The sequence below is a fragment of the Pseudomonas sp. CFBP2511 genome (assembly GCF_030209255.1).
Taxonomy (GTDB): Bacteria; Pseudomonadota; Gammaproteobacteria; order Pseudomonadales; family Pseudomonadaceae; genus Aquipseudomonas; species Aquipseudomonas avellanae.
In genome coordinates this window covers 173,015-215,684 of the sequence record NZ_JARVSI010000002.1, presented here as the reverse complement: position 1 = coordinate 215,684, position 42,670 = coordinate 173,015, and the positions used below count along the sequence as shown (strand labels likewise).

The 42,670-nt window shown below is 59.0% G+C and carries 45 protein-coding genes and 1 pseudogene (1 of these 46 only partly in view); 31 read left to right on the top strand and 15 right to left on the bottom strand.

The genetic code is table 11. The features are described 5' to 3' along the window. The 12 genes from QRN38_RS02300 to QRN38_RS02245 form a co-directional block, all read left to right on the top strand. On the top strand, positions 1–598 hold a 598-nt coding region (locus tag QRN38_RS02300), incomplete at its 5' end, for a transporter substrate-binding protein (RefSeq protein ID WP_285362359.1). A gap of 213 nt (positions 599–811) precedes the next feature. Beyond that, positions 812–2,401: an urea ABC transporter permease subunit UrtB gene (gene urtB, locus QRN38_RS02295; RefSeq protein WP_044391817.1), complete on the top strand. Its 1,590-nt coding sequence runs from the start codon at positions 812–814 to the stop codon at positions 2,399–2,401. After that, positions 2,401–3,480, top strand: a complete 1,080-nt coding sequence (gene urtC / locus QRN38_RS02290; RefSeq protein WP_003376422.1) for an urea ABC transporter permease subunit UrtC — start codon at positions 2,401–2,403, stop codon at positions 3,478–3,480. The genes urtB and urtC overlap by 1 nt, the downstream gene beginning before the upstream one ends. Next, positions 3,477–4,337 (top strand): urea ABC transporter ATP-binding protein UrtD, encoded by an 861-nt coding sequence (gene urtD / locus QRN38_RS02285; protein ID WP_003376420.1) that lies wholly within the window; start codon positions 3,477–3,479, stop codon positions 4,335–4,337. The genes urtC and urtD overlap by 4 nt, the downstream gene beginning before the upstream one ends. Positions 4,338–4,447: 110 nt before the next feature. Further along, on the top strand, positions 4,448–5,146 hold the full coding sequence (gene urtE, locus QRN38_RS02280) for an urea ABC transporter ATP-binding subunit UrtE (RefSeq protein WP_007244633.1): 699 nt from the start codon (positions 4,448–4,450) through the stop codon (positions 5,144–5,146). Between the two features lie 48 nt (positions 5,147–5,194). Next, positions 5,195–6,040, top strand: a complete 846-nt coding sequence (locus QRN38_RS02275) for an urease accessory protein UreD (RefSeq protein WP_057417872.1) — start codon at positions 5,195–5,197, stop codon at positions 6,038–6,040. An 85-nt stretch (positions 6,041–6,125) separates the two neighbouring features. Continuing rightward, positions 6,126–6,428, top strand: a complete 303-nt coding sequence (ureA, locus tag QRN38_RS02270; RefSeq protein ID WP_005763104.1) for an urease subunit gamma — start codon at positions 6,126–6,128, stop codon at positions 6,426–6,428. 10 nt (positions 6,429–6,438) lie between these two features. After that, positions 6,439–6,981 carry a GNAT family N-acetyltransferase gene (locus QRN38_RS02265; protein ID WP_011105221.1) on the top strand — a complete coding sequence of 181 codons (543 nt, stop codon included), beginning with the start codon at positions 6,439–6,441 and terminating at the stop codon, positions 6,979–6,981. A 10-nt stretch (positions 6,982–6,991) separates the two neighbouring features. Beyond that, complete coding sequence (locus QRN38_RS02260; RefSeq protein ID WP_005763101.1) at positions 6,992–7,525, top strand: GNAT family N-acetyltransferase; 534 nt, start codon at positions 6,992–6,994, stop codon at positions 7,523–7,525. Next, complete coding sequence (locus QRN38_RS02255) at positions 7,522–7,830, top strand: urease subunit beta (RefSeq protein WP_007244630.1); 309 nt, start codon at positions 7,522–7,524, stop codon at positions 7,828–7,830. The genes QRN38_RS02260 and QRN38_RS02255 overlap by 4 nt, the downstream gene beginning before the upstream one ends. Positions 7,831–8,055: 225 nt before the next feature. Next, positions 8,056–9,756, top strand: coding sequence for an urease subunit alpha (gene ureC, locus QRN38_RS02250; RefSeq protein ID WP_005763096.1), 1,701 nt, complete (start codon positions 8,056–8,058; stop codon positions 9,754–9,756). A gap of 192 nt (positions 9,757–9,948) precedes the next feature. Continuing rightward, entirely contained in the window at positions 9,949–11,079 is a 1,131-nt protein-coding gene (locus QRN38_RS02245; protein WP_057417873.1) for a sensor histidine kinase, read from the top strand. A 35-nt stretch (positions 11,080–11,114) separates the two neighbouring features. Here QRN38_RS02245 and cbpA read toward each other — a convergent pair whose 3' ends face one another. Next, positions 11,115–12,059: a curved DNA-binding protein gene (gene cbpA / locus QRN38_RS02240; RefSeq protein ID WP_057417896.1), complete on the bottom strand. Its 945-nt coding sequence runs from the start codon at positions 12,057–12,059 to the stop codon at positions 11,115–11,117. Between the two features lie 310 nt (positions 12,060–12,369). Here cbpA and QRN38_RS02235 point away from each other — a divergent pair, with 310 nt between their 5' ends. Further along, on the top strand, positions 12,370–13,635 hold the full coding sequence (locus QRN38_RS02235) for an Hsp70 family protein (protein WP_057416744.1): 1,266 nt from the start codon (positions 12,370–12,372) through the stop codon (positions 13,633–13,635). Between the two features lie 84 nt (positions 13,636–13,719). Here QRN38_RS02235 and QRN38_RS02230 read toward each other — a convergent pair whose 3' ends face one another. After that, positions 13,720–14,730, bottom strand: a complete 1,011-nt coding sequence (locus tag QRN38_RS02230; protein WP_005763086.1) for an AI-2E family transporter — start codon at positions 14,728–14,730, stop codon at positions 13,720–13,722. A 188-nt stretch (positions 14,731–14,918) separates the two neighbouring features. Further along, positions 14,919–15,209, bottom strand: coding sequence for a PsiF family protein (locus QRN38_RS02225; RefSeq protein WP_011105225.1), 291 nt, complete (start codon positions 15,207–15,209; stop codon positions 14,919–14,921). 153 nt (positions 15,210–15,362) lie between these two features. Here QRN38_RS02225 and QRN38_RS02220 point away from each other — a divergent pair, with 153 nt between their 5' ends. Beyond that, positions 15,363–16,244, top strand: a complete 882-nt coding sequence (locus QRN38_RS02220; RefSeq protein WP_005763082.1) for a DMT family transporter — start codon at positions 15,363–15,365, stop codon at positions 16,242–16,244. Here the strand turns inward: QRN38_RS02220 and QRN38_RS02215 are convergent. Further along, complete coding sequence (locus QRN38_RS02215) at positions 16,241–16,474, bottom strand: hypothetical protein (protein WP_005763080.1); 234 nt, start codon at positions 16,472–16,474, stop codon at positions 16,241–16,243. The two genes, QRN38_RS02220 and QRN38_RS02215, sit on opposite strands and share 4 nt — an antisense overlap. Before the next feature lie 272 nt (positions 16,475–16,746). On the opposite strand from QRN38_RS02215, the gene osmE reads away from it, so the two are divergent. The 7 genes and pseudogenes from osmE (at position 16,747) to QRN38_RS27975 (ending at position 20,509) form a co-directional block, all read left to right on the top strand. Further along, complete coding sequence (osmE, locus tag QRN38_RS02210; RefSeq protein WP_005763077.1) at positions 16,747–17,085, top strand: osmotically-inducible lipoprotein OsmE; 339 nt, start codon at positions 16,747–16,749, stop codon at positions 17,083–17,085. A gap of 194 nt (positions 17,086–17,279) precedes the next feature. Continuing rightward, positions 17,280–17,768 carry an Hcp family type VI secretion system effector gene (locus tag QRN38_RS02205; protein ID WP_005736826.1) on the top strand — a complete coding sequence of 163 codons (489 nt, stop codon included), beginning with the start codon at positions 17,280–17,282 and terminating at the stop codon, positions 17,766–17,768. Positions 17,769–17,777: 9 nt separating this feature from the next. After that, positions 17,778–18,755, top strand: a complete 978-nt coding sequence (locus tag QRN38_RS02200; RefSeq protein WP_057417897.1) for a hypothetical protein — start codon at positions 17,778–17,780, stop codon at positions 18,753–18,755. A gap of 3 nt (positions 18,756–18,758) precedes the next feature. Continuing rightward, positions 18,759–19,130 carry a hypothetical protein gene (locus QRN38_RS02195; protein ID WP_057417874.1) on the top strand — a complete coding sequence of 124 codons (372 nt, stop codon included), beginning with the start codon at positions 18,759–18,761 and terminating at the stop codon, positions 19,128–19,130. A gap of 95 nt (positions 19,131–19,225) precedes the next feature. Beyond that, positions 19,226–19,603 carry a hypothetical protein gene (locus tag QRN38_RS02190; RefSeq protein ID WP_057417875.1) on the top strand — a complete coding sequence of 126 codons (378 nt, stop codon included), beginning with the start codon at positions 19,226–19,228 and terminating at the stop codon, positions 19,601–19,603. A gap of 71 nt (positions 19,604–19,674) precedes the next feature. Continuing rightward, a complete protein-coding gene (locus QRN38_RS02185; RefSeq protein WP_057417876.1) occupies positions 19,675–20,046 on the top strand; it encodes a hypothetical protein in 372 nt (123 codons plus the stop codon). 88 nt (positions 20,047–20,134) lie between these two features. Further along, positions 20,135–20,509: pseudogene (locus tag QRN38_RS27975) on the top strand (hypothetical protein). Positions 20,510–20,673: 164 nt separating this feature from the next. Here the strand turns inward: QRN38_RS27975 and QRN38_RS28105 are convergent. Next, entirely contained in the window at positions 20,674–20,760 is an 87-nt protein-coding gene (locus tag QRN38_RS28105; RefSeq protein WP_441344152.1) for a small membrane protein YohP, read from the bottom strand. A 210-nt stretch (positions 20,761–20,970) separates the two neighbouring features. On the opposite strand from QRN38_RS28105, the gene QRN38_RS02170 reads away from it, so the two are divergent. After that, on the top strand, positions 20,971–21,510 hold the full coding sequence (locus tag QRN38_RS02170; protein ID WP_003376387.1) for a ferritin-like domain-containing protein: 540 nt from the start codon (positions 20,971–20,973) through the stop codon (positions 21,508–21,510). A gap of 166 nt (positions 21,511–21,676) precedes the next feature. Here the strand turns inward: QRN38_RS02170 and QRN38_RS02165 are convergent, their stop codons facing one another. Further along, on the bottom strand, positions 21,677–23,743 hold the full coding sequence (locus QRN38_RS02165; RefSeq protein WP_010202528.1) for an AsmA family protein: 2,067 nt from the start codon (positions 23,741–23,743) through the stop codon (positions 21,677–21,679). A gap of 221 nt (positions 23,744–23,964) precedes the next feature. Between QRN38_RS02165 and QRN38_RS02160 the strand changes: the two genes are divergently transcribed. The 6 genes from QRN38_RS02160 (at position 23,965) to QRN38_RS02135 (ending at position 28,606) form a co-directional block, all read left to right on the top strand. After that, a complete protein-coding gene (locus tag QRN38_RS02160) occupies positions 23,965–24,597 on the top strand; it encodes a TetR family transcriptional regulator (protein ID WP_005763069.1) in 633 nt (210 codons plus the stop codon). 184 nt (positions 24,598–24,781) lie between these two features. Continuing rightward, on the top strand, positions 24,782–25,282 hold the full coding sequence (gene ureE, locus QRN38_RS02155; RefSeq protein ID WP_007244624.1) for an urease accessory protein UreE: 501 nt from the start codon (positions 24,782–24,784) through the stop codon (positions 25,280–25,282). Continuing rightward, a complete protein-coding gene (locus QRN38_RS02150; protein ID WP_057417877.1) occupies positions 25,279–25,953 on the top strand; it encodes an urease accessory protein UreF in 675 nt (224 codons plus the stop codon). Before ureE ends, QRN38_RS02150 begins: the two co-directional genes overlap by 4 nt. A 20-nt stretch (positions 25,954–25,973) precedes the next feature. Continuing rightward, positions 25,974–26,591: an urease accessory protein UreG gene (ureG, locus tag QRN38_RS02145; RefSeq protein WP_003376376.1), complete on the top strand. Its 618-nt coding sequence runs from the start codon at positions 25,974–25,976 to the stop codon at positions 26,589–26,591. Between the two features lie 24 nt (positions 26,592–26,615). Continuing rightward, on the top strand, positions 26,616–27,188 hold the full coding sequence (locus QRN38_RS02140; protein ID WP_005763062.1) for a HupE/UreJ family protein: 573 nt from the start codon (positions 26,616–26,618) through the stop codon (positions 27,186–27,188). Positions 27,189–27,391: 203 nt separating this feature from the next. Beyond that, positions 27,392–28,606: an AGE family epimerase/isomerase gene (locus QRN38_RS02135; RefSeq protein ID WP_005763059.1), complete on the top strand. Its 1,215-nt coding sequence runs from the start codon at positions 27,392–27,394 to the stop codon at positions 28,604–28,606. A gap of 30 nt (positions 28,607–28,636) precedes the next feature. Here the strand turns inward: QRN38_RS02135 and QRN38_RS02130 are convergent, their stop codons facing one another. The 6 genes from QRN38_RS02130 to QRN38_RS02105 form a co-directional block, all read right to left on the bottom strand. Continuing rightward, positions 28,637–29,401, bottom strand: coding sequence for an SDR family oxidoreductase (locus QRN38_RS02130; RefSeq protein ID WP_005763057.1), 765 nt, complete (start codon positions 29,399–29,401; stop codon positions 28,637–28,639). A 719-nt stretch (positions 29,402–30,120) separates the two neighbouring features. Continuing rightward, a complete protein-coding gene (locus tag QRN38_RS02125) occupies positions 30,121–30,837 on the bottom strand; it encodes an ABC transporter ATP-binding protein (protein WP_003317226.1) in 717 nt (238 codons plus the stop codon). Next, the gene (locus tag QRN38_RS02120) at positions 30,834–31,709 is read right to left on the bottom strand and encodes an ABC transporter ATP-binding protein (RefSeq protein WP_003376366.1); all 876 of its coding nucleotides are present in this window, start codon (positions 31,707–31,709) and stop codon (positions 30,834–30,836) included. Before QRN38_RS02120 ends, QRN38_RS02125 begins: the two co-directional genes overlap by 4 nt. Next, positions 31,706–33,019, bottom strand: coding sequence for a high-affinity branched-chain amino acid ABC transporter permease LivM (livM, locus tag QRN38_RS02115; RefSeq protein ID WP_007244620.1), 1,314 nt, complete (start codon positions 33,017–33,019; stop codon positions 31,706–31,708). The genes QRN38_RS02120 and livM overlap by 4 nt, the downstream gene beginning before the upstream one ends. Positions 33,020–33,021: 2 nt before the next feature. Further along, complete coding sequence (locus QRN38_RS02110; RefSeq protein WP_002551844.1) at positions 33,022–33,936, bottom strand: ABC transporter permease subunit; 915 nt, start codon at positions 33,934–33,936, stop codon at positions 33,022–33,024. Positions 33,937–34,098: 162 nt separating this feature from the next. Beyond that, a complete protein-coding gene (locus tag QRN38_RS02105; protein WP_057417878.1) occupies positions 34,099–35,232 on the bottom strand; it encodes a branched-chain amino acid ABC transporter substrate-binding protein in 1,134 nt (377 codons plus the stop codon). Between the two features lie 492 nt (positions 35,233–35,724). On the opposite strand from QRN38_RS02105, the gene QRN38_RS02100 reads away from it, so the two are divergent. The 3 genes from QRN38_RS02100 (at position 35,725) to nadE (ending at position 38,807) form a co-directional block, all read left to right on the top strand. After that, positions 35,725–36,630: a LysR substrate-binding domain-containing protein gene (locus QRN38_RS02100; protein WP_005620804.1), complete on the top strand. Its 906-nt coding sequence runs from the start codon at positions 35,725–35,727 to the stop codon at positions 36,628–36,630. A 99-nt stretch (positions 36,631–36,729) separates the two neighbouring features. After that, complete coding sequence (pncB, locus tag QRN38_RS02095; protein ID WP_057417879.1) at positions 36,730–37,953, top strand: nicotinate phosphoribosyltransferase; 1,224 nt, start codon at positions 36,730–36,732, stop codon at positions 37,951–37,953. Between the two features lie 26 nt (positions 37,954–37,979). After that, positions 37,980–38,807, top strand: a complete 828-nt coding sequence (gene nadE, locus QRN38_RS02090) for an NAD(+) synthase (RefSeq protein ID WP_005620808.1) — start codon at positions 37,980–37,982, stop codon at positions 38,805–38,807. Positions 38,808–39,034: 227 nt separating this feature from the next. Here nadE and azu read toward each other — a convergent pair whose 3' ends face one another. The 3 genes from azu to QRN38_RS02075 all read right to left on the bottom strand — a co-directional run. Then, positions 39,035–39,481: an azurin gene (gene azu, locus QRN38_RS02085; RefSeq protein ID WP_005763045.1), complete on the bottom strand. Its 447-nt coding sequence runs from the start codon at positions 39,479–39,481 to the stop codon at positions 39,035–39,037. 156 nt (positions 39,482–39,637) lie between these two features. Further along, positions 39,638–40,531, bottom strand: a complete 894-nt coding sequence (locus QRN38_RS02080; protein WP_057417880.1) for a transglutaminase family protein — start codon at positions 40,529–40,531, stop codon at positions 39,638–39,640. After that, positions 40,531–42,670, bottom strand: partial view of a circularly permuted type 2 ATP-grasp protein gene (locus tag QRN38_RS02075; protein WP_057417881.1) — the 3' portion only. The gene runs 356 nt beyond the window's last position; 2,140 of the gene's 2,496 nt are visible here — the last part of the coding sequence; the start codon falls outside the window, past its right edge; its stop codon occupies positions 40,531–40,533. The genes QRN38_RS02080 and QRN38_RS02075 overlap by 1 nt, the downstream gene beginning before the upstream one ends.

The window sequence follows — 42,670 nt, the reverse complement described above, 5'->3', positions numbered from 1 at the left end:
AGCCGGTGGCAAGACGGCCGTTATCTCCACCGTCAACGGCGACTCCAACGTGCCGCTCTACAAGGAACTGGCCAACCAGGGCCTGAAAGCCACCGACGTACCGGTTGTAGCCTTCTCGGTTGGCGAAGAAGAACTGCGCGGCATCGACACCAAACCATTGGTAGGCCACCTGGCTGCCTGGAACTACTTCCAGTCGGTGGAAAACACGGTCAACAAGAAGTTCGTTGCTGACTGGAAAGCCTACGCCCAGAAGAAAAACCTGCCGGGCGCTGACAAGGCGGTGACCAACGACCCGATGGAAGCCACTTACGTCGGCATCCACATGTGGGCCCAAGCCGTCGAAAAAGCCAAATCCACTGACGTGGACAAGGTCCGCGAAGCCATGGCCGGGCAGACATTCGCCGCCCCATCGGGCTTCACCCTGACCATGGACAAGACCAACCATCACCTGCACAAGCCAGTGATGATCGGCGAAGTCGAGGACAACGGTCAGTTCAACGTCGTCTGGCAGACCAAGGAGCCGATTCGCGCCCAACCGTGGAGCCCGTACATTCCCGGCAATGACAAGAAGCCGGACACTCCGGTGAAAAGCAACTGACCCCTATCAACACAGCCTGATCGTTCCCACGCTCCAGCGTGGGAAAGCAGTTCTGGACGCTCCGCGTCCGATCCTGAGCGCGGGGCTCGGTGCATGGTTGACGCAGAGCTTCACGGAAGGCATTCCCACGCAGAGCGTGAGGAACGAGCAGCGTCAGGGCGAACAGCCACGAATGTCTAGTGGAACGCCATAACAGACCAAGGCCATATTGATATGCCTTCTTATTTTTACCGTTTGATCCTCGCCATCAGCCTGCTGCTGCCCTTCGCAGCGCAGGCCAGCGATGCCGGTGATTTTGCCGCAGCCAGTTCTTCCCGACAGGCCGAGCTGTTGGAGGCCTGGGCAGCCAGCCCGGTCCCTGAACGCATCGAACTGCTGGAAGCGCTGCGCGATGGCCGTGTTGCCGCCGACAGCAGCAAACGCGCGTGGATCGAAAACAACGACAAATACGGGGCAGTGGATGCGAATGCGCCTGCGGCTGCCGACGCTCCAACCCCTGACGAACCGCGCAAATTGCGCCTGAACAACCGGCTGCGCGGCCTGGTCGATACCGCGCTGGCCAGCCACCAATTGCTGGCAGCCGACACCAGGCTGCGTCTTGCGGCAGCTTTGCAATTGCAAAAAAGCGCCCGCCCCGCGCAACTGGATCTGCTGACCCAGCGCGTGGCCAGCGAAACCGATTCCAGCGTTAAAAGCGCGCTGACACTGGCGCTGGCCAACCTGCAACTGGTCGATTCCAGCCCCTCGGTGCGTCTGGCGGCAGTGCGCCTGCTCGGCGAAACCGGCGACCCGCTGGCGCGTACCCGTCTTGAGTCGCTGCTGGCGCCGGGCGTCGAAACCGATGCGTCAGTGCGCATTGCCGCTGAAACCAGCCTGGCGCAGGTCAACCGCAAGCTGATGATCGGCGAAGTGCTCGGTCAGGCGTTCAGCGGCATGTCGCTGGGCTCGATTCTGTTGTTGGCGGCGCTGGGGCTGGCAATCACCTTCGGCCTGCTCGGCGTGATCAACATGGCCCACGGCGAAATGCTGATGCTGGGTGCCTACTCGACCTACATGGTGCAACTGATGCTGCAGCGCTACGCGCCGGGTGCCATCGAGTACTACCCGCTGATCGCATTGCCCGTGGCATTTTTTGTCACCGCCATGATCGGCATGGTGCTGGAGCGCACGGTGATTCGTCATTTGTACGGCCGCCCGCTGGAAACCCTGCTCGCCACCTGGGGCATCAGCCTGATGCTGATCCAGGCCGTGCGCCTGGCCTTCGGTGCGCAAAACGTCGAAGTGGCCAACCCGCAATGGTTGTCCGGCGGGATTCAGGTGCTGCCCAATCTGGTGCTGCCTTACAACCGCATCGTGATCATCGCCTTCGCGCTGTTCGTGGTGCTGCTGACCTGGCTGCTACTGAACAAGACCCGCCTGGGGCTGAACGTGCGCGCCGTGACCCAGAACCGCAACATGGCCGCCTGCTGCGGCGTGCCGACCGGGCGCATCGACATGATGGCGTTCGGGCTGGGCTCAGGCATCGCAGGCCTGGGCGGCGTCGCCCTGAGCCAGATCGGCAACGTCGGCCCTGACCTCGGCCAGAGCTACATCATCGACTCGTTCCTGGTGGTGGTGCTCGGTGGCGTCGGACAACTGGCCGGCAGCGTGACGGCGGCTTTCGGGCTGGGTATCGCCAACAAGATTCTCGAACCGCAAATCGGCGCCGTATTGGGCAAGATCCTGATCCTGGCGCTGATCATTCTGTTTATCCAGAAACGTCCGCAAGGCCTCTTCGCACTGAAAGGACGGGTGATTGACTGATGAGCCAGCCATTGATGGTAACCGCCGCACAGAAGGTTGGCCCAAAGGGCACGCTGGCTGTGGGCATTATGGTACTGGCCGTGCTGTTGGCACTGCCGCTGCTGTCGCTTCTGCCGGCCGATAACAGTTTTCAGGTATCGGCCTACACCCTGACGCTGGTGGGCAAGATTCTCTGCTACGCCATCGTCGCCCTCGCACTGGACCTGGTCTGGGGCTACGCCGGGTTGTTATCGCTGGGCCACGGCCTGTTTTTCGCGCTGGGCGGCTATGCGATGGGGATGTACCTGATGCGCCAGGCCGCGGGTGACGGCCTGCCTGCATTCATGACCTTCCTGTCGTGGACCGAACTGCCGTGGTACTGGGCGGGCACCGATAACTTTCTCTGGGCCATGTGCCTGGTGGTCTTGGCGCCGGGGTTGCTGGCGCTGGTGTTCGGCTTCTTTGCCTTCCGCTCACGTATCAAGGGCGTGTACTTCTCGATCATGACCCAGGCGCTGACCTTTGCCGGCATGTTGCTGTTCTTTCGCAACGAAACCGGCTTTGGCGGCAACAACGGCTTCACCAATTTTCGCAGCATTCTGGGCTTCAGCATCAGCTCGCAAGGCACCCGAGCCACGTTGTTTCTGGCTACGGTGGTGCTGCTGGTCGCCAGCCTGTACATCGGCTGGAAACTGGCACAGAGCAAGTTCGGTCGGGTGCTGACCGCGCTGCGTGACGCGGAAAACCGCCTGATGTTCTGCGGTTACGATCCGCGCGGCTTCAAGCTGTTCGTCTGGGTATTGAGCGCGGTGCTGTGCGGTCTGGCCGGAGCCCTGTATGTGCCGCAGGTCGGCATCATCAACCCCAGCGAAATGTCGCCGACCAACTCCATCGAAGCCGCTGTGTGGGTGGCGCTGGGCGGGCGCGGCACGTTGATCGGCCCGCTGCTGGGTGCCGGTCTGGTGAACGGCATGAAAAGCTGGTTCACCGTGGCTTTCCCGGAATACTGGCTGTTCTTTCTCGGCGCGCTGTTCATCATTGTCACGCTGTACCTGCCCAAGGGCGTGATCGGCTTGCTGAAGAAAAGGAGCGAGCAATGAAAACCACTCCGACGCCCTCGTTCATGCTTGAGCCGATTCTGGCCCCCAACTCCGACGCAGGCACCAGCCGCGACGCGGTAGGCCTTGGCAAAAGCGCTGGCAAAGGGCTGAACACGCGGCATGGCACGATCCTGACCCTTGAAGACATCAGCGTCAGCTTCGACGGTTTCAAGGCCCTGAATGATCTGAACCTGTACATCGGCGTGGGCGAGCTGCGCTGCATCATCGGCCCCAACGGCGCGGGCAAGACCACGCTGATGGACGTCATTACCGGCAAGACCCGGCCAAGCCACGGCAAAGCGTGGTTCGGCGAAACACTGGACCTGACGCAGATGAGCGAGGTGCAGATTGCCCAGTCCGGGATTGGCCGAAAATTTCAAAAGCCCACGGTATTCGAAGCCCTGAGCGTGTTCGAAAACCTGGAGCTGGCGCAGAAGACCGACAAGTCAGTGTGGGCCAGCCTGCGTGCACGCTTGACAGGCGAGCAACAGGACCGAATCAGCGAAGTGCTGGAAACCATCCGCCTGACCCCCTCGATGCATCGCCCGGCGGGCTTGTTGTCCCACGGTCAGAAGCAGTTTCTGGAAATCGGCATGTTGCTGGTCCAGGACCCGCAACTTTTGCTGCTCGATGAGCCGGTGGCAGGCATGACCGACGCCGAAACCGAATTCACCGCCGAACTGTTCAAGAGCCTGGCGGGCAAACACTCGTTGATGGTGGTGGAGCACGACATGGGCTTCGTCGGCTCGATTGCCGACCACGTCACCGTGCTGCACCAGGGCAGCGTACTGGCCGAAGGCTCACTGAACGACGTACAGGCTGACGAACGCGTGATTGAAGTGTATTTAGGGCGCTAGCGCCCTGCTGCAAGCTTTTAGCTGCAAGCGGCAAGCTAGAAGCAAAGGCAGCATGCTGCTCTTTCTTGCCGCTTGAAACTTGTAGCTTGCAGCTCAAAAAAGGACCCACCATGCTCCAGGTCGAAAAGCTCCACCAATATTACGGCGGCAGCCATATCCTTCGCGGTCTGTCGTTCGATGTGAAGGTCGGTGAAGTCACCTGCCTGCTGGGCCGCAATGGCGTCGGCAAGACCACACTGTTGCGCGTCCTGATGGGCTTGCTGCCTTCAAAGGAAGGCGCGGTGCACTGGGAAGGCAAGGCCATCACCGGGTTCAAGCCGCATCAACGCGTGCATGCCGGTATTGCGTACGTACCCCAGGGGCGGGAGATCTTCGGGCGGCTGACGGTCGAGGAAAACCTGTTGATGGGCCTGTCGCGCTTTCCGGGCTCTGAAGCCAGAGAGGTGCCGGCGTTCATCTACGAGCTGTTCCCGGTACTGCTGCAAATGAAGCATCGCCGTGGTGGCGATCTGTCCGGTGGCCAGCAGCAACAACTGGCGATTGGCCGGGCGCTGGCAAGTCGCCCGCGCTTGCTGATTCTCGATGAGCCCACCGAAGGCATTCAGCCCTCGGTGATCAAGGAGATCGGCGCCGTGATCAAAAAACTGGCCGAGCGTGGTGACATGGCTATTCTGCTGGTCGAGCAGTTCTATGACTTCGCGGCAGAACTGGCCGACCAGTATCTGGTGATGTCGCGGGGCGAGATCGTTCAGCAGGGTCGGGGCGAAAACATGGAGGCCGAGGGTGTTCGCGGTCTGGTCACCATCTGATGCGCCAATCCGTTATCGTGCAGCACTCGACCAAGCAATGAAGACGCCATGAATCTGCCTGCCCACACCGCCTTGTTCACGCCCAGCTGGCACGCCGAGCTGGAGCTGGGCTATGGCCGTTTTGATGACTGCACGCGCCCGACCCAACGTCGCCACAAAGGGCCACTGCGGGTGCAAAAACACCTGTATGCCGAAGGGCCCGAGGTGTGCCAGCACATCATCGTTCACCCACCGGGCGGTATTGCCGGGGGCGACCGGCTGGATATTTCAGTCAACGTCGGCGCACATGCCTGGGCGCAACTGACCAGCCCCGGCGCGGCCAAATGGTATCGCGCAGCCAGCCCGGCGTTTCAGCAACTGGAGCTGCATGTCCAGCCTGGTGCGACACTGGAATGGCTCCCGCAGGAAACCATCGTGTTCAGCAACGCTCAGGCAGAACTGACCACGCGCATCGAACTGCATGGTGATGCCCGGTTATGCTACTGGGACGTCGTGGCGCTGGGCCGCCCCGCCAGTGGTGAGCGTTTCGAGCACGGGCACTTTCAGTCGCATCTGGATATCCGCCGTGACGGCACGTTGCTCTGGCACGAGCGGCAACGCATTATCGGCGCTGACGGGCTGCTGGATTCGCCCATCGGGCTGGATGGCAAAACGGTGTTCGCCACCCTGCTGCTGACCGGTGACGTGGACAGCGACCTGCTTGAAGTCTGCCGCTCGCTGTCGATGCCCAGTCCGGTGCGCGGTAATCTGACTCAGTTGCCGGGATTAATCGTCGCGCGCTGTCTGGCTGACGAAGCCTTGCACGCCAGGGCCTGGCTGATAGAAATCTGGAAACGCCTGCGCCCTGCCCTGCTGGGACGCGAGGCGTTAACACCGAGAATCTGGAATACCTGAGGGTTGGACCTGATGCATCCAGGGCGGCATTTCTGGCCGGAGCACGGGAACGATCAACCACCGAATCTGAAGAAGCGAATACCTCATGGACCTGACGCCACGCGAAAAAGACAAAATGCTGATTTTCACCGCCGGACTGGTCGCCGAACGGCGTCTGGCACGCGGTGTGAAGCTCAATTATCCGGAAGCCATGGCCTACATCTCGGCGGCATTGCTGGAAGGTGCGCGTGACGGGCAGACCGTCGCTGACCTGATGCACTACGGCACCACGCTGCTGACCCGTGATCAGGTCATGGAAGGTATTCCGGAAATGATCCCTGAGATTCAGGTGGAGGCCACTTTCCCGGACGGCACCAAACTGGTCACCGTGCATCAGCCGATTGCCTGAGGACGTGAGCATGCATGACCCGATTCGCGATGCGCTGGCGGACGATCTGCCGGGCATTCTGGCTATCTACAACGATGCGGTGCTCAACACCACGGCCATCTGGAACGAACAGCCGGTCGATCTCGCCAATCGCGAGGCCTGGTACACATCTCGTCAGGCCCAGGCCTATCCAGTCCTGGTCGCTGTCGACAGCGCAGGCGAAGTGCTGGGTTATTCGTCGTTTGGCGACTGGCGGCCGTTTGAAGGGTTTCGTCACACGGTCGAGCATTCGGTCTACGTACGCGCCGATCAACGTGGCAAAGGCCTGGGGCCGCGCTTGATGGCTGAGTTGATCGAACGCGCCCGCGCCTGCGACAAGCACATGATGGTCGCGGCGATCGAAAGCGGCAACGCTGCCTCCATCGCCTTGCACGAACGTCTAGGCTTCAAGACTACCGGGCAGATGCCACAGGTCGGCACCAAGTTCGGCCGCTGGCTGGACCTGACCTTCATGCAGCTCGACCTGTCGCCCGGTGCTTGCGCACCCGCCTCGCAAGCGCCTCAATCACTCTAGAGAGCACGCCATGAACCACGCACAACTGCGACGTGTCACTGCTGAAAGCTTCGCGCATTACCGCCATGGCCTGGCGCAGTTGCTGTTCGACACGGTCCATGACGGCGCCTCGGTCGGCTTCATGGCCGACCTCGACATGGAGCAGGCTCACGCCTGGTGCGACGGGCTGAAGGCCGATATCGCCGCTGGCAGTCTGTTGCTGTGGGTGGTGGCTGAAAACGCGAACGTGCTGGCCAGCGCGCAGTTGTCACTGTGCCAGAAGCCCAACGGCCTGAACCGTGCCGAAGTGCAGAAACTGATGGTGCTGCCCACTGCGCGTGGTCGTGGCCTGGGCAGGCAACTGATGGACGAGGTGGAACAGACCGCCGTGAAGCTCAAGCGCGGGCTGCTGCACCTGGACACCGAGGCAGGCTCCACAGCGGAGGCGTTCTATCGCTCGCTGGCCTACCACCGCGTGGGTGAGCTGCCGGATTATTGCGCTACACCGGACGGTCGCTATCGACCGACCGCCATTTATTTCAAAACCTTGGGGCAACCGACATGATCCCTGGTCAATACCAGATCCAGCCCGGCGACATCGAACTCAACGCCGGACGCCGCACCCACAGCCTGATCGTCGCCAACAGCGGCGACCGGCCGATTCAGGTGGGCTCGCACTTCCACTTTTTCGAGACCAACGACGCGCTGACCTTCGACCGCGCCGCCAGCCGCGGCATGCGCCTGAACATCCCGGCCGGCACCGCCGTGCGCTTCGAACCGGGCCAGTCGCGCGAAGTCGAGCTGGTGGACCTGGCGGGATTGCGCGAGGTTTACGGCTTTGCCGGCCGGGTGATGGGTGCGCTGGATTGACTCGTTTTTTGAATATCGTTCCTACGCTCCGCGTGGGAATGCAGCTCGTGACGCTCTGCGTCGCATCTGAGCCGGGCAAAAAAGCCTGCGCTTCGATTACACCTGCCATCGCGCAAGACTGAAGATTTGTGACGCGCAGCGTCACGGGATGCATGCCAACGCGGAGCATTGGCACGATAGTCATAGTCAGTCGGGTTTGCGTACAACGACGCATAAGGAATCACCATGAAGATTTCCAGACAAGCCTACGCCGACATGTTCGGCCCCACCGTTGGCGACAAGGTTCGCCTGGCGGATACCGAGCTGTGGATCGAGGTCGAGAAAGACTTCACCACCTACGGCGAAGAAGTGAAGTTCGGCGGTGGCAAGGTCATCCGTGACGGCATGGGCCAGGGTCAACTGCTGGCCGCCGACGTGGTTGATACGCTGATCACCAACGCCTTGATCATCGACCACTGGGGTATCGTCAAGGCTGACGTCGGCATCAAGAACGGCCGTATCGCAGCCATCGGCAAGGCCGGTAACCCGGACATTCAGCCGGACGTGACCATTGCCGTGGGCGCAGCCACCGAAGTCATTGCCGGCGAAGGCATGATCCTTACCGCCGGCGGCGTCGATACGCACATCCACTTCATCTGCCCGCAGCAGATCGAAGAAGCGCTGATGAGCGGCGTGACCACCATGATCGGCGGCGGCACCGGCCCTGCCACCGGCACCAACGCGACCACCGTAACGCCCGGCCCGTGGCACATGGCACGCATGCTCCAGGCCTCGGACTCGTTCCCGATGAACATCGGTTTCACCGGCAAGGGCAACGTCAGCCTGCCCGGCCCGCTGATCGAACAGGTCAAGGCCGGTGCCATCGGCCTGAAACTGCACGAAGACTGGGGCACCACCCCGGCAGCCATCGACAACTGCCTGAGCGTTGCCGACGAATATGACGTGCAGGTCGCGATTCACACCGACACGCTCAACGAGTCAGGTTTTGTCGAAACCACCCTGGCAGCGTTCAAGAACCGCACGATCCACACCTACCACACCGAAGGTGCCGGTGGCGGCCATGCGCCGGACATCATCAAGGCATGCGGCTCGCCAAACGTGCTGCCCAGCTCGACCAACCCGACCCGGCCGTTCACCCGCAACACCATCGACGAGCACCTGGACATGCTCATGGTCTGCCACCACCTGGACCCGAGCATCGCCGAAGACGTGGCCTTCGCGGAAAGCCGCATTCGCCGCGAGACCATAGCCGCCGAGGACATCCTTCACGACCTGGGCGCGTTTTCCATGCTCAGCTCCGACAGCCAGGCCATGGGGCGGGTTGGCGAGGTGATCATGCGCACCTGGCAAACCGCCGACAAGATGAAGAAACAGCGTGGCCCGCTGCCGCAGGATGGCCCAGGCAACGATAACTTCCGCGCCAAGCGCTACATCGCCAAATACACCATCAACCCGGCGATCACCCACGGCATCAGCCATGAAGTGGGCTCCATTGAAGTCGGCAAATGGGCGGACCTGGTGCTCTGGCGCCCGGCGTTCTTCGGCGTCAAACCGACCCTGATCCTCAAGGGCGGTGCCATCGCCGCCAGCCTGATGGGCGACGCCAACGCTTCCATCCCGACGCCGCAACCGGTCCACTACCGCCCCATGTTCGCAAGCTTCGGCAGCTCGCTGCACGCCACCAGCCTGACCTTCATCAGCCAGGCCGCATTCGACGCGGGCGTGCCGGAAACACTGGGCTTGAAGAAGCAGATCGGCGTGGTCAAAGGCTGCCGCACCGTGCAGAAAAAAGACCTGATCCACAACGATTACCTGCCGGACATCGAAGTCGACCCACAGACCTATCAGGTCAAGGCCGACGGTGTGTTGCTGTGGTGCGAACCGGCCGATGTGCTACCAATGGCGCAGCGGTATTTTCTGTTTTAGGCCTGCCTGAAAGAAGCACAAGGGGCGACCAGATCGCCCCTTTGCTTGAATGCAACGCGCGGTTGACCCACACATTCAGGAATCTCTTACGGTGTATTGAAGAATTGACAGTAAACACCCTGTTTGTCGTGCCCTGTAAAAGCGATAATATGCGCCATCTTTCGTCACGCCTCTCCAGCAAGGTAATCGGCCATGCGCCTTTCCGAATTCATCGTTGTTCATGTGGATCGCATTGTCGATGAATGGGAAGACTTCGCCAGAACCCTGAAACCTGCTGCAGACTCAATGAGCAAGCTGGAGTTGCGTGACCACGCCAGGTCGATTCTGCTGGCTGCGGCCCGCGACATGAAAACCGCACAGAGCAAGAGCGAGGAGATCGCCAAGGCTCGGGGCGAGGAGTTGAACAAGACGTCAAGCCTGGACGAAGCCGCCAGCAGCCACGGTGAACTGCGCCATGAAGTCGGCTTTGATCTGGTGCAGATGACGTCCGAGTTCCGCCATTTGCGTGCCAGCGTCATTCGTCTGTGGGCCGAAAGCCTGGATGCGCCACAGCCGGCCGACTTTCAGGACGTGATTCGCTTCAATGAGGCTATCGATGAGGCGCTCGCCGAATCCACTGCGGCTTACGCTGAACGAGTGGGCCGCTCGCGGGATATCTTTCTGGCGATTCTGGGCCACGACCTGCGCGCACCGTTACAGGCCGTGAGCATGTCCACCGAATTACTCGCGCGCAAAATACCGGCTGATGAGAAAACCGAGGCCTATATCTCGCGCATCAAGACCAGTACGCGCCATATGGGTTCGATGGTCAGCGACCTGCTTGAATTCGTGCGCAGCCGTCTGGGGGCGGGTTTGCCGGTCGAGCGCAAGCACATGGACCTGGCGACCGCCTGCCGCGAAGCCATCGAGGAAGCCTGCGCCGGGCAACCGAACTCGGTGCCGGTGCTGAAGGTCGAGGGCGACACCAAAGGTCATTGGGACAGCGCACGAATAGGTCAGTTGCTGCAAAACCTGATTGGCAACGCCTTGCAGCACGGTGCGGTCAGCCATGAAATCACCGTCGCGGTCAGTGGCGGTCAGAACGCCGTCGAACTGAGGGTTCACAACGAAGGTAAACCGATCGCAGAAGACGCCATCGGCACGATTTTCGACCCGCTGGTGCGCAGCATTCGCGAAGAGAGCGACACCCAAAGCACCTCGACCAGCCTGGGCCTGGGCCTGTTTATCGTCAAGGAAGTGGTCAACGCCCACAGCGGTAGCATCACGGTGACATCAACCATCGGCGATGGCACCACGTTTACCGTGGTGCTGCCGAGAACCTGATCCGGCAGATCAGGCCAGGCTGAGCAACTGCCTGCTCAGCCCTTCCACTGCGCCCGAGGGTCGAACGCAGCACTGTCGGCCAGTTTCTGCCAGAGCGCACGTGCCGCTTCATCGGTCTGTTTGGGCATGACGATCTTCAGTTGGGCGTACAGATCACCCCGCTCGCCACTCTTGTTCATCAAACCATTACCCTTGATCCGCAAGCGCTGACCGTTCTGGCTGTCAGGGCGGATGGTCAGGTTGAGCCTGCTGGTCAGGGTCGGCACCGCCACCTTGGTGCCCAACACCGCTTCCCACGGCGCCAGTGGAACGGTGATGACCAGATCATGGCCTTCGACCTCGAACATCGGGTGCGGCGCCAGGCGAATGATCAGGTACAGATCGCCATTGGCACCACCGCCTATACCCGGCGCGCCCTGGCCCTTGAGACGAATGCGCTCGCCATCGACGACACCCGCCGGAATCTTCACGTTCAGGGTCTTGGTGATATCACCCATGCGCTGCCCGTTGGGGCTGTGCTGAGGCACCTTGAAGCTGACCTGCTTGGACTCGCCTGACAGGGTTTCTTCCAGAAAGACCGCCAGTTCCATCTCCACGTCCTGCCCCTTGCGGCCCGGGTTACGGGTACGCCCGCCCTGCTGTGGCCGGCCACCAAAAATGGAACTGAAAAACTCGGAAAAATCCGCTGTTTCTTCGAATCCGCCTGCGCCCGCGCCTGCACGGCTTTGCCAGCCAGGTGGCGTCTGGAACGGACGGCCCTGCCGACCGTACTTGCGCAGTTCGTCGTACTCGGCGCGCTTTTCAGGGCTGCTGAGCACTTCATAGGCTTCGGATGCTTCCTTGAACTTGTCTTCGGCGCCGGCTTCCTTGCTGACGTCAGGGTGATACTTGCGCGCCAGTTTGCGATAGGCGGTCTTGATCGCCTTGTCGTCAGCAGCCGGCTCTACGTCAAGTATCTTGTAGTAGTCTTTGAAATCCATGTAACGATCACCCATCCGATTTATCCGGCAAAGCCAGATACGCTGGCGTCACGCGCCCAGCTCCCTCTGTCACGAGGCATCTGGATTACCTAACGTCGAAAATATACAGGTAGCCAGCCGCATTTACAGGCGGGTCGAGTATTCGACAATCTGGTCCACCGAGAATACCTTCAAGATTGGGGGTGAGCGTCCTCAGTTCAAGTGTCGGCAGCAAATACCGTCCGGCAAATATAAGCGACGTGTCGCGCTACGCAATTTGCCCGCACTGGCATAAACTGCGCGGCCGTTTTTTGACTGGAACGTAAAAGACATGAATGACCAATCCCCGGCCCGTGCCTGCGGTATCGATTTCGGCACGTCCAATTCCACTGTCGGCTGGCAACGACCCGGCGTGGAATCGTTGATCGCGCTGGAGGACGACAAGATCACCCTGCCCTCGGTGGTGTTCTTCAACATCGAAGAGCGCCGTCCGGTGTATGGCCGCCTTGCGCTTCACGAGTACCTGGAGGGCTATGAAGGCCGCCTGATGCGCTCGCTCAAGAGCCTGCTGGGCTCCAAGCTGATCAAGCACGACACCAGCGTGCTGGGCACGGCGATGCCGTTCAAGGATCTGCTGGCACTGTTTATCGGCGAACTCAAGAAGCGCGCCGAGAACACTGCTGGGCGCGAATTCGAACAGGTCGTGCTTGGCCGCCCGGTGCATTTTGTCGATGACGACGCACAGGCCGATCAGGAAGCCGAAGACACGCTGGCTGAAGTGGCCCGCAAGATCGGCTTCAAGGACGTGTCATTTCAGTTTGAGCCTATCGCGGCGGCGTTCGATTACGAGTCCACCATCGAAAACGAAGAACTGGTGCTGATCGTCGACATCGGCGGCGGTACATCGGACTTCTCGCTGGTACGCCTGTCGCCTGAGCGGCGCACGCATGCTGATCGCGAGCAGGACATCCTGGCCACCGGCGGTGTGCACATTGGCGGTACCGACTTCGACAAACAGCTGAGCCTGCAAGGCGTGATGCCGTTGTTCGGCTACGGCAGCCGGATGAAAAGCGGCGCCTACATGCCGACCAGCCATCACATGAACCTGGCGACCTGGCACACCATCAACGCCGTGTACTCGCAAAAATCCCAGTTGGCACTTGGCAGCATGCGTTACGACATCGAAGACACCGGCGGCATCGATCGCCTGTTCAAGCTGATCGAGCAGCGCGCCGGGCACTGGCTGGCCATGGAAGTGGAAGAAACCAAGATTCAACTGACCCACACCGAAAACCGCCATTTGCCGATGGACCGGGTGGAAGCAGGATTGAACGTGGACCTGAGCCGAGTGATGTTCGAGGCCGCCATCGACGCCCAGCTTGAGCGGGTGCGCAACAGCGTGACGACATTGCTGAACGACGCAGGCGTAAGTGTCGAGCAGGTCAATACGGTGTTTTTTACCGGCGGCTCAAGCGGCATACCTGCGCTGCGCAACAGCGTCTCGGCCATGCTGCCCAACGCCCGCCACGTCGAAGGCAATATCTTCGGCAGCATCGGCAGTGGTTTGGCGATTGAAGCGAAGAAGCGTTACGGCTAGGGGCCGCTGGCTCAAGATCGGACGCGGAGCGTCCACAAATGCGTGCCGACGCGGAGCGCCGGCACGATAGACAATCAAACCGGCTTAAACCAACCCTTCCTTCTGCAACTCGCTCTTCAGATATGCATAATAAATCGGCCCTGCCACCACACCCGGCAGGCCGAATGCGGCTTCGAACAGCAGCATCGCCAGCAGCAACTCCCACGACCTGGCATTGATCTGCCCGCCGACGATGCGCGCATTGAGGAAATACTCGACCTTGTGGATCACGATCAGATAACCCAGCGCCGCCAGGGCGACCCAGATCGAAATCGACATGCCGACAATGAAAATCAGCGTGTTCGACATCAGGTTACCCACCACCGGCAACAGGCCGAGCAGGAAGGTCATGATGATCAGGGTCTTGGTCAGCGGCAGATGAATCCCGCACAGCGGCAGGACGATAGCCAGGAATACCGAGGTAAACGCCGTATTGAGCAGGGAAATCTTGATCTGGGCGAATACGATATTACGAAACGCGCGGCTGACCAGATACAGACGATCAAACAGTGCGGCGGCCAGCGGCTTGCGCACATGGTCCGCGGAAATGCGCTGCAAAGCGATGATCGCGCCCAGCACCATGCCGATCAGCATGGTGACAAACATATGCGCCGCGCCCTTGCCGATCAGCTGTAGCTCACCAACATGCTTTTGCAGCCACTGCCCGAGGGACACCTGAAATTCTGCCGCACTGGCAGGCAGGTAAGCATCGATAAACGGTGGCAACTGACCACGGGCACGGTCCACCAGGGTCATGAACTTGTCCAGCGAGGCGCCGGGGTTTTCGGCTTCATGCAGCACAAAGCTGATGGCACCGGCAAAGATCAGCGTCAGCAGGCTGACGATTATCGTGCCCAGCAACGCCACCGCCAGCCAGCGCGCACGCTCGCCGGAGATCAGACGCTGCAATTTGGGGGTCAACATATTGACCAGCTCGAAGACCAGCAGACCGGCCAGCAGACTGGGCAGCAACTTGAACGGCAACACTGCCAACAGACCGCCAAACACAAGAATCCAGCTGGCGATTAAGACCTGACGCGCAGAAAACGTTGGCATAGACCCTCAGAGGGCAACACAAGGAAGGTGGGCAGTCTGCCAGCCTTCTCAACCGAGAACCAGTGATCCGAAAGCAGGAAAAAACAAGGCGCGACCCTCTGCCCGATGATCGGCTCGATAATGGCGCGAAAGTGCAGTGTTTACTGCACCCGCGCCTGTTGCTTGTGGTGAAGGCTGGCGTCGAAAAATTATTTCTTCTTGAGACAATCGCTCATGAAGCTCTTGCGCGCGTCACCTTTGAGCGCCTGGCTGCCCGCCGTCGCGTTACAGGTTTTCATTTTCTCCTGCTGAGTGGCCGCTGGCGGCGGCGCAGCTTTCAGGCACGTGCTCATGAACGCCTTGCGCTCATCCCCCTTGAGCGTCTTCGCGCTGGCGTCAGCATTGCAAGTGGTCATCTTGTTCTGCTGCGCGGTGGCAGCGAACCCCTGAGCTGACACCATCAGGCCCACAAGCAACAAAGGAATACCGAGCTTCTTCATCGATCCACTCTCCACGTCCACTGCGCCGGACGGCACAGGCTGCAATCAAGTGTAGTCAAGCTGTTGCAACCTATGACGGCGCATCACGCATTGCCGCTGGCATTCGCCGCCAACAGGCGGATAATTGCACCTCGCTCTGATGACGACCCTCTCATGCAATACGCTTTTCCACTGATCACCGTGCTCATCTGGGCGGTCAATACTGCTGTCACCAAGGCTTCTGCCGGGGTGATCTTTCCGGCTGAAATAGGTTTTTATCGCTGGGCGCTGGCAGGTTTGCTGTTCACGCCCTTCATGATCAAGCCGGTCTGGGCAAACCGTGCGGCGATCAAACCGCTGCTGGGCAAGATTTTCGTCCTCGCCGTGCTCGGCACCGCGATGTATCAAAGCCTGGCGTATTTCGCCGCAGGTCTCACGACTGCCACCAACATGGGCATCATTCAGTCGCTGGTGCCGATGATGGCGCTGGGGCTGTCGATAGCCTGCCTGGGCAACCACCTGACCTCTGGCGCGCTGCTGGGGGCGATTCTGTCGTTCGCAGGCGTGGTGGTTGTGGTGTCGGCGGGCAATCCTGCCCAATTGATCGAACATGGCGTCAATCGAGGCGATGCAATGGTGCTGGTGGCAGCGGCGTCGTATGCGGTTTACAGCACGCTGTTGAAAAAGTGGCAGTTGCGCCTGCCGCCGTTGCAGCTTTTATACGTGCAGATTCTGCTGGCGATTCTGGTGTTGCTGCCGCCGTTCATCCTGTCGTCGAAAACCGGCCTGAACGCAAGCAACATCCCGATGGTGCTGTACGCGGCGATCCCCACCTCCATGCTCGCGCCGTGGCTGTGGATGACCGCCATCATGCGCCTGGGTCCCAGCCGCACGACGCTGTTCTTCAACCTGATGCCGATTGCCACGGCATTGATTGCAGCGGCGACGCTGGGCGAACAACTGGCGCTCTACCACCTCTTTGGCGGAGCGCTGACCCTGTGCGGAGTCGTCCTCGCAGAACGCTGGACGACTCCGCTGCGGTCAAAAGCAAGTTAAGCAGTCGCGCTGCCTTCACTGCCCTCCAGGCTATGAATCGACACGTCGGTGATTCCGGCAGCGTGGGGCATGCCGGCGTCACCGGTTGAAAGATCGTCCAGCTCGACATGGTGCTTGAGCGCCAGCTCGTGCACCACTTCGATGATGGGCACATCCAGATTCTCGATAACGTCTACGTGGTGCTCGCCCAGCAAGGTGTACTCGATTTCGTACAGTTCTTTATCGCTCATCGCATCTTCCTGGCCGTCACTGAGGATCGGCTGATTAACGAACTACGGTCTGAAAAACCTTACCGATGACCGAGCCCAGGGTCGGACCGAAGTGGCCGACCGTGCCATCAGATTGACCTCGGCCTTTGGCGAACGTGCGAGCGAATATTCAAAGGCCCAGCTTGCCGCAGGAGGTGCTGCCGTATCGCCATCTTTTTTTCGAACTCTTCTCTCCGTTTACTGCTCCAAGCGCTACCGGGCCAATACCGGCTCTGACATGTGGAGCAATAACGATGTACAAGAAAATCTTCGCGGCGACCTTTGTATTGGCAACGATGGCTGGCTGCAGCAACACAACCGTGCAAAACCCGGTGGACTACGTCACTTATCGCAACGAGCCGCTGGTCAAGCAGGTCGAAAACGGCATGACGCGCCAGCAGGTCCTGACCATCGGCGGCGAGCCCTCGACGACCATCGAACGCAAGGTCAATACCGGCACCTGCAACAACTACGTCATGAACAAAGATGGCCACAAACAGGTTTACCACGTCAGCTTCAACAGCGACGGCCGTGTGACCAACAAAGGTTTCATGACCTGCGAACAGCGCGAGAAGAACGAAAAAGCGATGTAACTGAAGCCACTAAAGAAGCCCGGCGCGCAATGCGTCGGACTTTTCCATGTTTGACGTTTATGTATTAAACGCACAATTAGACAGTGCGTTTAAAAACACCGGCTGCGCCTTGAAACCAATGTAGAAATTTGCTGTCATAGCCACTCATCGTAAAATAACCAAGCAGCAACACTGATTACCAAGGAGAGGTTCATATGGCTTTCGACGCTTTTATTCAGATAGCAGACATCCCGGGCGAGGCGCTGGACGAGAAGTACAGCAAATGGATCGAAATCACCGGCTATAACTTTGGCGTCAACCAAAGCACCTCCGCAACTGCCAGTTCCTCGGGCGGCGCTTCATCCGGTCGTACCACCATGACCAACTTCACATTCACCAAGTACCTCGACAGCGCCAGTTGCAAGCTCATGGAAGCCAGCTGCGCAGGCCAGCACCTCAAGGAAGTCAAGCTGGTCCTCTGCCGCGCAGGCACCGACAAGCTCAAATACTACGAGGTGGTGCTCGAGGAAGTCATCATCGCCGACTACACACAGAGCGCGAGTTCCGGCATCCCTATCGAAATCGTACAGCTCAATTACGGCCGCATCAAAACCACCTACACCCTGCAGAAACGTGTCGATGGCACAGCGGGCGGTAACGTAGCCGGCGGTTGGGACCGGATCAATAATAAAAAGTACTCGTGAGGCATGACCATGGCCGAAGCACGATCTTTCATAAACCCCAGAACACAGACTTTTGACTCTCTAAAAACGAACCTTGCGCTGCCAAAGAACAGCAAGGCCAAGTTCGTCGCCCTCAATTCCCACATCTCGGGCGGCGTCGTCCTGCCCGGCGAGATAGTCATCCTCGGCGACGCGTCCACCCCCTCGTCCACCGCTCAGGAAGCTTTCCTGATGGCCAAGGCTGCGCAGGTGCATACGGCGTTGCTGGTCAATGGCGCAGGTGGGGATGACTTTTTTCTTGAGAATTTCGAGCTGCTCAAGCAGGCGATCTCCTACACATCCATGGGCATAGGCGCCACGAGTGATGGCTGGGCCAAGCATATGGAAGAGATCAAGAAATCGCTCCAGGATATCGAAAAGCTCTACCGGGAACACATGGGCTCCGGCACGATGACCCAACGAGACGCGTTCTACGCCAAACGATCAGAACTGTTCATGAAGCTTGATAAACTGCTCAATAATTTTCTGGCGTATGGATCCGGGCTGCGCAACGAAGGCTCGATCAAAAGACTGCTCGGGCTTTCAACCAGCAGCTACATGCACACAGGAGAAATCGCAGGATACGCTGACAAGGTATCTGGCGTAGCCAAAGCCTCTAAATGGATCAAGAGAGGAACGTATATAGGGACTGCGCTTGAGGTGGGCTCCACAGGGCTTTCAATTCATAAAGCTTGTACGGTTGGCCGTGAGGAGCAGTGTACGAGGGCGAAATATGTAGAGGGCAGTACGCTAGTAGGTAGCGTATCTGGAAGTATTATAGGGGGCAGCGTCGGAGGCGCTATAGGCACCTTTACATGCGTCGTCGGGCTGGGTCTAGTTACAGGAGGCCCCGGCGCATTAGCATGCGCTGTCATAGGGGGGGCAGCCGGTGGATTTCTCGTTGGTAAAATTGGAGAAAATATTGGAGAAGGCACTGGTGAGTTCATCTATAAAAAAGTTGGAGAGTAGCTTATGATGCCCGAAATTGTCGCCCCCTGTTTAATGATATCAATGCTGATGACTGTATTTTTTTCGTTTTACGTCGCTGCAAGATATACGGAAAAACTAGAAAGCCTCTTCCCAAACAGTAGATTCTTGGAAGACAACAAAGCAACATTCTCAGGAGCAGGCTTTCTCGGAAAAATAATGCGCTGCGGTTTTATGGCATTTATTCTGATGCTACCAGAACTCAGCATTAAAAGAGGGGCTGCTGACGCAAAGGACATCCGACAATTCCCGATTAAGTTAAAGTGGATACTGCTCATACCCTGGATCGCCCAGCTTACTCTGTGCACAGCTCTTATTCTATTTCAACTATGGACATCTTTTAGCACACACACCTAAGGAATCTCGAACAAGCCTCAACTATGCAAACCGCCAAAGCGCGGTGAGTTGATCGGAGCATCTTTAGGTGAAATGCTCTATAAGGAGCTCATAGAATGACAAGTGATCTAATAGGTCTCATTTTTGGAGCGCTATTGATACTCATCATAATAAATCTATTTGCCACGGCAGTTATTGCGCACAAGTATATTGAAACTATAGAGAAACAACTACCCAACTGCTCTTCTGTACAGACAATTAGAGAGGCCTGGTCGGGAGGTGGTCTGATTGGAAAAATCATGCGCGGCGGCATTATCACAACAATACTCATGGCCCCCAACCTGAGCACCAGAAGGGGACTTATCGACATTAAGGAAGTCGAAAACCTTTCGGGGTTTTACAAAAAAGCTTTACTCATCCCGACAATCGTGACGTTCTTTTTGTTTTTCTGCCTTATGGCACTCAGGGTTTCAGCTTACTTTTTGGGATTTTAAAAACCTGCCCGAATAGAAAATATTATTTTGAATAAAACTTCATACGCCATTTTGGCAAGGTCGATCAGGTCATGACGAATATCCCGATAGGCCTGATCGGCCTGCTCATAATGGTACCGCTGATACTCAATCTCATCGCCACCGCCGTCATTGCGCACAAATACGTTGAAGTTATAGAGGAGCAACTACCAAACTGCTCCTCCGTGCAGACCATCAGAGAAGCATGGTCAGGTGGCGGACTGCTCGGAAAAGTCATGCGCGGCGGCGTTATTTCAATAGTACTGATGGTGCCAAAGCTAAGCGCCAGGAGAGGCGTCATTGATGCCAAAGAGGTTGAAAAACTCCCAGCATTTTATAAAAAAATCTTGATAATCCCGACAGTCGTAAATTTTTGTTTATTTACAGCAATGATGGCACTTAGTATTTCCCTGGGTCAGAATTAGCACTCGATAACGACAAGACCAAAGGCATACATGGCACCCCCTTTCATAAAGCGCACAAGGGAGCAGTCTTCATGAGCGAGATCAGAACTTGACCAGTATCGAGCCGGGCCTAATTGGGCTTTTCTTGTACGCCGCGATGCTCATCATTATTCTCGCGTCAGCCTACGTAGCACATAACTACACGCACATTTTCGAATCCCACTTACCCAACTGCAAGCTCATCACAGACAACAAATCCACGTACGGCGACGCAGGCATGCCTGGAAAAATGGTGCGATGCGGAATGATGTATCTGTTTTTGATTTTTCCCGGCCTGGGCAAGAAATGAGGCCTCATGGATATAAAGGAATCCAGAAGCTTTCCTAAAAACATGAAGTACCTGCTGTTTATCCCCTGGACAGCGCAGATCGTGGTGCTTATGGCATTGATCTGGTTCACGCAGTTTGTGATTCCACGCGCTTGAAAGATGATAATGACGCGCACCCAAGCAGGTCCGGGCGCAGGATAGACGGTGGTGATTTGCCTAAATTACCCGACGAATCACAGCACATTCCCCAGGATAGAAAATACACCACGCCCCAGAGAACCCTCCAGAGCGCAGTATCAGGCCCACCAGCAGATTGACGCTTAAAAAACCAGCTTGAACAGGGCAATAACCACGACCAGGCCGATCAGAAAGATGATGCCGACGGTGCTTCCCAGGAACTTGAGCATTGTGTATCTCCACGATTTATTTGGGTCTCATGGTTGGGACCGCAGCGTTTCGCGCTCGTTTCTTATATTTTTACATTTAGTCACAACCTTCCAAACCGGCGAAAATCCGATAAAACTTTTCCCCTCCTCCAGCACTCACAACCTTTGCTGATCTTGCCGGGCATCACACAGAGCGGGACAGCAAAACCTGATGAACCCTGGAGATAAATGATGACTTCTGCACCGCAATCACAGCTTTCCGATGTGAACACCCTGCGCCAGCGTGCGCGCCAGAACGTTGAGAATGGTGCTGTCACCGAAGGCTACAGCGCTGATCGTGAAACGGTACTGCGCCTGCTCAATGAGTCGCTGGCGACCGAGCTGGTTTGCGTCCTGCGCTACAAGCGCCACTACTACATGGCGTCCGGCCTGAAAGCCAGCGTCGCTGCGGAAGAGTTTCTGGAGCACGCCACCCAAGAGGCCGAGCACGCCGACAAGCTGGCCGAGCGTATCGTGCAACTGGGCGGCGAGCCGGAATTCAACCCGGACCTGCTGTCGAAGAACTCTCACGCGCAATACGTTGCAGGCAACACGCTCAAAGAAATGGTCTACGAAGACCTGGTCGCCGAGCGCATTGCGGTCGACAGCTATCGCGAGATCATTCAGTACATCGGCGACAGCGACCCGACCACCCGCCGCATCTTTGAAGAAATCCTTGCTCAGGAAGAGGAGCATGCCGACGACATGGCGGATATTCTCGAAGGCCTGTAACACTCGGCGCCAAGTGAAAAGCCAGGACCTGTGTCCTGGCTTTTTTTGTGGGCAACTGGAACGCGTGATTGACGCACCACTATCGTTCCCTGGGCTCCCTTGGCATGCCGATCGTGACGCTCTGCGTCACAGACCTGCATCGCACCGATGATCCTTGAGTGTGCAATCACTTCACCGTCTTCGGCGCCTTGCCGGTGCGCATTTGTTCGAGCAGCGGGCCGCACTGGTTCGGCTCGCTGTCACCCGTGGCAACCAGCGCCAGCAACCCTGCCACCGGGCCGACGGTTGCGCCAAGCAGGACCATGCCGGCTCCGCGCAACAGCAACGGTCCGGACTGCACGCCGGCGTTGGGTTTGGCAAACGGGCCGTTGACGTACAGCGGCGAGCGCAGCGAGAACACACGGAAGCCCTTGGATTCAGGGTTGATCTGCAGGTCCAGTTGCTCGGTCTTCATGTTCGCCGTGCCGCTGATGTAAATAATGGCGTTTTCAGTGTCGAAGACGAACAGGCGACTGGTCGCCAGCCCGTCCTTGATGCCGAAGTCGGAAGCCGCGCAGTTGATCTTCACGTCCTTGTCACCAAACAGCTTGCCCACCACGTAGTTGCCGACGTTGAGCCCGGCGATTTCCATCAGGCCGCGGCTGATCGCGCCATCGTTGACCAGCATCTTCATTTCGCCATTGGCAGTGCCGAGCAAGGCCGCAATCGAATTGCCCCGGCCGCTGATGTCGGCATCGCCGTTCAACTCACCGAAACTGGTTTTCATCGGCTCAAAGGTCGGGAACAGTTGCTTGAGTTTGAAGTTGCGCGCCGACAGCTTCGCCCTGCCCTGCAACGGCTTGTTACGGCCGTCGAGGCGGATATCGGCGTCCAGCTTGCCGCCTGCCACGCCAAAGCGCAGTGGCTCAAGGCTCAACTGACCGTCGTTGAGAATCAGGTGGGTATAGAGGTCGGTAAACGGCAGATCAGGGCTCTGCACGATGCGTTTGCCGGTGAATTCCACGTCGGCGTCCATCGCGCGCCAGCGGTCGGTCTGAAACTCCTCGACCGGCAAGACCTTGCCCGAAGGCTGCTTGCTCTCGCCGCCGCGTTTTTTCTGCGCGGCATTGGAGTCGGCACCGATCAGCGGAGCGAGGTCGCTGAACAGCAGTTGATTGGAAACCAGCACACCACTCAGCTTAGGCCGCGGCTGACTGGCCACGTAGCCCAGGTCGCCGTGGATATCGCTGTTGCCGATCTTGCCGTTGAAGCCTTCGTAACGAAAGTTGGCACCTGCGGGATCGTGCAGTTTGGCCACCAGGCGTCCATCGGTGGAGTAAGCCGGTGAGTCCGGCAAGGTCACGCCAGTCAGCGGGTACAGATTGCTCAGGCTTGCGCCGGACAGTTTCAGGCGCAGGTCCAACGCGCCGAGGTTTTGGGGGTCGGTCAGGGTGCCGGCGATCACCGCGTGAGTGTCGCCGATCTTGACGTCCGCCTGCACCGGGAATGGCTGGCTGGCATCTTTCAGCGCCAGCAAGCCACCGATTTTGCCGGTGCCGCTCAGCTTCTGGCCGTGGTATTGGCCTTTGACGGCCAGGCCAAACGCGTAATCCTGAGGCACGGAGCCCTTTTCCTGCGCTTTTTGCGCCTCTTTGCTGCCCACGATTTCGCTGAACGGGATCGGTTTGCCGAGCATGTCGATCACCACATCCAGATTGGCATTCAACGTCTGGTCATTGAAACTGACCAGCCCTTTGTCGAACTTGATCGCGCCGATATCGATCACCCATTTGGACGGCTCGGCATTCGGGTCGGATTTGGGCAAATCGAACACCCAGTTGGCACGGCCATCAGCCAGACGCTCCAGCTTCGCTTCCGGGCCGGTCAGATCGATGCGCGGGATAACCACTTGCTGAACCAGCAACGGCAGCAGCGAGAGTCGAAACTCGACGTGCTTGAGGTTGACCATCTGCGGCGTTTTCGACCAGTCCGGGTTGCCCAGCGTCAGGTCATCTGCAACGAAGTGCGGCGACGGCACCCAGGCGCGCCAGCCGCCCAGCTCCGGCTCGCGAGTCCAGCGCACATCCAGATCGCCATTGATGGCGAAAGGACGCTGCAGCGCCTCGCTGACTTTCTCGTTGAGGGTGGGCTTGATGCGATTCCAGTCGAAAGTGACGATCACAATGACCAGTACAGCGAGCACCAACAGAAGCGTGGTGCCCGTCCAGGCGAAAATTTTGCGGCTGCGCGTCATGCGTGACTCTCCAGAAAACAGCGCCCCGACCCTGGCGCGCTGAATACGACATGAATGTTCGACTGACAAACGCGCCGAGGGTTTGATTTGAATACGAATTCCAGCCAAAGGCCAGTACTGATGCTGTCGCGTTGACCTGAGGGCTTGCCTGAAAACCCTTTCGACGCGGGCAAAGCGCATTTGCTAAAGTGCTGGCGCCTATTCCAAGAAACAGTTGAACCATGCTGCCCCGCGCCGAACAGAAACAACAGACCCGACGAGCCTTGCTGGATGCCGCCCACCAGTTGATGGAGAGTGGCCGCGGGTTTGGCAGCCTCAGCCTGCGTGAAGTGGCGCGCACGGCAGGCATCGTACCGACCGGTTTCTATCGCCATTTCGAGGACATGGATCAGTTGGGTCTGGCGCTGGTCATCGAGGTTGGCCAGACTTTTCGCGAGACCATCCGCCTGGTGCGCCATAACGAATTCGCCATGGGCGGCCTGATTCGCGCCTCGGTGAAAATATTTCTCGAACGTGTGGCGGCCAACCGTTCGCAGTTTCTGTTTCTGGCCCGCGAACAATACGGCGGCTCGCTCAAGGTGCGTCAGGCGCTCGGCGCGCTGCGCGAAGGCATCAGCGCCGACCTGACCGCCGACCTGGCGAAGATGCCCAAGTGGCAACACCTGAATGCCGACGCGCTGTCGATAATCGCTGACCTGGTGGTGAAAAGCGTTTTCGCCATGCTTCCCGAACTGATCGATCCGCCACCCGCCTCGCTGGCACCGCACTTGACGCCACAAGCGAAGATCACCCAGCAGTTGCGCTTCATCTTTATAGGTGCACGACATTGGCGGGGGCTTGGTACCCACGATTGAGCGTCAGTTGAAGACAGTGCGCGCACCAAAACAAAGCATATTTTCAGCACCGCACCACTAATAGGCATAAACAGGTCACACCCGATCAAAATCATTCATATTTATCGGCGATTTCCTACAGCGTGCACTGTTGGCAAGCCCCTTGCTCTGATCTGAAGCATCGCAATTGGCTGGAAGCTATCTGATGCTGGTGATTCACAACCGAATCGAACCTCAGGCCGAATGGGCCGCCGAGCTGCATTTGAATTTTGAAGCACGCAGCAAAAGTCGTCTGCGCTGCTTCAGTGCAGAAAACGAAGACGTGGGACTGTTCCTGCAACGCGGTCAGTCGCCGCTGCGCGATGGTGAATTTCTGCAAGCTGAAGACGGCCGTATCGTGCGTGTCTGCGCGCGCCCCGAGAAGCTCATGCACGTCACCTGCAGCAGTACATTCGAGCTGACGCGCGCCGCGTATCACCTGGGCAATCGCCATGTTGCCCTGCAGGTCGGTGATGGCTGGCTGCGCCTGCTCGACGATTACGTGCTCAAGGCCATGCTCGATCAACTCGGTGCGACCACCGAAGCCATCGAAGCTCCGTTCCAGCCGGAACATGGTGCTTATGGTGGCGGGCATCATCATTCACGCGCAGGGGAAGAGGACTTCAACTACCCACCGCGCATGCACCAGTTCGGCGTGCGCAAGTGAACAGCGCCTGGGCGCTCTTGCGTCTGGCCAGTCCGCAGTTGCCGATTGGTGGCTATAGCTACTCGCAAGGGCTGGAAATGGCCGTAGAGCAGTCTATGGTGATCGACCCGCAGACTGCCGGACGCTGGATTGGTGATCAGTTATTGCTCAACCTTGCCCGCTTCGAGGCCCCCTTGTTGTTGGCTCACTGCGAAGCAGCAGCCGTTGGCGACTGGGGGCAGCTGCTGCAAGTCAGCGAACAACACCGCGCCAGCCGCGAGACCCGCGAGTTGCATCAGGAGAGCCGGCAGATGGGCTACTCCCTGCAACAGTTGCTCAACGGCCTGCCTGAACTGGACCGCGACGCCCGGCGCTTTCTGGAACAGACCACAGAGCCGCATCTGGCCCTTGGCTGGGCGCTGGCTGCTCGCACATGGCGGATCAGCCCGCAGGACGCACTGGCCGCATGGCTGTGGAGCTGGCTGGAAAACCAGCTGGCTGTGCTGATGAAGACGCTGCCACTGGGCCAGCAAGCCGCGCAGCGCCTGACCAGCGAGCTGTTGCCGTTGTTGCAGCAGGCGCAGGTCAATGCCAGCGCACAAGACACTCACCCTGCTGGCAGCGCGGCCTTCGGCCTGGCGTTGGCGAGCATGGCCCACGAACGTCAATACAGCCGGTTATTCCGGTCCTGATCAGCTTTATGGAGAACTCAATGAACAGCCAACCTCTGCGCGTCGGCATCGGTGGCCCGGTCGGATCCGGCAAGACCGCCCTGACCCTGGCCCTGTGTCTGGCCCTGCGTGAACGCTACAACCTGGCGGTCGTGACCAACGATATCTACACCCGCGAAGACGCCGACTTTCTGGTGCGCAACGAAGCACTGGCACCGGAGCGCATCATCGGTGTTGAAACCGGTGGCTGCCCGCACACAGCCATTCGTGAAGATGCCTCGATCAACCTTGAAGCCGTTGACCAGCTCAATCGTCGTTTCGAGGGGCTGGATATGATCATTGTCGAATCCGGTGGCGATAACCTGTCGGCGACCTTCAGCCCCGAGCTGTCAGACCTGACCATCTACGTGATCGATGTGTCGGCAGGCGACAAGCTGCCGCGTAAAGGCGGGCCCGGGATTTGCAAGTCCGACCTGCTGGTGATCAACAAGATCGACCTGGCGCCGCTGGTGGGTGCTTCGCTGGAGATGATGGACAGCGACACGCGCAAAATGCGTGGCGAAAAGCCGTTCGTCTTCAGCAACCAGAAAACCGGCCAGGGTCTGGAACAGATCATTGCCTTTATCGAGCGCCAGGGCCTGCTGACCACGGCCGCCTGAATTCAACCCAAAAGGAACCCGTCGATGAACTACAAAAAAGCCTTGGGCGCCCTCGCCCTGCTGTTGGTGCCTACGTTGGCGCTGGCTCACCCCGGCCATGGCGATAACGGCTTGATCGCCGGTATCAGCCACCCGCTCGGCGGGCTGGATCATTTGCTGGCGATGCTGGCGGTCGGCTTGTGGGCTGCACAGCAACAGGGCACAGCGCGCTGGGCGCTGCCGTGCACTTTCGTCGGCACCATGCTGATCGGCGGCCTGCTGGGCTTTGAAGGCCTGAACCTGCCTGCGCTGGAAAGCGGCATTGCCGCCTCGGTACTGGCGCTGGGCCTGGCGGTGGCACTGGCGGTTCGTCCTCCGCTGGCACTGGCGATGGCGGCGACAGCCGTGTTTGCGTTGTTCCACGGCGTGGCGCACGGTCTTGAGCTGCCTGACATGTCCAGCCCGTGGGCTTACGCAGCCGGTTTCGTGGCGGCGACTGCAGCACTGCATGCAGCGGGTTATGCCGTGGTGCGCGTACTGCCAAAAGCGGCTGCGCCACTGGTGCGCATCGCTGGCGCAGCCTCGGCGGCGACGGGCGTGTGGTTGCTGGCGGGCTGATAACTGACTCTCGTGCCAACGCTGGAGCGTGCGCAACGATAATCTCAATATCGTGCGACGCTCTGCGTCGCATGCCGTTCTGGACGCTCCGCGTCCTCTTGCGACGCAGAGCGTCGCGACCCGCATTGCCACGCTGGAGCGTAAGTAACGAGCAGTGCAAGCGCAGCGTCCTGAATACTCATCGGCGCAGCAATCCTGATAACATGCTGCGCACTTCGACACTGCCGCGATGCCCGCCGATGCCTCATGTTTCCAGCTCTGCCTCCAGCCCTGAACTGACCGCCGCACTCGCTGCCTTGCAAGCGCACTTCCTGCAAGTCGTCGTGCCGCTCTGGCAGGGGCCGGGCTGGAATGCGCAACTGGCGCTGCCTTATGAAGCACTGGATGCCGACGATCAGCCGTTGCCGCCGCAGCGCTATCGGGCGATGGCCTGTGCGCGGCAGTTGTTCCTGTTTTCCAGCCTGATCGGTAACCCTGATGTGCCGAATGCGCAAACCCGGGCTGGCGCGCTGTTCCGCTCTTTGCAACAGCATTTCCATGATGCCGAGCACGGCGGCTGGTTCTACAGCATTGATCCCCAGGGCACGCCACTGGACCGCCGCAAGGACCTCTACACTCACGCCTTCATCATATTTGCCTGCGCGCATTACTGGGCTAAAGTGCGCGACCCGCTCGCCGAGTCAGTGCTCAACGCAGCGCTCAACGTAGTAGCTGAACGCTTTGCCGACGATGACGGGCTATACGAAGCGCAACTCGATGAAGACTGGTCGACGCTGGGCAGCGGCCCGTTGCAGAACCCCCTGATGCACCTGGCCGAAGCCTTTCTGGCAACATTGTCGGTGCGCGCCGATCCGGCCACTCAGGCGGCTATGGATGCGCTGGTTATCCACATGCAACGCCGCTTTGTCGACACGGCAACCGGCGTGATGCTGGAAAAACCGCTGGGGGCTGTGGATAACTGGTACGAGCCGGGCCATCAGTTCGAATGGTTTTTCCTGCTGCAATCCTCGCCCGACCTGCACGGTCGCGAACTACACCACTCCATGACCCGCGCATTCGCGTACGCCCAGGCACAAGGCGTTGATGCACAGAGCGGCGCGGTTACGGCCATGCTGACGCTGGACGGCACGGTGCGCGACGCTACCCAGCGTATCTGGGCCCAGGCGGAGTATTTGCGGGCAATGGCGCTACGGCCTGACAGTGAGGCCGGGCTACTGAAGCAGTTGCAGGCTTTTGAGCGGCGCTTTCTGCATGCCAAAGGCTGGAACGAGTGCGTGGAGCCCGACGGTACGGTCAGTCGCAGCGACATGCCTTCGACCACGCCTTACCATCTGGCAACGTGTTACATCGGTCTGGCTGATTTTGCCGAGAACCGCTTCGTCACCGCCTTCCCGCCGCCGGTGCCAGGAGAGGGCTGATCGAGCTGTAACGCTCGATCAGCAGGACGGTCAGCCGCGATTGCGATCAATTGCAAAGCCAGCCCAGGTCTGGCTGACGGGCATCAGCTCCAGACTGTTGATGTTGACGTGCGCTGGCGTGTTCATGATCCAGAAAATGGTGTCGGCGATGTCCTGTGGCTGGATCGGCTCGGCACCTGCGTAGGTGGCGTCATACTTGGCTTGATCGCCGCCGAAACGCACCAGCGAAAACTCGCTCTCGCACAACCCTGGCTCCAGGTTGGTGACTCGTACACCCGTGCCGATCAGGTCGTTGCGCAGGTTCAGCGAGAACTGGCCGACGAATGCCTTGGTGCCGCCGTAGACGTTGCCGCCCGGATACGGGTAGTTACCGGCCACCGACCCCAGGTTGACGATGCTCGCCCCGCGACCGTGCGCGATCAGGCGTGGCAGCAACAGGCGAGTGGTGTACACCAGGCCCTTCACGTTGGTGTCGATCATGGTGTCCCAGTCATCCAGATCGCACTTGGGCGCAGGGTCGATGCCCAGCGCCAGACCCGCGTTGTTGATCAGCCCACGAATGCTGGCAAACGCCTCAGGCAAATCGCCGAGGGCGCTCTCCATCGCCGTGCGGTCACGCACATCCAGCACCAGCGTGTGGACTTTGGTCTGCTTCGACAGCTCGGCACTCAAGGCATCCAGACGGTCTTTACGGCGACCGGTCAATACCAGCGACCAGCCCGCATCAGCAAAACGGCGGGCGCAGGCCTCACCGAAACCGGAAGTAGCGCCCGTGATGAATACGGTGGAAGTCATTTCAATCTCCTGACATGGCGCGAAAAAAGCGCAGCCTGTTAATAAGTTAGCGGCAGGGCAGCAGAATGCCCGTCAGCGGGGCCACGATGCAACAACCCGGCACTTTTGTACAAAAAACAACCAGCTTGAGCAACGCCATGTATTCCGGGGCTTGCAGGTACTTTTGCCCACCTTATCCACAGTCAGACACACAATCTCTGGGGGCAAGTCGGTTACGCTGAAAGTCCCGTCGTTCGGGGCTTCCAGCGATTGGGGTGAAGTTTTTCCCTTGACTTTGCCCGACACCACAAAGGGAATGAGGAGCGTCAGAAAACCGTGATGGCCTGTAGCCCAGATGCAGCAACGGCTGGATCACTATTTCCAACGCTTGTTCACAGACTTATCCACAGGCTATGCAACTGTAAAAGCTGTATGAACGACCAGTTGCAAAACGGTTGACAAACCCCTTCGAAAGTTAGCCGAAAACCTTTGTACGAAATTTAACCAGCGCGCTACAGCCCTTATGCATAAAGGGCTGCAGGTAAATACTCCCAAGTTATTAACAGCCAGTTCCACAGTAAACCTGAACAAGTCAAAACGGTGACAAAACAACCATTTGCAGCGGTTTTATGTCGCATGCAGGAGGGTCACCAAAAATGTTTTCCACAATTGCAAAGAAACGCGCTCCGGATGTTTGAGCATCCGGGGCGCGGGTTGAATACGACAGGTCTTTGACGAACTCAGTGACCGCCCAGATAAGCGTTCCTGACCTCTTCATTTACAAGCAATTCCTTGCCCGTACCTGACAAGCGAATCTCACCGTTGACCATCACATAGGCGCGATCCGACAGCTTGAGCGCATGGTTGGCGTTCTGCTCGACCAGAAAGATGGTCATGCCGGTGGCCGCCAGCTCGCGCAGGGTCGAGAAGATCTGTTTGACGATGATCGGCGCCAGCCCCAGGCTCGGTTCGTCGAGCAGCAGCAACTTGGGCCGGCTCATCAGCGCACGGGCAATGGCGAGCATTTGCTGCTCGCCGCCGGACATGGTCATGGCGCGCTGGTTGCGGCGCTCCTTGAGGCGCGGGAACAGCTCGAACATGCGCTGCATGTCTTCAGCCGAATGCTTGTCGCCAATCGGGATGGTGCCCATCATCAGGTTTTCCTCGACTGACATGTCGGGGAACACCCGCCGCCCTTCCGGCGACTGCGCAATGCCATTGGACGCAATGTAGTGCGAGGACTTCTGGGTGATGTCCGTGCCCTGATAGATGATCTGCCCGCTGGCGGCACGCGGCTGACCGAAGATCGACATCAGCAGCGTGGACTTGCCCGCGCCGTTGGAGCCGATCAGGCTCACCGTTTCGCCTTCATTAATGTGCAGCGAGACCTTCTTGAGGGCCTGAATCGGCCCGTAAAACACATCGATCTCTTTCAGTTCGAGGATCGGCTTGCTCATACCAGCTCCTCTTCATCAGCGCCCAGGTACGCAGCGATCACTTTCGGATCGTTGCGGATCTGTTCCGGCCCGCCCATGGCAATCACGTTGCCGTGGTCGAGCACCACAATATCGTCGGAAATCCCCATGACCATGCCCATGTCGTGCTCGATCAGCACAATGGTCATGTCGTGTTCATCGCGCAGCAGGCGGATCATGCCGCTCAGCGCCTCGGTTTCCTGCGGGTTGAGACCGGCAGCCGGCTCGTCCAGGCAGATCACCTGCGGACGCGTGCACATGGCACGGGCGATCTCCAGACGGCGTTGCTGGCCGTAGGACAGCTCGCCCGCCAGACGGTTGGCGCAATCCACCAGATCGACCACTTCCAGCCAGTAGAACGCCGTATTGAGCGCGTCCTCTTCGGCCTTGCGATAGCCTTTGGTGTTGAGGATCCCGCTGATCAGGCTGCGGTTGACCCACATGTGCTGGGCAACCAGCAGGTTCTCGACCACAGACATTTCCTTGAACAGGCGAATGTTCTGGAAGGTGCGCGCCAGCCCTGCCCGGTTGACCAGATGGGTGCCGCCGAACATCTTGTAGTACACCCGGCTGAAAAAGCTTTTCGGCGAGACAAAGTCAGTCGCCTTGAACGGCTCGCCCAGCAGCCGGATCACATTGGTGGTCTTGCCGCGGGTGTGCAGCTCGATGCGCCCGCCAGTGGCCTTGTAGAAACCGGTCAGGCAGTTGAAAACCGTGGTCTTGCCCGCACCGTTGGGACCGATCAGGGCAAAAATCGAGTTGCGACGCACCTTGAGGCTGACGTCGCTGAGGGCCTTGATGCCGCCAAAGTGCATCATCAGGTGCTCGACAGAAAGAATCACTTCATTGCTCATCGCGCACCTCCTTCTGTCACCAGCGCACCCTTGCGTGGTTTCACCCCGGTGCGGCTGATGCGGATCAGGCCGCGCGGCCGCCAGATCATCATCAGCACCATCAGAATGCCGAACAGCAACACGCGGTACTCGGAGAAGCTGCGCAGCAGTTCAGGCGCAACGGTGAGCACGAACGCAGCAATCACCACACCGATGGTCGAACCCATACCGCCCAGCACGACGATGGCCAGAATCAGCGCCGACTCGAAGAAGGTGAACGACGTCGGGTTGACGAAGCCTTGGTAGCTGGCGAAAAACACGCCCGCAAGCCCCGCTGTCGAAGCACCTATGGTGAACGCCGAGAGCTTGACCAGTACGTGATTGAGGCCCATCGAACGGCAGGCAATCTCGTCTTCACGCAAGGCTTCCCAGGCACGACCGATCGGCATGCGGGTCAGGCGATGCTTGATGAACAGCACCGCCAGCACCACCAGAAACAGCACGGTATAGATGAAGATGAATTTCAGGTCCGGGTTGTAATCGAAGCCGAAATATTCATGAATGGGGACACCGCCGTCTTTGGCGCGACGCCCGAATTCCAGGCCGAAAAAGGTCGGCGACGGCACCGGCACACCATTCGGGCCGCCCGTGAACGACAGCCAGTTGTTCAGCACCAGACGGATGATTTCGCCGAACCCCAGTGTCACGATGGCCAGGTAATCGCCATGCATGCGCAACACCGGAAAGCCGAGAATGCACCCGGCAAGCGCCGCCGCGATCGCTGCCAGCGGCAACGCCGACCAGAAACCCAGGCCCAGATACTGATAGCCGAGCGCCAGGCCATAAGCACCGATGGCGTAGAACGCGACGTAGCCCAGATCGAGCAGACCGGCCAGACCGACCACGATGTTCAGGCCCAGCCCCAGCAGTACGTAGATCAGCCCGAGAATGACCACGGTCAGGATGTACTTGTTGGCGAAGATCGGGAACACGATGGCAACCACGATCAGCAGCGGAATGATCCAGTACAGGCTGGATTTGTGATCGGGCTTGAGCACATGCACGCCAGAATCCGAGCTTTCAAAGCTCTGGGACATGCGTATGCCCCTGGGCGTCTGCAGGAACAGACTGATCACAAAACGCCCGACCATGACCACGGCCACCAGCCACGCGACGCGGGCCGGTTGCAGATTGAAGCTGTAACCGTCGAGCACGATGCCGACAATCGGGCCAAATACGATCAGCGCCAGCAGCCCGGCGACGACGGCATCGATCAGGCTTTTTTTGATTTCAACAGGTTTGGTGACAGGACCAGCAGCAGTAACGGACATACTTATACCTTCGCCACGAGTGGGCGACCCAGCAGGCCTTGGGGACGGAAAATCAGGATCAATACCAACAGGCCGAAACTGAACACGTCTTTGTAATCGGAGTTGATCAAACCGGAGAACTGCGACTCGGCAACTCCGAGGATCAAACCGCCCAGCATGGCGCCCGGTAGCGAACCAATGCCGCCGAGTACCGCAGCCGTGAAGGCCTTGATGCCGATGATGAAGCCCGCATAGAAATCGAAGGTGCCGTAATTCATGGTGATCAGCACACCGGCCAGTGCAGCCATGGCAGCACCAATGATGAACACGTAGGAGATGACACGGTCGGTGTTGATGCCGAGGATTGACGCCATCTTGCGGTCCTGCTGCGTGGCGCGGCACATGCGGCCCAGCTTGGTGTACTTGATGATGTAGGTCAGTACGCCCATGCCGACGAACGCGGCAATCAGGATGAAGATCTTGGTGTAGGTGATCTGCACAAAGCCGCTGCCGATCTCGAAGCGCCAGGCGCCTTCAAGCAATGTCGGCACGCCTTGCTGGCGAGCGCCCTGACTGATCTGCGCGTAGTTCTGCAGAATCAGGGAAATACCGATGGCGCTGATCAGCGGTGCCAGGCGGGTCGAGTTACGCAGTGGCTTGTAGGCCACCCGCTCGATGACAAACCCGTAGACGCCGGTGACCACGATGGTGAATACCAGCGTGCCGAGAATCAGGAATGGAAAGGATTCCAGCCCAAAGAAAGACAAAACCGCGAGGCCGATAGCGGCCAGGTAGGCGGAAATCATGTACACATCGCCGTGGGCGAAGTTGATCATGCCGATGATGCCGTAGACCATCGTGTAGCCGATGGCGATAAGGCCATAAACAGACCCGAGGGTGAGTCCGTTGACCATTTGTTGCAGGAAGATTCCATCCATCACGCACGCTCACACACTGAAAGGCAGCTCAGCCCCCCACTGATCGCCCCCTCGTGAGGCGCGATCGGCAGGTCCGAAAACACAAAAGAGATGCAGGCTCGCTCATGGGCGAGCCCATCACCCGGTCAGCCTCTGCCGGGCAGAACTGACACGAGGTTTATCTCACTTCTGTTTTTCGAGTTGCTTGTATTTGCCGGTGGCGTCCCACTGGTAAACCACATAGTCGGAGACTTTCAGGTCGCCCTTGGCATCCCAGGCTTTATCACCCATAACGGTCTTGACGGAGTTGGCCTTGAGCCACTTGGCAGCCTCTTCGCCCTTGTTGGATTTGGCGCCATTGAAGCCGGCAGCAAGGGCCTGTACGGAAGCGTAGGCGTACAGCGTGTAGCCTTCAGGCTCGTAACCGGATTTGCGGAACTCGTCCACAACCGCTTTGCTTTCCGGCAATACGCGCGGGTCTGCGCCGAAGGTCATGTACACGCCGTCTACGTATTGCGGACCGCCAGCGGTGGTGACCAGTTCGTCAGTGACGATGCCATCATCGGACATGAACTTGACGTCCTTGAGGCCCTGCTCGCGCATCTGACGAACCAGTGGACCGGCTTCCGGGTGCAGGCCGCCGAAATAAACGACGTCAGCACCTACCGAACGAATTTTCGTGACCAGCGCACTGAAGTCTTTTTCGCCACGTGTCAGGCCTTCTTCGAGCACTGGCTTCACGCCACGCGCGGTCAGTTGCTTGGCGGTAGCGTCAGCGAGGCCTTTGCCATACGTGTCCTTGTCGTTGAGGACCGCGATTTTCTTGCCCTTGAGTACGTCAACGATGTAGTCGCCAGCCACGATACCTTGCTGGTCATCACGACCACACATGCGGAACATCGCGCCCAAACCGCGCTCTGTGACAGTCGGGTTGGTGGAGCCAGGGGTAATCGCGATGATACCCGCCTCGTCATACACTTCCGACGCTGGAATGGTCGAAGATGAGCAGAAGTGACCGACCACCCCAGCCACTTTGTCCGAAGCCGCCTTATTGGCGACGGCAACGGCTTGTTTCGGTTCGCAGGCGTCGTCGTACGCCGTCAGCACGATTTTTTCCCCGTTCACACCACCCGCCTTGTTGATTGCATCGGCGGCAGCCTGCGCACCCTTCATGTATTGCTGACCAAACGATGCGTTGGCGCCGGTCATGGGACCTGCGACGCCGATTTTCACGTCAGCCTGTGCAAACGAAGACACGCTCAATGCAGTTGCCACTGCGATTGCCAGAAAGCCTTTCCTGTAAAACGTATGCGACATGAGTGGTGCTCCTGAGGATATTTTTTTAATGGGCACTGCAATTACGTGATTGCTCGAAATCAGCTTCAGAACTACGTGTTGCTTAGAGCAAGGCGCGTGCCATCACTTTTTCATTATCGTGAATGGCGTGTTTTTCTTTCCATTCAACGACCTGTTTACCACGCGCAGAGGCGTGCAACCCGCTGAAACACACAAGGTGCAACCTGACCGTGAAAAAGAGCAACCCAAACCGAGCCAGGTAGCAACCCACACATTCGACAATGGGCAACCCGCCTGTAACAACACACGTCACCGAATTGCACACGCCCGGTGCGCGAACGCTACGAGACGCACCATTTGAGGCTAGCGGATTTGCCAAAGAACACATGAACGCAGCTATCTCAGGCATTAATAAACGGCAGACGCGTGGCCGACAAACGACATTCAAGCGAGATATCATTCCGATTATTCATGTTGCTCACGCACGCTCGCGCCGTAAAAAGAGAAGTCATCATGCTGAACAAACGTCATCTGCCTTCGATCGCCGCATTGCAATGCTTTGAGGCAGTGACCCGGCACTTGAGCTTCACGCGCGCCGCAGAAGAGTTGAACCTGACCCAGAGCGCCGTCAGCAAACAGGTCGCGCAGCTTGAAGAACTGGTCCAGCACTTGCTGTTTCAGCGCGTGCGTCGGCGCTTGCAACTGACGCCCGCCGGCGCGCTGTATCTGGCGGAAGTGCGCAAGATCCTCACTCAGATCGAGATGTCCACGCACTTTCTGCGCTCCTATGGCGGCGAGACCGAGGTGCTGCGGGTCTCCACGCCGTCGACGTTCGGTGCCCGCTGGCTGGTGCCGCGCCTGAAAGGCTGGCGGTTGCGACACCCGCACATTCATCTGGACCTGATCAATGAACAGGAGTCCGACGACCTGCTCAAGGGCCGTTGCGACGTGTCGTTCTACTTCGGCCAGGCCGCGATACCCGGCGCCGAAAGCGTCAAGCTGTTCGGCGAAGAACTGGTGCCGGTGTGCTCGCCCGACAGCCTGCCAGCCGAGCCCTTCACGGACCCGACCCAGCTGAGCGAACTGGTGCTATTGCAGAACGCCTTTCGCCCGCAAGCCTGGCACGAGTGGTTTGAAAGCCAGGGTTACCACACCGATCACAGTTATCACGGGCCGCGCTTCGAAACCTTCTACATGTGTATTCGGGCCGCACAGGTCGGTTGCGGTGTCGCGTTGCTGCCACGCTTTCTGGTCGAGGAAGAACTGGCCGAGGGCAAGCTGGTGATTGCATGGGATTACGCATTGCCCAGCACTAACAGCGCCTACTACCTGTCCTACCCGGAACATACTGCCGACGTACCCAAAATCAGGGTTTTTCTGCAGTGGATGCTGGAACAGTTGGATCAACCGGCCCGTTAAGGGCGACAATGCCTACCCATCCGGCCGTGAGCTTTCCGTGGTGACAGACAGGAAGTCGCGGGTCCGACATTATCCGGCTGCTCTGGAGAGCCCGATTCAATGAGCGAGAGCGCCTTTTCAAATCGCATCGTGCAAAGCCTGCTCGATACCGATTTCTACAAATTGACCATGATGCAGGCGGTGCTGCACAACTACCCCAACGTCGACGTTGAATGGGAGTTCCGCTGCCGCAACGGTGAAGACCTGCGTCCCTACCTGGGCGAAATCCAGCACCAGATCGAGCTGCTGTGCGAGCTGTCCCTGAGCTCTGAACATCTGGTCTTTCTGGAACGCATCACCTTCATGAAACCGGATTTTCTGAGGTTTCTGGGCCTGTTCCGTTTCAATACCCGCTACGTAAAAACCAGCATCGAGAACGATGAACTGTGCATTCGCCTGCACGGCCCGTGGCTCCACGTCATCCTCTTTGAAGTGCCGTTGCTGGCGATCGTCAGCGAGGTGCGCAATCGGCATCGCTACCCGGACACCCTGCTCAGCCAGGCGCGGGATCGCCTGTACGACAAGTTCGAATGGCTGACCGTCAACGCCACGCCAGATGAACTGGCCGAGCTGAAAGTCGCAGACTTCGGCACGCGCAGACGGTTTTCCTACCGTGTGCAGGAAGAAGTTCTCAACGTGCTCAAGCTGGACTTTCCGGGGCAACTGGTCGGCACCAGCAACGTTCACCTGGCGCGCCAGCTTGACCTCAAGCCGCTCGGCACGATGGCCCACGAATGGATCATGGCTCACCAGCAACTGGGGCCGCGCCTGATCGACAGTCAGATCGCCGCGCTTGATTGCTGGGTTCGCGAGTACCGCGGTCTGTTGGGTATTGCGCTGACTGACTGCATCACCACCGATGCCTTCCTGAACGACTTCGATCTGTACTTCGCCAAGCTGTTCGACGGTTTACGCCATGATTCGGGCGACCCGGTGAAGTGGGCCGAAAAATGCATCTCGCACTACCAGAAACTGGGTATCGACCCGATGAGCAAGACGCTGGTGTTCTCCGATGGGCTGAACCTGCCCAAGGCACTCGATATTTTTCGGGCGTTACGCGGACGCATCAATGTCAGCTTCGGCATCGGCACCAACCTGACCGCCGACATACCCGGCATCGCCCCCATGAACATGGTGTTGAAGATGACCGCTTGCGCCGGTCAGGCGGTGGCAAAAATTTCCGATGAGCCCGGCAAGACGCAATGCAAGGACCCGAACTTTGTCGCCTACCTGCGGCATGTGTTCAAGGTGCCTGATTTGCCGAGCCCCGCAAAACCCGCTTGAAATGTCCTACTTACGAGGAGTGAATCATGCACGCCGTACAGCGCCAGATTGCTGAACAGCTCAAGGTCCAGCCACCCTTTGCGGACCAGAACGCGTTACAGGCAGAAGTCGCCCGCCGCGTCGGCTTTATCAAGGATTGCCTGCAGAACGCTCGGTTGAAAACGCTGGTGCTGGGCATCAGCGGCGGCGTCGACTCGTTGACCGCCGGCCTGCTCGCCCAGCGCGCCGTCAAGGAATTGCGCGAAAGCACCGGTGATACCCGCTACCGTTTTATCGCGGTACGCCTGCCTTACGTGGTGCAGGCCGACGAGCACGAAGCTCAGGCGTCGGTGGACTTCATCGAGCCGGACGAGCGCCATACCATCAATATCGGCTCTAGCGTCAAGGCGCTGGCCGCGGAAGTGAAGGCGTTTGACGGGCTCCCGGCCAGCTCGGTGGATTTCGTACTCGGCAACACCAAGGCGCGCATGCGTATGGTTGCGCAGTACACCGTCGCCGGGGCCTATCAAGGGCTGGTGATCGGCACTGACCACGCCGCCGAGGCGGTCATGGGCTTTTTCACCAAGTTCGGTGACGGTGCCTGCGACCTGGCACCGCTGAGCGGCCTGGTGAAAAACCAGGTACGCGCCATCGCCCGCCATTTCGGCGCGCCGGAATCACTGGTGGAAAAAGTACCGACGGCCGACCTCGAAGACCTCTCCCCCGGCAAACCGGACGAAGCTTCGCACGGCGTGACCTACGCCGAGATCGACGCCTTCCTGCACGGCGAGCCGGTACGTGAAGAAGCGTTTCGGATCATTTGCGAAACCTACGCCAAGACCCAGCACAAACGCGAATTGCCGTACGCGCCGTGAGTGGGTGGGTGCGTGCGCAACGAGAGAGCAGCAACACTATCGTGCCCATGCTCCGCGTGGGTACGCCTTTCTGGACGCTGCGCATCAGCTTCTGAATGTGCGGCGCGGCACAGATCTGTAACGCAGAGCGTCACCCAAGGCATTCCAACGCTGGAGTGAGGAACGCCAATCTCAACTATCGTGCGCGCTCCTCGCGCTGCTCAAGGGCCAGCCGTTACTTGAGGCCGTTACTTGAGGGTCACGGCGCCTTTCATCATGCTGATGTGCCCCGGGAATGTGCAGAAGAATTGGTAATCCTCCGCCGGATCAAGCTTCGATACGTCAAACGTTACCGAGTCGTTTTCACCGGCACCGATGATTTTGGTGTGGGCGATGACGCGGGTGTCGTCCGGTTTCACATAGTCTTTGTCGATGCCGACCGACATGCCGTCAGTGGTGATCGCGCTGGCGTCGGCTTTTTTGCTCAACACCCAGTTATGCCCCATGACGTTCTTCGGCAGGCTGCCGGAATGGGTCAGGTTGAGGGTGAATTCCTTGCAGCTCTTGTCGATCTGGATGGCCTTGGTGTCGTACATCATCTGATCGGTAGAATCGACTGTAGCCGAGCATTCGGCAGCCAACAACTGACCACTGGCCAACGACAACAGCGAAATCGCTACAAGCTTGCGAATCATTTGAATCTCCGGGGCAGGAATTTGATTAACGTAAAAAAACGGACGCAACAAGAGAGTGCCCGATCAGGGCGAGGGTTCCAAGGACGTGAGTCAAATGGTCCCAGGGGCGCTTGCGATAAAGCGCCCTTTTGAAGAACGATTAGCGAGGGCCAGTAATTAAGCGCTGACAGGCATGACCGTCACCCGAACGTCGGGATCATGCGAGCCCCCCCCCAGAATCACGCCGCGCAACGGCGACACGTCGGAGAAGTCACGGCCCCAGGCCAGGTTGATGTGTTCCAGCGCAGGCTGAACATTGTTGGTGGGGTCAAAATCGACCCAACCTGACGCCGGGCAGAATACCGAGACCCAGGCATGCGATGCATCAGCGCCGATCAGTCGTGGCTGGCCGGGGGGTGGCTGAGTCAGCAGGTAGCCACTCACGTAGCGCGCCGCCAAGCCACGAGAACGCAGGCACGCCAGCATCAGGTGGGCGAAGTCCTGACACACACCCCGGCGACTCTCCAGCACCTCGACCAACGGTGTAGCGACCTGAGTCGCCTCCTCATCGAAGGTAAACTCGTCGAAAATCTTCTCCATCAAGGCCTGCACGCCCAGCAACAAAGGACGCCCTGCGGGAAAGCAATCCTGGGAGAACTCGACGAACGAGCGCTTCAAGTGCACATAGGGTGATTCGAAGCGATAGCGGCAGGCTTCAAGAATGTCCTCGGTCATCGGCTTGGCGCTGTAAGTCAGCGCATTGCGAGTGACTTCCCACTCCGGCGACAGGTTGAAATCCAGCAACGGCCGCTCCAGCACCTCGATACGTAGCCGGGCGTTGACCTGCAACTCGTCGTGCGGGCGCTCGAACGCCAGTCGGGTCAGCGGGTTGCCGAACACATCCAGCTCATCACGCCGCGTGGTGGGCGCCGGGAAAATCTCCAGTGCCTGCTCGGTACAACGCTGCCAGGGACTGCTGCGCGGCCACAGGTGCGCCAGCTGCTGAGCCAGCGACACCGGGGTGTCGTACTTGTAATGCGTGTCGTGAAAAATCTGGTAGAAGGCGCTCATCAGACAGATACCGTGCGTTGGCTGACGTCATCGACGTGGGCAAAATGGCGCAGCGCCATACGATCTGACGCCTGCCCGCTGCTGTCGCCGATGCTGTGCAGCAGATCAGCCAGGCCGTCGAGCACCGCGTCGATGCTGCTCTGACCAAACAGCGGGTTTTCCAGACTGCCCAGATCGAATGCGGCCAGACGCTGAGCCAGCACCGCCAGGCTGTTATCGCGGGGCGCATCGAACTCGTCGTTCAGACGGCGCAGCGAGCGTTGCACCAGCTTGAGCTGGAACAACACCGCATGCGGGTTTTGCTCATCAAGCAACAGCAGGTCCAGCACCGGAATCAGGTGCGGCACGGCCATGTAACGCGAGCGATAGGTGATGCTGCTGTTGCCCAGCTCCAGCAGCCATTCCAGCCCGGCCTGCTCAGACGCCACCGAGCCGCGCAGAAACGCCGCCAGGCTGGTGCTGAGAAACTTCAGACGCTCGATACGCCGTCCGATCATCAAAAAGCTCCAGCCTTCGTCGCGGGTCATGTCGTCCAGCGCAAAACCGGACAGTGCCGCCAGCGACATCACCAGACGGTTGAGAAAATCCAGCAATTGGCCAAAATCCGGCTCTTCGGTTTCCAGGCTTAACGCTTCACGCTGCAATTCGACCAGCGCCTGCCAGTTTTCCCTTGAGAGCTTGCCACGCACTTGCGAGGCGGCCCACTGCAGACGCTGCAAGTTGGCGCGCAGGCTGAACGGCCACTCGTCACCCAACAGGGCCACGAGCAGGCGATCCTTCAACTCCTCGTCTTCCTCGGCTTCGGGCAGCATGCCCAGGCTTTCCGCCAGTGCCACGGCTGCCTGCAACGCCAGCGGATCGTCATCATCGACATAGCGCGTCAGCATGATGCGCAGCAGACGGGCACTGTCGTCGCAGCGCTCGCAATAGCGCCCGAACCAGAACAGGTTCTCCACCACGCGTGATGGCAGGTAAGGGTCTCGGCGGATCAGGTCGTAGACACCCAGCGCGCGCTGGCCTTTCCAGGGCTCGCCCAAATGCGAGCGCTCGCCCAGCACCCAGGTGTCTTTGCTCGCCCCACCGCGCTGCATCGACACCACGTCGGCATCGGCTTCAGCGGCAACGCGGGTCAAGCCGCCGGGCAACACGCGATAGCCATCAAGGCTGGCCACCGCATAAACGCGCATGCCAATGGCACGGGGTTGCAAGCCGGTGCCATCGGCTTGCAGTACCGGCGCGTGAGACAACTGCGCCAGCTCTTGGGCGACATAGGCGTAGGGCCGCGACTGCATGCGCTGAGCCAGTGCGTTGCGCTGTTCTTCGTTCAGGTCGCGGCCGAACACCGGGGCGAAATGCTGCGAGGGAAATGCCGGCTTGATCAGCAGATCAGGCAGTTTCTCCAGCGCTTGCGCCAGCACGGTCGGTTCTCCGCACCACCAGGTCGCAACGGACGGCAGGATCAGCTCTTCGCCGAACAGGTACTGGCTGATTTTCGGTAAAAAGCCCAGCAGGCCAGGCGATTCGAGAACACCGCTGCCCAAGGCGTTGGCGACCAGCACGTTGCCCTGGCGCACGGCTTCCAGCAGCCCCGGCACGCCCAGCGCAGAATCGGTACGCAGTTCAAGAGGATCGCAGAAGTCATCGTCCAGACGGCGCATGATCGCGTGAACCCGGCGCAGGCCGCTGAGAGTTTTCAGGTAGACAGTGGCATCACGCACGGTCAGATCGCCGCCTTCGACCAGCGGATAACCCAACTGCCGAGCGAGGTACAGATGCTCGAAATAACTCTCGTTGAAACGTCCCGGCGTCAACAACACCACCAGAGGCGCTTCGCTGCTGGTCGGCGCCTGACGGGCCAGGGTCTGCTGCAGGGTGTCGAAAAAGCCCGACAGATGCCGCACTTGCAGGTCGCGGTAGGTTTCCGGCAAGGCGCGCGCGACGCTCTGGCGATTTTCCAGCGCATAACCGGCACCCGAGGGTGCCTGAGTGCGGTCGGCAGTCACCCACCAACGCCCGTCCGGCGTGCGCGCCAGGTCCACGGCGTACATATGCAGGAAGGTGCCCTCAGGCGGTTTGACGCCCTGGCACGGCCACAGGAAATTGTTGTGACCAAATACCAGCTCGGCAGGCAGCAAGCCA

Coding starts and splice junctions, on each gene's coding strand:
- QRN38_RS02245 (WP_057417873.1), top strand. CDS start 9,949: ATGCGCCTTTCCGAATTCATCGTTGTTCATGTGGATCGCATTGTCGAT.
- QRN38_RS02160 (WP_005763069.1), top strand. CDS start 23,965: ATGCTGCCCCGCGCCGAACAGAAACAACAGACCCGACGAGCCTTGCTG.
- QRN38_RS02135 (WP_005763059.1), top strand. CDS start 27,392: ATGCTGCGCACTTCGACACTGCCGCGATGCCCGCCGATGCCTCATGTT.
- livM (WP_007244620.1), bottom strand. CDS start 33,019: ATGTCCGTTACTGCTGCTGGTCCTGTCACCAAACCTGTTGAAATCAAA.
- QRN38_RS02215 (WP_005763080.1), bottom strand. CDS start 16,474: ATGAGCGATAAAGAACTGTACGAAATCGAGTACACCTTGCTGGGCGAG.
- QRN38_RS02130 (WP_005763057.1), bottom strand. CDS start 29,401: ATGACTTCCACCGTATTCATCACGGGCGCTACTTCCGGTTTCGGTGAG.
- QRN38_RS02105 (WP_057417878.1), bottom strand. CDS start 35,232: ATGTCGCATACGTTTTACAGGAAAGGCTTTCTGGCAATCGCAGTGGCA.
- ureE (WP_007244624.1), top strand. CDS start 24,782: ATGCTGGTGATTCACAACCGAATCGAACCTCAGGCCGAATGGGCCGCC.
- QRN38_RS02200 (WP_057417897.1), top strand. CDS start 17,778: ATGGCCGAAGCACGATCTTTCATAAACCCCAGAACACAGACTTTTGAC.
- QRN38_RS02165 (WP_010202528.1), bottom strand. CDS start 23,743: ATGACGCGCAGCCGCAAAATTTTCGCCTGGACGGGCACCACGCTTCTG.
- QRN38_RS02195 (WP_057417874.1), top strand. CDS start 18,759: ATGATGCCCGAAATTGTCGCCCCCTGTTTAATGATATCAATGCTGATG.
- QRN38_RS02190 (WP_057417875.1), top strand. CDS start 19,226: ATGACAAGTGATCTAATAGGTCTCATTTTTGGAGCGCTATTGATACTC.
- QRN38_RS02170 (WP_003376387.1), top strand. CDS start 20,971: ATGACTTCTGCACCGCAATCACAGCTTTCCGATGTGAACACCCTGCGC.
- urtB (WP_044391817.1), top strand. CDS start 812: ATGCCTTCTTATTTTTACCGTTTGATCCTCGCCATCAGCCTGCTGCTG.
- cbpA (WP_057417896.1), bottom strand. CDS start 12,059: ATGGATTTCAAAGACTACTACAAGATACTTGACGTAGAGCCGGCTGCT.
- QRN38_RS02220 (WP_005763082.1), top strand. CDS start 15,363: ATGCAATACGCTTTTCCACTGATCACCGTGCTCATCTGGGCGGTCAAT.
- QRN38_RS02265 (WP_011105221.1), top strand. CDS start 6,439: ATGCATGACCCGATTCGCGATGCGCTGGCGGACGATCTGCCGGGCATT.
- QRN38_RS02125 (WP_003317226.1), bottom strand. CDS start 30,837: ATGAGCAAGCCGATCCTCGAACTGAAAGAGATCGATGTGTTTTACGGG.
- urtE (WP_007244633.1), top strand. CDS start 4,448: ATGCTCCAGGTCGAAAAGCTCCACCAATATTACGGCGGCAGCCATATC.
- QRN38_RS02260 (WP_005763101.1), top strand. CDS start 6,992: ATGAACCACGCACAACTGCGACGTGTCACTGCTGAAAGCTTCGCGCAT.
- QRN38_RS02205 (WP_005736826.1), top strand. CDS start 17,280: ATGGCTTTCGACGCTTTTATTCAGATAGCAGACATCCCGGGCGAGGCG.
- QRN38_RS02110 (WP_002551844.1), bottom strand. CDS start 33,936: ATGGATGGAATCTTCCTGCAACAAATGGTCAACGGACTCACCCTCGGG.
- QRN38_RS02225 (WP_011105225.1), bottom strand. CDS start 15,209: ATGAAGAAGCTCGGTATTCCTTTGTTGCTTGTGGGCCTGATGGTGTCA.
- ureA (WP_005763104.1), top strand. CDS start 6,126: ATGGACCTGACGCCACGCGAAAAAGACAAAATGCTGATTTTCACCGCC.
- ureG (WP_003376376.1), top strand. CDS start 25,974: ATGAACAGCCAACCTCTGCGCGTCGGCATCGGTGGCCCGGTCGGATCC.
- QRN38_RS02080 (WP_057417880.1), bottom strand. CDS start 40,531: ATGAGCGCCTTCTACCAGATTTTTCACGACACGCATTACAAGTACGAC.
- QRN38_RS28105 (WP_441344152.1), bottom strand. CDS start 20,760: ATGCTCAAGTTCCTGGGAAGCACCGTCGGCATCATCTTTCTGATCGGC.
- urtC (WP_003376422.1), top strand. CDS start 2,401: ATGAGCCAGCCATTGATGGTAACCGCCGCACAGAAGGTTGGCCCAAAG.
- QRN38_RS02100 (WP_005620804.1), top strand. CDS start 35,725: ATGCTGAACAAACGTCATCTGCCTTCGATCGCCGCATTGCAATGCTTT.
- osmE (WP_005763077.1), top strand. CDS start 16,747: ATGTACAAGAAAATCTTCGCGGCGACCTTTGTATTGGCAACGATGGCT.
- QRN38_RS02255 (WP_007244630.1), top strand. CDS start 7,522: ATGATCCCTGGTCAATACCAGATCCAGCCCGGCGACATCGAACTCAAC.
- ureC (WP_005763096.1), top strand. CDS start 8,056: ATGAAGATTTCCAGACAAGCCTACGCCGACATGTTCGGCCCCACCGTT.
- QRN38_RS02140 (WP_005763062.1), top strand. CDS start 26,616: ATGAACTACAAAAAAGCCTTGGGCGCCCTCGCCCTGCTGTTGGTGCCT.
- QRN38_RS02230 (WP_005763086.1), bottom strand. CDS start 14,730: ATGCCAACGTTTTCTGCGCGTCAGGTCTTAATCGCCAGCTGGATTCTT.
- QRN38_RS02235 (WP_057416744.1), top strand. CDS start 12,370: ATGAATGACCAATCCCCGGCCCGTGCCTGCGGTATCGATTTCGGCACG.
- QRN38_RS02275 (WP_057417872.1), top strand. CDS start 5,195: ATGAATCTGCCTGCCCACACCGCCTTGTTCACGCCCAGCTGGCACGCC.
- nadE (WP_005620808.1), top strand. CDS start 37,980: ATGCACGCCGTACAGCGCCAGATTGCTGAACAGCTCAAGGTCCAGCCA.
- azu (WP_005763045.1), bottom strand. CDS start 39,481: ATGATTCGCAAGCTTGTAGCGATTTCGCTGTTGTCGTTGGCCAGTGGT.
- urtD (WP_003376420.1), top strand. CDS start 3,477: ATGAAAACCACTCCGACGCCCTCGTTCATGCTTGAGCCGATTCTGGCC.
- pncB (WP_057417879.1), top strand. CDS start 36,730: ATGAGCGAGAGCGCCTTTTCAAATCGCATCGTGCAAAGCCTGCTCGAT.
- QRN38_RS02185 (WP_057417876.1), top strand. CDS start 19,675: ATGACGAATATCCCGATAGGCCTGATCGGCCTGCTCATAATGGTACCG.
- QRN38_RS02120 (WP_003376366.1), bottom strand. CDS start 31,709: ATGAGCAATGAAGTGATTCTTTCTGTCGAGCACCTGATGATGCACTTT.